Source organism: Streptomyces buecherae (assembly GCF_014295035.1).
Taxonomy (GTDB): domain Bacteria; phylum Actinomycetota; class Actinomycetes; order Streptomycetales; family Streptomycetaceae; genus Streptomyces; species Streptomyces youssoufiensis.
Genome location: NZ_CP060404.1, coordinates 6,947,480 through 7,003,758 on the forward strand (window position 1 = coordinate 6,947,480; position 56,279 = coordinate 7,003,758).

The following is a 56,279-nucleotide window of genomic DNA, read 5'->3' on the forward strand; positions in this document are numbered from 1 at the left end:
GCGAACTCGGGGCCGAACCAGCTTCCCGCGTCCAGCCGCTTGATCTCCTTGAGCGTGAACTCGGAGACCTTCCACGACGTGCGGTCGGGGAAGACCTCTTCGACGTTGGTGGTGCGGTTCAGCGTGGTGTCGTGGATGATCACCAGCTTGCCGTCCTTGGTGCGCTGGACGTCGTTCTCGACCCAGTCGATGTCCCGGTCGGCGGCGGCGTCCACGGCGGCGAGCGTGTTCTCCGGCGCGTAGGCCGACGCGCCACGGTGGGCGACGGTGACCGGTCTGTGCGGGTGGTCAGCGGCCTGGGCCGACGCTGCGGGCAGGAGGAGGGCGGACGCTCCCAGGAGTATGCCGGAAGCTGCGGCGACGGAACGGATGTGCATGGGGACTCCTCGCGTCGGGTGACTCTGAGACGGGCAGGACGGGCAGAGAGTCCCAGTCATTCCGTACCGAGAGATAGGTGTGGGATGGACAGGAACTGAACGAGAGGTGCGCCGTGTCCTTCGCGGACATACCGCTTTCGGGGCGAATCAGGACAGTCGTCGGGCAGGCATGGGGGGTCGAACTCGGTGGTGACGCGCGTCGCCTCTACGGCGGCGAGGAGTCTGCCGCCTATCACGTGAACGATACGAGCGGTGCCGGCTCGCCGCGCGCCGTGGTGGTGCGCGTCGGGCCGCACCGGCGCACGTCCGAGGAGGCCGAGTGGTGCCACGCGGTGGCCCGGTGCGCGGCGCGGGGCGGGCTGGCCGAGGCCGTGGTGCCGCTGCGTACGCCTGATGGCCGTACGGTCGTGTGGGCACAGGGCAGGCCCGTCTCGCTGTGGCCGTACGTGGAGGGCGGCTGGGCCGGCGAAACGGACGCGCGGCAGGCGGAGCAGGCGGCGCGGTTGCTCGCCCGGCTGCACCGGGCGCTGTCCGGGGCGGTCGTGCCCGGGCGCCCGGTGGTCGCGGACCTGGCGGTCGGGCTGCGTGGCGAGGTGGCGTACGCGCATCCCGCCCTGCGCGACCCGGCGCTCGACGCCTGGTTGGCCGCGTTCTCCCGCGAGGCCCGGCGGGAGCATCCGTTGCACGGCGACTACTACCACGGCAACCTGCTGGTGGACGCCCACGGTCGGCTGGTGGCCGTGCTGGACTGGGACGAGGCACTGGTCGCCCCGCCCGAGGTGGAACTGGCGGGCGCGGCCCTGGAGTTCGCCGGCGAGTTCGGCGATGACTGGGCCGCCTGCCGTCGGTTCGTGGACGCCTATCTGGCGGAGGGCGGCACGGTCGACAAGCTGGACGACACGGACATGGCGCAACTCATGCGGCACCGGTTGCGGCGGGAGGCGGCAGCCTACGCGTCGGCGGTCGCCCGTGGGGTGTCGCACGACGCCGAGGACGTCGATTACCACGAGCGGCGGATGGCCGCCTTCGCGTCGCTACGACCCTGACCGGCCGGATCGCCCGCTCCGCGGAGGGCCGGACCCTACGGGCGTGACGTGCGCTCCGTGCCCGCGCCGCGACTGTCCGTGCCGCGCGCTGTCGGCCGTGACGGGGCGGAGGCCGCGTGCGCGCCGTCGGGGCGTCGCGCGGTCCGCGCGAGGGGCCGGCGCGCGCTGTCGGCCCCGGACCGGCGGCTCGCGCGGCCCGTCCGGGGCCCGGCAGCCCGACCCGGGGCGTCAGCGGCGCGGGCGCTCGAACGTGACGAGCAGCCCCTCCACGCCGCCGGGGCCTATGCGCCCCTTCACGTCGGCGGCCGTCATCGCCTTGAGCTGCCACCCGTCGGCCGCGTGCTTGTTCAGCAGATCCTCGATCTTGTCGGGCGACATCTTGCCGCCGATCAGCTTTTCGCGAATCTGGATCACTTTGTACTCGTACATGGTCGATGGCCTTTCGTTCGTTGCGCCCGTGCCGTGAACTGGCTGTCTGGGGCTCCTGGCATGTTCGGAATGATGCGAAGAGTGATCGATCCGACGCGTAACGCCATTGCCGTGGGCTGGCGAGACGCCAGGCTACGGGGCTGTGCCGAGGCCGTTGTCAGTGGTGAGCCGTACGGTAGTTCCATGCGGCCCGTATCCCAGATCCAACGCAAGGTGGCGCCCTTCGAGGTCGTCAGCCCCTACCAACCGAGCGGCGACCAGCCGGCGGCGATCGCCGAGCTCGAGCGGCGCATCCGAGCAGGTGAGAAGGATGTCGTCCTGCTCGGCGCGACCGGTACGGGCAAGTCGGCCACCACCGCGTGGATGATCGAGAAGCTGCAGCGGCCCACGCTGGTCATGGCGCCGAACAAGACCCTGGCGGCCCAGCTCGCCAACGAGTTCCGCGAGCTGCTGCCGAACAACGCGGTGGAGTACTTCGTCTCGTACTACGACTACTACCAGCCGGAGGCGTACGTACCGCAGTCGGACACCTACATCGAGAAGGACTCCTCGATCAACGAGGAGGTCGAGCGACTGCGCCACTCCGCGACCAACTCGCTCCTCACCCGCCGTGACGTGGTCGTCGTGGCCTCCGTCTCCTGCATCTACGGCCTGGGCACGCCGCAGGAGTACGTCAAGGGCATGGTCCACCTCAAGCTCGGCGACGAGGTCGACCGCGACCGCCTCCTGCGGCGCTTCGTGGACATCCACTACACGCGCAACGACATGGCGTTCACCCGGGGCACCTTCCGGGTGCGCGGCGACACCATCGAGATCTTCCCGGTCTACGAGGAGTTGGCCGTCCGCATCGAGATGTTCGGCGACGAGATCGAGGCGCTGTCCACGCTGCACCCGCTGACCGGCGAGGTGATCTCCGAGGACCAGGAGCTCCACGTCTTCCCGGCGAGCCACTACGTGGCGGGTGCCGAGCGCATGGAGAAGGCCATCACCCGCATCGAGGCCGAGCTGACCGACACGCTCGCCCGGATGGAGAAGCAGGGCAAGCTGCTGGAGGCCCAGCGGCTGCGGATGCGTACCACGTACGACATCGAGATGATGCGCCAGATCGGCACCTGCTCGGGCATCGAGAACTACTCGCTGCACATCGACGGTCGCGAACCCGGCTCCGCGCCGCACACGCTGCTCGACTTCTTCCCGGAGGACTTCCTCCTGGTCATCGACGAGTCGCACGTGACCGTTCCGCAGATCGGCGCCATGTACGAGGGCGACGCCTCCCGCAAGCGCACCCTGGTCGAACACGGCTTCCGGCTCCCGTCCGCCATGGACAACCGCCCGCTCAAGTGGGAGGAGTTCCTGACCCGCATCGGTCAGACCGTCTACCTCTCGGCCACCCCCGGCAAGTACGAACTCGCCCGTGGCGACGGGTTCGTGGAACAGATCATCCGCCCCACCGGTCTGGTGGACCCCGAGGTCGTGGTCAAGCCCACCGAGGGCCAGATCGACGACCTGATCCACGAGATCCGCCTGCGCACCGAGAAGGACGAGCGCGTCCTGGTCACCACGCTCACCAAGAAGATGGCCGAGGACCTCACCGACTACATGGTCGAGCTGGGCATCCAGGTCCGGTACCTGCACAGCGACGTCGACACGCTGCGCCGCGTCGAGCTGCTGCGCGAACTGCGCGCCGGCGAGTACGACGTGCTGGTGGGCATCAACCTCCTGCGCGAGGGCCTCGACCTGCCGGAGGTCTCCCTGGTGGCCATCCTCGACGCCGACAAGGAGGGCTTCCTCCGCTCGGGGACGTCGCTGATCCAGACCATCGGCCGCGCGGCGCGCAACGTCTCGGGCCAGGTGCACATGTACGCCGACAAGGTCACCCGCGCCATGGCCATGGCCATCGAGGAGACCAACCGGCGCCGCGAGAAGCAGATCGCCTACAACACGGAGCGCGGCATCGACCCGCAGCCGCTCCGCAAGAAGATCAACGACATCGTCGCGACCATCGCCCGCGAGGAGGTCGACACCGAGGAACTGCTCGGTACCGGCTACCGCCAGCCCGACAAGGGCAAGGGCAAGGCCCCCGTGCCCGCGCTGGCCAAGCAGTCCACGCGCGGCAAGGCCGCCAAGGGCAAGGACACCACGCCGACGGACCGCCCGGCGGCCGAACTCGCCGGGATCATCGAGGAGATGACCGAACGCATGCGAGCCGCCGCGGCGGACCTCCAGTTCGAGATCGCGGCGCGGCTGCGCGACGAGGTGGGCGAGCTGAAAAAGGAGCTGCGACAGATGCGTGAGGCCGGGCTGGCCTGACGGGGCAGGCGGGCCGAGCGCGCCGCCAGCGCGTGCGGAGACGGTCGGCGAGGGGGCGGCTCCGGCGGTGTGTTGCAAGAGCGACACAAAGCCGCACGTGGGTGGTCAGAGCCGCGGGCGCAGTGCATAGGGTTCGAACAGGCCGTACAGACGGGCGGCCGGGGAAGCAGCGAGAGAGGTACAGCGCGTGACGGTCAACATGTCCAAGGGCCAGGCCATCAGCCTTCAGAAGGCCGACGGCGCCACTCTGACCGCCGTTCGGATGGGCCTGGGTTGGCAGTCCGCGCCCCGCCGTGGCCTGTTCGGGTCGCGGACCAAGGAGGTCGACCTCGACGCGTCGGCCGTGCTCTTCGCGGACAAGCAGCCGGTGGACGTGGTGTTCTTCCGGCACCTGACGAGCGACGACGGCTCGGTCCGGCACACCGGCGACAACCTCGTCGGCGGCGCGGGGCAGGGCGGCGACGACGAGTCGATCCTGGTCGACCTGCAGCGTGTTCCGGTGCACATCGACCAGATCGTGTTCACCGTCAACTCCTTCACCGGCCAGACCTTCGCCGAGGTCGCCAACGCCTTCTGCCGCCTGGTGGACGAGACCAACGGCCAGGAGATGGCGCGCTACACGCTCACGGGCGGCGGGCAGTACACGGCCCAGATCATGGCGAAGGTGCACCGCGCGGGCAACGGCTGGCAGATGACGGCCCTCGGCACGCCGGCCAACGGCCGTACGTTCCAGGACCTGATGCCGTCGATCGTCCCGCACCTGTAAGGACCGGCACCGGGTACGTCCGATCGCCGCGCGCCCCTGCCGGCCCGGCCGCTCGACCGGGAGGGCACGGGGCGCGGCGCGTACCCGAACCTGCCGCGCGGCCGAGCCGCGCGCGGGCAGCGGCGACCGGCGCGTACGACAGCCGGCCCCCGCGACGCGGCACCCCGAGCACGCGGGACCCCGTCGCATCGGCCCGGTCCCGCCGCCCCACCCGTACGACAGCCAGGCCGACCGCGCGTCACGGCGATTCGGCGCACCCAGCACACCACCAACGAGAGGGCGCAGTGATGACGGCCGAGCTGGTCCGGGGGCAGAACCACCCGCTGCCTCAGACCCGTTTGGAGGTCCGGATAGCGGCGGGCAAGCCCGTCGTTGCCGGAGCGACACTCGGAGACGACCAGGGAAAGGTGCGGAGCGCCGACTGGGTCGCGCATCCCGCCGCTCCGCAGATGCCGGGACTCGAGGTGTCCCGGCAGGCCGCGGCCGACCACCGCCTCGCGGTCGATCTCGGCGCGATGCCGGAGGCCGTCCACACGGTCACCGTGCTGCTCGCGCTGCCCACCGGGGTGGGCGGGCCGGTGCGGTTCGGCGGCCTGGTCGCCCCGTTCGTCGCGGTGACCGACCTCGACGGGGACGAGATCGCCACGTTCACCATCACCGACCTCGACGCGGAGTCCGCCGTCACGGCGCTGGAGCTGTACCGCAGGAACGGGGCCTGGAAGGTCCGAGCCGTCGGCCAGGGGTACGCGGGCGGTCTCGCGGCCATGCTCCACGACCAGGGGCTGCCCGAAGCGGCCACGCTGGCCACGGAGATCAACGACGCGGTGGCGCGCGGCATGGCCAGGTCGCTCACGCCGCCGGCGCGGACCAACGGCGGCGACGGCCGGGTGCGGACGGCCACCACGGGGGGAGAGCCGACGCAGGGAGCGAGCGCGCCCGGCCCCGCGGCGGCCGGCGCGACTCCCGCCCCGATCGGCGCGCCGGACCCGAGCGGCGCGGACGCCTCGGCCGCGCGATCCGGCGGCCCCGTGAACTACCAGCACCCGGGCCGACGGACCACCGCGCCGACCCCGCCCCCGGCCGCCTCGCAGCCCGGTCCGCAGGGCCAGCCGCCGCGACCCGTGGCGGGCGACGCCGCGGGCTGGACGATGGAGGAGCGGCTGTACAACCAGGTCTGGGGCATGTTCGAGGACCTGGCGCGGAGCACGGCCGCCTATCGCAGCGCGGTCGACTTCGCGGACTCGCGGATGGAGAAGGAGCTCGACGCGGTCCTCTCCGACCCGCGGACGCGTGTCGGGCCGCTCGCGGACGCCGCACGCACCGAGGCGCGCGACAAGCACACGCGACTCGTGGAGCAGGCCCGGGCCGTGCTGGACCGCGACCTGGCCCAGCTCGTCGCCGAGGCTGAGGTGGTCGAGCCGGCGCTACCACCGGCCTACGCCCGCTGGAGCAGCCCGGTGTGGCAGGCGTACGAGGTGCCGATGGAGATGCCCATGGCGTTGCGCCTGGGCGATCTGCACCTGCCCGAGCGCACGGACCTGCGCATACCCATGATCGTCCGGCTGCCGTTGGAGCGCGGGCTGTGGGTGGACAGCGGACGTGGCGGGTCCTCGGACGCGGCCATGGTGGATTCCACGGAGATGCGCCGGCTGGCCATGGAGAGCGCCGTGGCGCACGCGGCACGGTTGATCGCCGTCTACCCGGCGGGCGAGTTCACGGTGCACGTGATCGACCCCGCGGGGGCGGGCGCCGCCGCGCTCACCCCGCTGACCAGCACGGGCGTGCTGCCCGAGGCGCCGGCGCTCGGGGCGCGGGGCGTGGCGGCGGTGCTGGCGAAGCTGACCCAGCGGGTCGACCTGGTGCAGATGGCGGTGCGCAGCGGCGCCGTCGACGCCCTCCCACGGGACCTGGACACCGCCCAGCAACTGCTGATCGTCAACGACTTCCCGCACGGGTTCGACGACCGGGCGGTGAACCAGTTGCGGTACCTCGCGGACGAGGGGCCGTCCGTCGGGGTGCACCTGATGATGGTGGCCGACCGGGAGGACGCGCGGGCCTACGGGCCGGTGCTCGACCCGCTGTGGCGCGCCCTGCTGCGGGTCACCCCGGTAGCCGACGACCACCTCGCCGATCCCTGGGTCGGCCACGCGTGGACGTTCGAGCCGTCGTTGGCGCCCCAGGGCAGCGAGGTCCTGACGCGCGTGCTGAGCCAGGTGACCCGGGCCCGGGAGTCCTACGGGGAGCACGACATCGCGGACTGACGGCAGCCGCGCGCTGACAGCCGACGGGCGCCCCGGCGCCTCGACCCCGAGCCGGTGGTCGAGGCGCCGGGACGCCCCCGCGTTCTGCGCTTTTAGCTCTCTCTTTACTCTCTTTACTATTCCTTGGCTTTCCCTGTACTCTCTTGGTGCGGAGGGGAGTACTCCCTACGGCGACGTTCCCGTCATCACGGACCTCGGTCCCGGGGCGTCGGCCTGATCCGTCGGCAGCACGCGCTGCCGACTCAGGCGGAAGAGACCTCCGGCAGCGACAACGCTGGAAGTTGCCGTACGCAATCTGCCGGAGGAGCAGTGGACGTTTCCTTGACCCTGTGGGTGCTGACCATCGTTGGTCTGTCCGCCCTGATCGCCATCGATTTCTTCATCGGTGGCCGCAAACCGCACGATGTCTCCATCAAGGAGGCCGGTACCTGGACCGTGGTGTGGATCGTCCTCGCCGGTCTCTTCGCGCTCGGACTGTGGGTGTTCGGAGGTGGCCAACCGGCCGGTGAGTTCACCGCGGGCTACATCACCGAGAAGTCGCTGAGCGTCGACAACCTCTTCGTCTTCGTCCTGATCATGTCGAAGTTCGCGGTGCCGTCGATATACCAACAGCGGGTGCTGATGGTCGGCGTGCTCATCGCGCTGGTGCTGCGCGCCGTCTTCATCGGTGCGGGCGCCGCGATCATCGCCAACTTCGCCTGGGTCTTCTACATCTTCGGCGCCTTCCTCATCTGGACCGCCTGGAAGCTCATCCAGGAGGCGCGGGCCGAGGAGCAGGACGAGGAGTTCGAGGAGAACCGCTTCCTGAAGCTCGTGGAGCGGCGCTTCCCGTCGACCGACCAGTACCACGGCACCAAGTTGTTCATCGTTCAGAACGGCAAGCGGCTGATCACGCCGATGCTGATCGTGATGCTGGCGATCGGCACGACGGACGTCCTGTTCGCCCTGGACTCGATTCCCGCGATCTTCGGCCTCACCCAGGACCCGTACATCGTGTTCACCGCGAACGCCTTCGCTCTGATGGGGCTGCGGCAGCTGTACTTCCTCATCGGTGGCCTGCTGAAGAAGCTGGTCCACCTCTCGTACGGCCTGTCGATCATCCTCGGCTTCATCGGCGTGAAGCTGGTGCTGCACGCGCTGCACGAGTCGGGTGTGCACGTTCCCGAGATCAGCATCCCGGTCTCGCTCGGCGTGATCTGCGCGGTGCTCGTCGTCACCACGATCACGAGCCTGCGCGCGTCCAAGAAGCAGGCCCAAGCGGACGCCGAGAAGGACAGCGTCGACGTCTGACGGGTCGACCCGGAGGGGCGCGCTACGGGCGAAGCGTCGCTCGGCGCCCCTCCGGGATATCGAGCGAGAAGCCGCCGTGCGCGGCGGCACACAAGACGGTGCCCCTGACGTCCGATGTCAGGGGCACCGTTGTGCGGGCGACGCCCGCGGCGAGCCGACTACCAGCCGCGTTCCCGCCACTCGCCGAGGTGCGGACGCTCGGCGCCGAGCGTGGTGTCCGCCCCGTGGCCCGGGTAGACCCAGGTCTCGTCGGGCAGGACGTCGAAGAGCTTGCGCTCGACGTCGTCGATGAGGCTCGCGAACGAACGCTCCTCGCCCCAGGTGTTGCCGACGCCGCCGGGGAAGAGGCAGTCCCCGGTGAAGACGTGCGGGTGCCCGTGCGGGTCGTCGTAGATCAGGGCGATGCTGCCCGGGGTGTGTCCGACCAGGTGGCGCGCGGTGAGCGCGACCCGCCCCACCCGGATCGTGTCGCCGTCGTCCACCAGCACGTCGGTCGCGACGGGGATGCCCTCGGCGTCGTGCCGGCCGGCGTGGGTGCGCGCTCCGGTCACCCGCACCACCTCGTCCAGCGCCTGCCAGTGGTCGCCGTGTCGGTGCGTCGTCACGACCGAGGCGATGCCGTCGTCGCCGATGAAGTCGAGCAGGCGCGCGGAGTCGTTGGCCGCGTCGATGAGGAGTTGCTCGTCGGTGGCCCGGCACCGCAGCAGGTACGCGTTGTTGTTCATCGGGCCGACCGCGATCTTGGAGATCATGAGATCGGTCAGTTCGTGCACGTCGGCGGGGCCACCGACCTCCACCGCTCCGCTGTACGTCATGGCCTCAGCCTAGTGGCGGGAGGGTGGGCAGCGGAGCGTTCGCGGCGAGGTCGGAGCCGTCGGAGCGACCGGTGAGCCAACCGAGCAGCGCGACGGGCGTACCCTCGACGGTGGTGGGCTCCTCTCCGGTACGACCGGTGTGCCAGGTGTGCCCGCCGGGAACAGTCAGCGTCAGCGCGGGCACGTCCGCGTGGCCGGCGAACTTGCCGCTGGTGAGGAATTCCACCTCCCGCTGCACGAAATCGGCCGGGAGATCGGTGAGCTCGTAGCCGACGTCCAGGTCGACATGGTGCAGCTCGACCTCGATGAGGCGGCGGAAGGGGAGCCGGGCGGCGCGTTCGGTGACGGCGTTGCGCATGGCGACCACATAGTCCCACCGGTCCTTGGGGAGGGCCGCGGCTGCTGAGTTGAAGCGAAACGCGCTGGTGCGGAGGTCGTCGAGGTGCACGAGCATCGGACGGTTCGCGTCGCGAGCGATATCGGCGTTGCGCGCTTCGTCGTTGGCGTACATCAGGGTCTCTTGGCCGGTGCGCGCCCAGGTGAGGAGGTTCACGATGGCGTCGGCGTTGCGGGAGAGGTGGGCCAGGATGTGGCCCCGGGTCCAGCCCGGCAACCGCGACGGACGGGCGGCTGCCGCATCGTCCAGTGGGGTCACCGCGGTCAGCAGGCGATCGGTGGCAGCCTGCACGGCAGCCGCGTCGTGCGCGAAGTCAGTCATGATCCAACGTTAGTGCGCGCCACTCGATCGGGTGAAGGTGGCAGACTCTCGCCGTAATTCGAATGTGCGTGCTATACGCTCGTGTGTGGCATCGAACCACCATCTCTCTGGGGCGCCCCCCATACCCTGGGTTCCGGGGCACCGCTCCGCTCCGCCTCTCTCAAGAAAGGTGCCGACCGGCGTGGCCGACCGTCTCATCGTCCGTGGCGCTCGCGAGCACAATCTCAAGAATGTCTCGCTCGACCTCCCGCGTGACTCCCTCATCGTCTTCACCGGGCTCTCGGGGTCGGGCAAGTCGTCTCTCGCGTTCGACACGATCTTCGCCGAGGGGCAGCGCCGGTACGTCGAGTCGCTCTCCTCCTACGCACGCCAGTTCCTGGGCCAGATGGACAAGCCCGACGTGGACTTCATCGAAGGTCTCTCGCCGGCTGTCTCCATCGACCAGAAGTCCACCTCGCGCAACCCGCGCTCCACGGTCGGCACCATCACCGAGGTCTACGACTACCTCCGTCTGCTGTTCGCCCGGATCGGCAAGCCGCACTGCCCGGAGTGCGGGCGCCCCATCGCCCGCCAGTCGCCGCAGGCGATCGTGGACCGCGTCCTGGAGCTGCCCCCGGGCAGCCGCTTCCAGGTCCTGTCCCCGCTGGTGCGCGAGCGCAAGGGAGAGTTCGTCGACCTCTTCTCCGACCTCCAGACCAAGGGGTACAGCCGGGCCCGGGTGGACGGGGCCACGGTGCAGCTCTCCGAGCCGCCGAAGCTCAAGAAGCAGGAGAAGCACACCATCGAGGTGGTCGTGGACCGCCTCACCGTCAAGGAGAGCGCCAAGCGGCGGCTGACGGACTCGGTGGAGACCGCCCTCGGCCTCTCCGGCGGCATGGTCATCCTGGACTTCGTGGACCTCGACGAGGACGACCCGCAGCGCGAGCGGATGTTCTCGGAGCACCTCTACTGCCCGTACGACGACCTGTCCTTCGAGGAGCTCGAACCGCGTTCCTTCTCCTTCAACTCGCCCTTCGGCGCCTGCCCGGACTGCACCGGCATCGGCACCCGCATGGAGGTCGACCCGGAGCTGATCATTCCGGACGAGGAGAAGTCGCTGGACGAGGGCGCGATCCACCCGTGGTCGCACGGTCACACCAAGGACTACTTCGCGCGCCTCGTGGGCGCGCTCTCGGACGCGCTGGGGTTCCGCACCGACATCCCGTGGGCCGGACTGCCGCAGCGGGCCAGGAAGGCCCTGCTCAACGGGCACAAGACGCAGATCGAGGTGCGCTACCGCAACCGGTACGGGCGCGAGCGCGCGTACACCACGGCCTTCGAGGGAGCGGTGCCGTTCGTCAAGCGGCGCCACTCCGAGGCCGAGAGCGACGCCAGCCGGGAGCGCTTCGAGGGCTACATGCGCGAGGTGCCGTGCCCGACCTGTGAGGGCACGCGGCTCAAGCCCATCGTCCTCGCGGTGACCGTCCAGGACCGGTCCATCGCCGACATCTCGGCGATGTCGATCAGCGAGTGCGCCGAGTTCCTGCGCGCCCTCAAGCTGAGCGCCCGCGAGAAGACCATCGCGGAGCGGGTGCTCAAGGAGGTCAACGAGCGGCTGCGCTTCCTCGTGGACGTGGGCCTCGACTACCTCTCGCTCAACCGGGCCGCCGGCACCCTCTCCGGCGGCGAGGCCCAGCGCATCCGGCTGGCCACCCAGATCGGTTCCGGCCTCGTCGGCGTGCTGTACGTGCTCGACGAGCCCTCCATCGGCCTGCACCAGCGCGACAACCACCGGTTGATCGAGACCCTGGTGCGGCTGCGCGACCTCGGCAACACGCTGATCGTCGTGGAGCACGACGAGGACACCATCAAGACCTCGGACTGGGTGGTGGACATCGGCCCGGGCGCGGGCGAGCACGGCGGCAAGGTCGTGCACAGCGGACCGCTGGCCGAGCTGCTGGCCAACGACGCCTCGGTGACAGGGCAGTACCTGGCCGGCAAGAAGGCCATCCCGACCCCGCAGGAGCGGCGCGCGGTCGACCGCGACCGGCAGTTGACGGTGCACGGCGCGCGGGAGAACAACCTGCGGGACATCGACGTGTCGTTCCCGCTGGGCGTGCTGACCGCGGTCACCGGTGTGTCCGGATCGGGGAAGTCGACCCTGGTCAACGACATCCTGTACACGCACCTGGCGCGCGAGCTCAACGGGGCCCGCTCGGTTCCGGGCCGGCACACCCGGGTCGACGGCGACGACCTGGTCGACAAGGTCGTGCACGTGGACCAGTCGCCGATCGGTCGGACCCCGCGTTCCAACCCGGCGACCTACACCGGTGTCTTCGACCACGTCCGCAAGCTGTTCGCGGAGACCATGGAAGCCAAGGTCCGCGGGTATCTGCCGGGCCGCTTCTCGTTCAACGTCAAGGGCGGCCGGTGCGAGAACTGCTCCGGTGACGGCACCATCAAGATCGAGATGAACTTCCTGCCGGACGTGTACGTGCCGTGCGAGGTCTGCCACGGGGCGCGCTACAACCGCGAGACGCTGGAGGTCCACTACAAGGGCAAGTCCATCGCCGAGGTGCTGGACATGCCCATCGAGGAGGCCCTGGACTTCTTCGAGGCCGTGCCGGCCATCGCGCGCCACCTGCGGACGCTCAACGAGGTCGGACTGGGCTATGTGCGGCTCGGCCAGTCGGCGCCGACCCTCTCCGGTGGCGAGGCCCAGCGCGTCAAGCTCTCCAGCGAGCTGCAGAAGCGGTCCACGGGTCGCACGGTCTACGTCCTGGACGAGCCGACCACCGGGCTGCACTTCGAGGACATCAGCAAGCTGATCCGGGTGTTGTCGGGGTTGGTCGACAAGGGCAACACCGTGATCGTCATCGAGCACAACCTCGATGTGATCAAGACGGCCGACTGGGTCGTGGACATGGGCCCCGAGGGCGGCAGCGGCGGTGGGCTCGTCGTCGCGGAGGGCACGCCGGAGCAGGTGGCGTCCGTGCCGACCAGCCACACCGGCAAGTTCCTCCGGGACCTGCTGGGCGACCGGATCAGCGACGCGGACGCGGCCCCGGCGCGGAAGCGAACCGCGAAGAAGGCGGCGCCCGCGAAGAAGACCGCGGCAGCGTCGGCGACGGCGGCCAAGAAGGCCGGCGCGGCGAAGAAGGCCACGGCCAAGAAGACCGCGACGAAGCGGACCGCGCGCTAGGCGGCGCACCGCACGAGGCCGCGCCCGCCCGTTTACCCGCCGGGCGTGGCCTCGCGGCGAAGCGGGCCGGCCCCGCCACGGAGGGGCCGGGCGTGGCGGGCCCGGCCCGGCCGGCCCATGCCGCACGTACACGCGCGGGCGAGGGCGATGGCCGGTACGGGCGGCAACCCGCCGCGTCCCCGCGCCGCAGGGGAGGGGCTGGGGATCAGGCCAGCTCGGCGGCGAAGGGGGGCTCCGCGCCGGCGCGGGAGCAGGTGAGGGCCGAGGCGCGGGCGGCGAAGGTGAGGATGTCCCGCCAGGTGTCGGGCGTGAGGTTGGCCACGGCGGCTCCGGAGAGCGCGTCGTGCGCGGCGAGCCGGTGCAGGAGCGCGGCGTTGACCGTGTCGCCAGCCCCGATGGTGTCCACCACGTCGACCCGTACCCCGGGCACCCGCAACTCGGCGGCGTCCCGGGTGTGGACGCCGAGCCCGTCCGCGCCATGCGTGACGACGACGGCCGCGGGGCCCGCCGCGAGCCAGCCCCGCGCGGCGGCGGCCACGTCGGGCGAACCGGCGAGCCACGTCGCGTCCTCCACCGAGAGCTTGAGGAGGTTGAGGTGCGGCAACCAACTGGCGAAGCGGGCCCGGTAGGCGTCGGGGTCCGCGATCAGGTCGGCCCGGATGTTCGGGTCGAGCGCGGTGAACACGCCGCGCCGCGCTTCCCGCCGCAGCAGCGCCTCGTACGCGGTGGCGCCCGGCTCCAGGACGAGTGAGCACGTGCCCAGCGAGAGCGCGGTGGTGCCGGGTGGCAGGGCGGCCGGGAGTTCGAAGAGGCGGTCGGCCGTGCCCTCGACGTAGAAGACGTAGCCGGCCGAGCCTTCCTCGTTGACCTCGGCCACGGCCAGCGTGGTGGGCTCCGGGCCGCGTTGCACCGGGGCGGTGTCGACGCCGGCGGCGTGCAGGGCGTCGAGGAGGGCTCCCCCGTAACCATCGGTGGAGACACGCGAGCAGAACGCCGTCGGGGAGCCCAGCCGCCCCAGGGCCAGGGCGGTGTTGTACGGCCCGCCGCCCCGGCGGGGGACCAGCGGCGTCAGCCGTGCGTCGGCCTCGGGAGGCGTCGCGGTGCTCGGTACGAGGTCGATCAGGGCTTCTCCGGCGACGACGATCACGGGTCGGAGTCCTTTCCGTGGGGTGAGGCGGCGGTCATGGTGAGGGCGCGCCGGCCAGCGGCGTGCGGGACGGTGAGGTGCGCCCGCTCAGGGGTCGGGCGCGGGTGCGAGGCGATGGGCTCCCTGGGGCGGCCGGTCGGGAGCGGGCGCGGCCGACGTGTGCGGCGCGTACGGGCGGAGTGCGAAGCCGGCCGGCCGGCGCGGATGGCGGGGCGGACGGGCCGGGTCGCGTGCAGCACGTGGGAGGCGGTGGCCACCGAGACGTCCGCGTCTCGCGCCACGTCGTGCATGGTCGTCACGTCGGAGCCTTTCGACGGGCGTGCCGCGGCCGGTTCGCCACGCCGCCCGGGCCGTGGACCGGGAGCGCGACCGGCGGTGCGCGCACCGGGGCGAAGGGGCCCCTCGGCGCCTCGGGCCGGGCCGAAGCTACCGTACGAGAGCGGGGCGCGTAAACGCTCGCGTGGGCGCTGGCCCGCAGCTCCGGCCGGGTATCGTCGGCGGTGCTCATTTCGTGATCCAGTTCCCTGAAACATCCCCGTGGAGTTCCCATGAGTTGCCAGCCCGCCAGCCGTCGGACCGTGCTGCGAGGGGCGGCACTGGCGGGGGTCGCGGGGCTCGGCGTAGCCGCGTGCTCGGCGGGCGTCGACGGGCCCGGGCCGGCGACGCCGACCGCCCCGGTGGACCTGGGGGCTCCCGAGGCGGTTCCGGTGGGCGGTACGAAGCTCTACCGCGAGGACCGGCTGCTGGTCGCGCAGCCGGCGAAGGGACAGTTCACGGCGCGCAGCGCGGTCTGTACGCACTCGGGGTGCACGCTCAGCAAGATCGAGGACGGCGAGGCCAAGTGCCCCTGCCACGGCAGCAGGTTCGACCCGGTGACGGGCAAGGTGCTCGACGGCCCGGCCGGCGCGCCGCTGCCCGCGGTGCCGGTGCGCCTGGAGGGCGGGAAGCTGGTGGCGGGCCCCAAGGCGTAGCGCCCGTGGCCCCGCCGGCGGCGACGCGAGGCGTCTGTCGGTGAACGCCGGCGGGCTGGGGCAAGGCGCCTCGGTGACGGGGGAGTTAGGCTCGCGGTGTGATCGCTACCTGGGAGCCCGAGGCGGCCGGAGTGCTGCGACTGCCGTCGGGCAGGCTCGTGCGCGGACGGGGGCTGCGGCATCCGCTGCCGGCCGGGCCGCGACCGGACTTCGCCCTCTACCTGCGGGGCCGTAGGCCGCCTCCCGTCGCGTGGGAGGCCCGGTGGGTGCGCTGGCCGGACTTCTGGCTGCCGACGGACCGCGCCGTCTTCGGTCAGGCGCTGCGGCAGGCGTTGGCGCGCGCCGAGGCCGAGCGCGTCGAGGTCGCGTGCGGCGGCGGGGTCGGCCGCACCGGCACCGCGCTGGCCTGCCTCGCCGTACTGGACGGGGTGCCCGCCCGCGAGGCCGTGGCGTACGTCCGGCGGCACTACGCGCCCCGGGCCGTGGAGACGCCGTGGCAGCGGCGCTTCGTGGCCGAATTCGGGTAGTCGGGAGCACCGGCGCGCCGGCCGCGAGCGGACGCGGCGGGTGCGGGCGGACGTGGCAGATGCGGGGACGCGGGTTACGACCAGTCCCAGGCGATGCCCAGGATGCCGGGGCGGACGCCCTGCTCGGCCAGGTGGACGGAGCGGTGTTGGCCGCTCAGGGTGAGTTCCCGTTGGCCGCTGCGGGCCGCGCCCGCCGAGCCCTGCGCGAAGCGGTGGCACCGTACGGGCAGGGCGGCCGGGTCGAAGCGGACCTGGAGCACGTACTGGCCGCCCGCGAACGGGAAGCCCCGCACGTACTCGGTGCTCTGGCCGCCCGTGCCGTCCTCGACGACGTAGCTGAACACGTGCGTGTCGCCGGCGCGCAGTCGGGTGTCGAAGAGCAGCTCGGTGACCAGCACGCCCGTTCCCGAGTGCCAACGCAGCCGGCCCACGCGGCAGTTGTCCGTGGCCCGCACCCGTACCTGGCCGGGCTCGCAGCCGTGGTCGCCCTGGTGGATGGCGAGGTACCGGTCCACGCCGTCCCGGTGCGCCCGGACCACGTGCTGTGAGTCGCGGGCCGCCAGCTCCCGGCGGGCGCCGATGTGGATGCGCTCCAGATGGCAGACGGTGTGCAGGCCGCCGTCGAGGGGGGAGCCGAGGTCGGCGATCAACAGGGCGACGGACTCGGCCTGTTCGTGCAGCGTGCGGTAGGAGCGGGCGGCGGGGCGTTCGGCCTCGGGGCGCAGCGCCGGTTCGAGGAGTCGGGTCAGGGCGTGGCTGGGGAGGTCCAGGACGTCTTCGAGGGCGCGTACGGCGCGTAGCGACTCCGCGCGGCGCGGGGTCCTGGCGCCCTGCTGCCAGTAGCTGAGGCTGGTGACGCCGACCTTGACGCCGCGCTGCGCCAGCCGGTGCTGCACGCGGTGCAGCGCCAGCCCGCGCGCGGCGAGCGCGGTGCGCAGGGCGAGGTGGAACGGACCGGTGCGCAGGGCCTGGGCCAGCTCGGCCTCGGCCACATCCGACTGTGCGGCGGTCTGTCGCATCGCATGCCTCCCCTGAGCCATGTCAGACCGGATATTCACACACCGGTGCCCTACGTGAACATTCACGATCGGAATCCGCCGATTCGGCGCCTTGCGTGCCGTGATCCAGCTAGCGGGGCGCAGGGGCGTTCACATGTCGCGCCGACTGTTCACGTCGATTATCACCACGCATTGAAGCGTGTTGACTGTGCTCGGACAACACCTGATGCTCCTCGCAGCGTCCGGACGCGCTCCTCCACCCCACACCCCTCGCTCGCTGGGAGGAACGCCATGCCCCTCACCCTTCGACAGCGCCGCGCGCGCCGTCCCCACCCCAGACGGCTGACCGTGACCGCGCTCGCCGCGGTCGCCGTGTTGGCCGTGCCCACGGCCACGGCGACCGCGGCCACCGACGACACGCGGGACACCCGCGTGGCGAACCGGCTGAACATCACCATGCAGGCGCAGCAGAAGACCAACTGGTGTTGGTCGGCCGCGGGCAACACGATCGCCACCTGGATGGGCAAGAACTACAGCCAGAACCAGTTCTGCAACGCCGCCTTCAACCGGCAGCAGGGCCTCGACTGCCCCAACAATCAGGCTACCCTCGGTAACGTGCAGACTGCGCTGCGTTGGGCGGGCATCAGGCCGGGCTCGTACATCAACGACTGGCTGCAGTACGGCGCGATACAGAACGAGATCAACGCGGAGCGCCCCATTGAGACCCGCATCCAGTGGTCATCGGGCGGAGGCCACATGCACGTCATCTACGGTTACGACAACGCCAACGGCTTCGTCTACTGGGGCGACCCCTGGCCCTCCAACAACCGGTACAACTGGGCCTCGCACGGCTGGTACGTGGGCAACAACGAGTTCTCCTGGACCCACTCGCTCTACCGGATCGGAGCGTGAGGTCATGACCGTCGAGCGCACCCTCAGGTCGGTCACGACCGCCCAGCCGTCGCGCGCCCGCTCCACCGTGGGCGCGGCCACCCTCGCGACCGCGATCGCCGTGCTGGTCGCCGGCGCCCCGCAGGCCGCGGCCAGCGAGTCCCCGGCGGCGCCCAAGGCCCCCGCGGCCACCGCCGTCAACGCGGCCCGCGCCGCGACCACCGCGCCGAGCACCCTCGACAGCCTTGCCCGGTTCTTCGCCCGGGACGGCGCCGTCGCCAGGGCGAAGGCGCAGCCGCGGATCGAGGGGGCGACGGTGCCCGTCTACACCCTGGCGCCGGGCTTCGTCGCCGACGCCTCGGGCGCCGACCGCGCGCCCATCGCCAAGCTGGACTTCCTGGCCAGCAAGGCGCTGTCGGCGGACGGCCAGGTCGCCTCGGTGTGGACCGCGCACACCGGCGGCTCCTGGAAGGTGGTCAACATCGCCACCGGCGGGGACGAGACGTACTACGTGGCCAAGGGCGCGAAGAAGCTCGCCGGCGGCACCGTCTTCCGCGAGCCGCAGATCGACGCCTGGTACGTCCAGCGCGGGGCCCGCGTGCTGCCCCTCGACGCCGACGCCGAGCGGGCCGTCGGCGCGCGCGGCACGACCGTGGACGCCTACCGCGAGCGCGTCCACAAGGCGTACGCGGACAAGCTCCCCGGCTCCCAGTACGCCAAGAAGGGCGAAGCCGGCGGCTACGGCCCGCGGTCCGACGCCGCGCCGCCGACCGACGCGCGACCCGCCGACGGCGCGCGGGACGCCGTCCAGCACAGCGCCACCGCGTCCGCCGGCGACGAGGGCCTGCTGACCGCCACCTCCGCGCTCACCGCGCTGGCGGCGCTCGTCGCCCTCGGCCTGTCCGGCGCGGTGGCCCTGCGGCTGCGCCGGCGCTAGCGCGCCCGGCGCACCACGCCGAGGCGTACGCCGCTCCTGCGCGCCGGGTCCGCCCCGTGCCGTACGCCGCCTCGTCGCGGCGCGCCGCCCGCCGTGCCGCACCGGTCCCACCGGACCGGTGCGGCACGGCTTCGCCGTCGGCGGGCTCGCGACCGGCGCCGGGGCGTGCGCCCCGGTGACGCGGGCGGCGCGCGGCGCGCGAACCGGCGGCCAAAGGCCGTCCTGGGGTGGCCGGCGCCCGGCCCGAACCGGCGCCGCACCGAGGACGGACTGTCACTGCCCGCCAGTAGGGTGGTGACCATGGCCGACCCCAGCAGCTACCGACCCAAGCCGGGACAGATCCCCGACTCGCCCGGGGTCTACAAGTTCCGGGACCAGCACGCGCGCGTGATCTACGTCGGCAAGGCGAAGAGCCTGCGCCCGCGGCTGTCCTCGTACTTCCAGGACCTGGCGAACCTCCATCCGCGCACCCGCACCATGGTCACGACGGCCGCCTCCGTCGAGTGGACCGTGGTCTCCACCGAGGTGGAGGCGCTCCAGCTGGAGTACGCGTGGATCAAGGAGTTCGACCCCCGGTTCAACGTCAAGTACCGCGACGACAAGAGCTATCCGTCGCTGGCCGTGACGTTGAACGAGGAGTTCCCCCGGGTGCAGGTGATGCGCGGCCCCAGGCGCAAGGGCGTGCGCTACTTCGGTCCGTACGGGCACGCGTGGGCGATCCGCGAGACCGTGGACCTGATGCTGCGGGTCTTCCCCGTGCGGACCTGCTCCGCCGGGGTGTTCAAGCGCTCGGCCCAGATCGGCCGGCCCTGCCTGCTGGGGTACATCGGCAAGTGCTCCGCCCCCTGCGTGGGCCGGGTGAACGCCGAGGAACACCGGGCGCTGGCCGAGGAGTTCTGCGACTTCATGGCCGGCCGCACCGGCGCCTACATCCGCCGCCTGGAGACGCGCATGCGCGAGGCGTCCGAGGAGATGGAGTACGAGAAGGCGGCCCGACTGCGGGACGACATCGAGGCGCTCAAGCGCGCGATGGAGAAGAACGCCGTCGTCCTCACCGACGCCACCGACGCCGACCTGATGGCGGTCGCCGAGGACGAGTTGGAGGCCGCCGTGCAGATCTTCCACGTGCGCGGCGGGCGCGTGCGCGGCCAGCGCGGCTGGGTCACCGACAAGGTCGAGGCCGTCGACACCGCGGGCCTGGTGGCGCACGCGCTCCAGCAGTTGTACGGCGAGGAGAGCGGCGACGCGGTGCCCAAGGAGGTGCTGGTCCCGGTGCTGCCCGAGGACACCGCCGCGCTCAACCAGTGGCTCACCGACCGCCGCGGCGCCGCCGTGTCCCTGCGCATACCCCAGCGCGGCGACAAGAAGGACCTCATGGCGACCGTCGCCAGGAACGCCGAGCACGCCCTGGTGCTGCACAAGACCAAGCGCGCCTCCGACCTGACCACCCGCTCCCGGGCCCTGGAGGAGATCGCCGACGCGCTCGGCCTGGACACCGCGCCGCTGCGGGTCGAGTGCTTCGACATCTCCCACCTACAGGGCGACGACGTGGTCGCCTCCATGGTGGTCTTCGAGGACGGCCTGCCGCGCAAGAGCGAGTACCGGCGCTTCCAGATCAAGTCCTTCGCCGGCCAGGACGACGTCCGCTCGATGCACGAGGTGATCAGCCGCCGCTTCCGCCGCTATCTCCAGGAGAAGCAGAAGACCGGCGAGTGGGACCTCGCCGAGGCGGGCGACACGCCCGACGGCCCGGACACTGTGGAGGTTCCGGACGCCCCGGGCGCTCCGGGCCAGGTGAGCGTCGAGGAGCTGACCCCCGCCGGCGTGGTCGCCTCGGGCTCGGTGGCCGACTCCGGCCGCGACGAGGACGGCAGGCCGCGCCGCTTCGCCTACCCGCCGCAGCTCGTGGTCGTGGACGGCGGGCAGCCGCAGGTGGCCGCCGCCCAGCGGGCCCTGGACGACCTGGGCATCGACGACGTCGCCGTGTGCGGACTGGCCAAGCGGCTGGAGGAGGTCTGGCTGCCGGGCGAGGACGACCCGGTCGTGCTGCCCCGCAGCAGCGAGGGGCTGTACCTGCTCCAGCGGGTGCGCGACGAGGCGCACCGGTTCGCCATCCGCTACCAGCGCACCAAGCGCGCGGCGAGCTTCCGGGCCGGACCGCTGGACGCGGTGGCAGGCTTGGGGGAGACCCGCAAGCGTGCCCTGCTGAAGCACTTCGGGTCGGTCAAGCGGCTGCGCGCCGCCACGGTCGACCAGCTCTGCGAGGTGCCCGGCATCGGTCGCAAGACCGCCGAGACCGTCGCCGCGGCCCTGGCACAGGCGGCTCCGGCCGCCCCGGCGGTGAACACCGCCACGGGAGAGATCATTGAAGATGACGCCGCACCCACGGCGGCGGCATCGGAACGGGGGGACACGGCATGAACGCGATCGATGGAGATGAAGCACAGGTGAGTACGGGCATCACGGGCGAGGCCGCCGAACCGGTGGCCATCCCCGAGCTGGTGATCATCTCTGGCATGTCGGGCGCCGGCCGCAGCACGGCCGCCAAGTGCCTGGAGGACCTCGGCTGGTTCGTGGTCGACAACCTGCCGCCCGCCCTGATCCCCACCATGGTGGATCTCGGCGCGCGCTCGCAGGGCAACGTCGCGCGGATCGCCGTCGTCGTCGACGTGCGGGGCCGCCGCTTCTTCGACAACCTGCGCGAGTCGCTGGCCGACCTGGAGGCCAAGCACGTCAAGCGCCGCGTGCTGTTCCTGGAGGCGTCCGACGACGCCCTGGTGCGGCGCTTCGAGTCGGTGCGCCGACCGCACCCCCTCCAGGGCGACGGCCGCATCGTCGACGGCATCGCCGCCGAGCGCGACCTGCTGCGCGAGCTGCGCGGCGACGCCGACCTGGTGATCGACACCTCCAGCCTCAACGTGCACGAGCTGCGGGCCAAGATGGACGCCCAGTTCGCCGGCGACGAGGAGCCGGAGCTGCGGGCCACGGTCATGTCCTTCGGCTACAAGTACGGGCTGCCCGTCGACGCCGACCTGGTGGTGGACTGCCGCTTCCTGCCCAACCCGCACTGGGTCCCCGAGCTGCGCCCCTTCACCGGCCTCAACGAGGAGGTCTCCGGCTACGTCTTCAACCAGCCGGGCGCCAAGGAGTTCCTCGACCGGTACGCGGAGCTGCTCCAGCTCATCGCGGCCGGATACCGCCGCGAGGGCAAGCGGTACGTGACCATCGCCGTCGGCTGCACCGGCGGCAAGCACCGCAGCGTGGCCATGTCGGAGAAGCTGGCGACCCGGCTGGCCGCCGAGGGAGTGGAGACCGTGATCGTGCACCGGGACATGGGGCGCGAGTGACCGTCCGCTCCCGACGGTTCCGGCGCCTGGTCGGAGCCCGTACCAACCGGGGCACGCAGCCCAAGGTCGTCGCGCTCGGCGGCGGCCGGGGGCTGTCCGCCTCTCTCGCGGCGCTGCGCCGCATCACCGGCGACCTCACCGCCGTCGTCACCGTCGCCGACGACGGCGGCTCCAGCGGCCGGCTGCGCGACGAGCTCGGCGTGCTGCCCCCCGGCGACCTGCGCAAGGCGCTGGCCGCGCTGTGCGGCGACGACGACTGGGGCCAAACCTGGGCCCGGGTGATCCAGCACCGGTTCGCCAGCGAGGGCGAGCTGCACGGGCACGCGGTGGGCAACCTGCTCATCGTGGCCCTGTGGGAACAGCTCGGCGACCACGTCAAGGCCCTGGAGTGGGTGGGCCGGCTGCTGGGCGCGCACGGCCGGGTGCTGCCGATGTCGGCCGTACCGTTGGAGCTCCAGGCGCTGGTGCGCGGGCACGACCCGGGGCGGCCCGAGGAGATCAGCACCGTGCGCGGGCAGGCCACCGTGGCCCTCACACCCGGCGAGGTGCAGTCGGTGCACCTGGTGCCGAACGACCCGCCGGCCGTGCCGGAGGCGGTCAGCGCGGTGCTCGACGCCGACTGGGTCGTCCTCGGCCCCGGCTCCTGGTTCTCCTCGGTGATACCGCACCTGCTGGTGCCGGAACTGCTGGAGGCGCTGATCGAGACGAAGGCCCGACGGGTCCTCTCGTTGAACCTCGCGCCACAACCCGGTGAAACCGACGGCTTCTCTCCGCAGCGTCATTTGGAGGTTTTGGCCCGACACGCCCCTAAACTCGCCCTGGACGTGGTGCTGGCCGACGAGGCTGCCGTGCCCGATCGAGACACCCTCCGAGAGGCCGCGGCGCGGCTCGGCGGCACGGTCGAGCTGGCGCCGGTGGCCGTGCCTGGAAGCTGTTCCCAGCCCGAGGCTGGGGAAGGCTTGGCCAGGCACGACCCCGAGCTGTTGGCCGCCGCGTATGACCGTATTTTTCGGATGCATGGAAGGATCGGCCCATGGCGATGACGGCTGCGGTGAAGGATGAGATTTCCCGGCTTCCCGTCACCCGGACGTGCTGCCGCAAAGCGGAGGTCTCCTCGATCCTGCGCTTCGCCGGCGGGCTGCACCTGGTCAGCGGGCGGATCGTGATCGAAGCCGAACTCGATACCGGCATCGCGGCCAGGCGGCTGCGCAAGGACATCCTCGAAATCTTCGGGCACGCCTCCGACCTGGTGGTGATGGCGCCGGGCGGGCTGCGCAGAGGCAGCAGGTACGTGGTGCGGGTGGTGGCGGGCGGCGACCAGCTCGCGCGACAGACCGGGCTGGTCGACGGCCGCGGCCGTCCGATCCGCGGCCTGCCCCCGCAGGTGGTCTCCGGCGCGACCTGCGATGCCGAGGCGGCCTGGCGCGGCGCGTTCCTGGCCCACGGCTCGCTCACCGAGCCCGGCCGCTCGTCCTCGCTCGAGGTGACGTGCCCCGGACCGGAGGCCGCCCTCGCGCTGGTCGGCGCGGCGCGCCGACTGCAGATCGCCAGCAAGGCGCGCGAGGTGCGCGGCGTTGACCGGGTCGTCGTCCGGGACGGGGACGCGATCGGCGCGCTGTTGACGCGGCTGGGCGCGCACGAGTCGGTGCTGGCCTGGGAGGAGCGCCGGATGCGGCGCGAGGTGCGGGCCACCGCCAACCGGCTCGCCAACTTCGACGACGCCAACCTGCGCCGCTCCGCCCGTGCGGCCGTGGCCGCGGGCGCCCGGGTGCAGCGCGCCCTGGAGATCCTGGGCGAGGAGGTGCCCGAGCACCTGGCCGCGGCCGGCCGGCTGCGCATGGAGCACAAGCAGGCGTCCCTGGAGGAGTTGGGCGCCCTCGCCGACCCGCCGCTGACCAAGGACGCGGTGGCCGGTCGGATCAGACGGCTGCTGGCCATGGCGGACAAGCGTGCCCAGGATCTGGGCATCCCGGGCACCGAGTCCAACCTGGCCGACCTGGGCGAGGAGATGGTGGAAGGCGCCGTCGGCTGACCGCCGCGCCGCGCCGGCCGACGCGCGCCGCCCGACGCGCGCGGGCCGTGCCCACCCGCCGGCGTGACGGCCCTGGCCGGGGGCGCGCCGAGGGTGTGCCGGGGGTCGTGACCGGGTACCCGAGAGGCCCGGCGGCCCGGGCTCTGCCGGGCGCGCGCGAAGGCCCGTTCGGCCGCTTCCCACAAGGGCTGGAGCGGCCTCGCGGGCCCTTGGTGGCGGCGCCTGTCCGGCCCCGGTCAAATGTCACGTACGGGTCGCGTACGCGGTAGGGTCGAGGGCGGTCGGGGACATCCCATACAGCTCGCCGGCGTCCAGACCGGCACACCAACGAGGAGATCGGTTCGTGACGATCCGCGTAGGCATCAACGGCTTTGGCCGTATCGGTCGCAATTACTTCCGCGCGCTCCTGGAGCAGGGCGCGGACATCGAGATCGTCGGTGTCAACGACCTGACCGACAACGCCACCCTGGTCCACCTGCTGAAGTACGACTCGGTCCTGGGCCGGCTGAAGCAGGACGTCAGCCACACCGACGACACCATCACGGTGGGCAACCAGACCTTCAAGACGATGGCCGAGCGCGACCCGGCCGCCCTGCCCTGGGGCGAGCTCGGCGCCGACATCGTCATCGAGTCCACCGGCATCTTCACCAAGCGCGACGACGCCGCCAAGCACCTCGCCGCCGGCGCCAAGAAGGTCCTGATCTCCGCGCCCGCCAAGGACGAGGACATCACGATCGTCATGGGCGTCAACCAGGACAAGTACGACCCGGCCCAGCACAACGTCATCTCCAACGCGTCCTGCACCACCAACTGTGTGGCGCCGATGGCCAAGGTCCTCGACGAGAGCTTCGGCATCGTCAAGGGCATGATGACCACGGTGCACGCGTACACCAACGACCAGCGCATTCTGGACTTCCCGCACAAGGACCTGCGTCGCGCCCGCGCCGCCGCGGAGAACATCATCCCGACCTCGACGGGCGCCGCCAAGGCCACCGCCCTGGTCCTCCCGCAGCTCAAGGGCAAGCTGGACGGCATCGCCATGCGCGTGCCCGTGCCCACCGGCTCCGTCACCGACCTGGTCATCGAGCTGAGCCGCGAGGTCTCCAGGGAAGAGGTCAACGCCGCCTTCCAGAAGGCCGCCGACGGCGAGCTCAAGGGCTACCTGGAGTACACCGAGGACCCCATCGTCTCCTCGGACATCGTCAACTGGCCCGCCTCCTGCACCTTCGACTCCTCGCTGACCATGGCGCAGGGCGCGCAGGTGAAGGTCGTCGGCTGGTACGACAACGAGTGGGGCTACTCCAACCGCCTGGTCGACCTGACCACGTTCGTCGGCGGCCAGCTCTAAGATTCCCCAGCCGCACTGCCCGGCGCGCCCCCGCGATCACGGTGGGGGCGGGCCGAGGGCACGGGGGCGCGGGGTGGTGTCCCCGGCCACCGGGTCACCGAGATGTGTTGCGGACAGGGCTCGGGAGACGCGACGGCGCGTCGTCCGGGCCCTGTCCCATGCAGGCCCACCGTGGAGACTCAAGGAGTCCAGGAAGCAATGAAGACGATCGACGACCTCAGCAAGGACGGCCTGGCGGGCAAGCGGGTGTTCGTCCGCGCCGACCTCAACGTGCCGCTTGAGGGCGCCACCATCACCGACGACGGCCGTATCCGGGCCGTCGCCCCCACGATCGCCAGGCTCGCCGACGCCGGCGCCAAGGTGATCGTCGCCTCGCACCTCGGCCGCCCGGCCGGCGCGCCGGACGAGCGGTACTCGCTCGCCCCGGTCGCGACCCGGCTCGGCGAGCTGCTCGGCAAGGACGTCGCGTTCGCCACCGACACCGTGGGGGACAGCGCGAAGGCCACCGTCGCCGCTCTGGGCGACGGCGAGGTCACGCTGCTGGAGAACCTCCGCTTCAACGCCGGTGAGACGAGCAAGGACGAGGCCGAGCGGGCCGCCTTCGCCGACCAGCTCGCCGCGCTCGCCGACCTGTACGTCGGCGACGGTTTCGGCGCGGTGCACCGCAAGCACGCCTCGGTCTACGACCTGCCGGCCAAGCTGCCGCACGCCGCCGGCGACCTGATCGCCACCGAGGTCGGCGTGTTGCGGAAGCTCACCGACGACGTGCGGCGGCCGTACGCGGTCGTCCTCGGCGGCGCCAAGGTCTCCGACAAGCTCGGCGTCATCGACCACCTCCTGGAGAAGGCCGACCGCATCCTCATCGGCGGCGGCATGGTCTACACCTTCCTCAAGGCGCAGGGCCACGAGGTCGGCTCCTCGCTGCTCCAGGAGGACCAGCTCCCGGCGGTCCGTGAGTACCTGGCGCGGGCCGAGGAGCGCGGCGTGGAGTTCGTGCTGCCGGTGGACGTGCTGGTCGCGCCCGCCTTCCCGGACCTCGCGACCAAGGCCGCCACCCACCCGGAGACGGTCGCGGCGGACGCCATGCCGGCCGGCAAGATGGGCCTGGACATCGGCCCGGAGACCCGCAAGTTGTACGCATCGAAGCTCGCCGACGCGGCCACCGTCTTCTGGAACGGGCCGATGGGCGTCTTCGAGCACCCCGACTACGCCGACGGCACCAAGGCCGTCGCCCAGGCGCTCCTCGACAGCTCGGCCTTCTCGGTGGTCGGCGGCGGAGACTCGGCCGCGGCCGTGCGCATCCTGGGCTTCGACGAGAACGCTTTCGGCCACATTTCGACCGGTGGTGGCGCCAGCCTCGAGTACCTCGAAGGCAAGACGCTCCCCGGCCTCGCCGCACTGGAGGACTGAACACCGTGAGTGACCGCACCCCGCTGATGGCGGGCAACTGGAAGATGAACCTCAACCACCTCGAGGCCATCGCGCACGTCCAGAAGCTCGCCTTCGCGCTCGCCGACAAGGACTACGACACCGTCGAGGTCGCCGTCCTGCCGCCCTTCACCGACCTGCGGTCGGTGCAGACGCTGGTCGACGGCGACAAGCTCAAGATCAAGTACGGCGCCCAGGACATCTCGGCGCACGACTCCGGCGCGTACACCGGTGAGATCTCCGGCCCCATGCTCGCCAAGCTCAAGTGCACGTACGCGGCCGTCGGGCACTCCGAGCGCCGCCAGTACCACGGCGAGACCGACCAGGTCTGCAACGCCAAGGTCAAGGCCGCCTACAAGCACGGCATCACGCCGATCCTGTGCGTGGGCGAGGGCCTGGAGGTGCGTAAGGCCGGGCAGCACGTGCCGCACACGCTCGCGCAGGTGGACGCGGCGCTGGAGGACCTGCCGGCCGAGCAGGCCGAGTCCATCGTCATCGCCTACGAGCCGGTTTGGGCGATCGGCACCGGCGAGGTGGCCACGCCCGAGGACGCGCAGGAGGTCTGCTCGGCCATCCGCAAGCGCCTGGCGGAGCTCTACCACAAGGACCTCGCCGACAAGGTGCGCATCCAGTACGGCGGCTCGGTCAAGGCGGCCAACATTGCTGCGATCATGGCCAAGCCCGACGTGGACGGCGCGCTGATCGGCGGCGCGGCGCTCGACGCGGACGAGTTCGTCAAGATCGTCCGCTTCCGCGACCAGTAGCAGCTATGACGACGGGGCTACCCCGTCGTACCCTGTCGGGGCCGGGACCGGCGTTAACGCGCTGTCCGGCCCCGACGGCGTTCAACGGTTCCATCAGTTTCATCAGATCGTTTTCAGAATTCTTGCATCCGAGAGAGTTGGTCCAGCCGTGGAAACTGGGTTCTCAATCGCCCTCATCATCTTCAGTGGGCTGTTGATGATGCTCGTGCTCATGCACAAGGGAAAGGGTGGCGGCCTGTCCGACATGTTCGGTGGCGGAATGCAGTCCTCTGTCGGCGGCTCTTCTGTCGCCGAGCGTAACCTTGACCGGATCACCGTTGTGGTCGGTCTGCTGTGGTTCGCATGCATCGTCGTGCTTGGCGTGCTGATGAAGCTGGATTAACTGACACACCGTCGTAAGCGCAGCCTATTATTGGGCTTGCGTCCTCGGGGGCGGGGTGTAACTCCTGTCGCTGGACGCGCGTTGGGCCTTACATAGACTGGGGCGCCCGGCAGCGGAGCCGCCTATCGGATGCTTCGCGGCACCATCACGCAGGGAGTTACAACCGTGGCAAGTGGCAACGCGATCCGAGGAAGTCGGGTCGGAGCGGGGCCGATGGGGGAGGCGGAGCGAGGCGAGTCAGCGCCGCGCCTCCGCATTTCCTTCTGGTGCTCGAACGGGCACGAGACTCAGCCGAGCTTCGCCAGCGATGCGCAGATTCCCGAAACGTGGGACTGTCCGCGCTGCGGCTTCCCCGCCGGAAAGGACCGGGAGAACCCGCCGGACCCGCCGCGCACCGAGCCGTACAAGACGCACCTCGCCTATGTGCGAGAGCGGCGCAGCGACGCGGACGGCGAGGCGATCCTCGCGGAGGCGCTGGCCAAGCTCCGCGGCGAGATCTGACGGACCGCAGGGCCGCCCCGTACGGACCCCGTCCGGCACCCGGGTCGTGACCGCCACGCAGCGCACGTCCCCTCCGGCATGACAGGGCCCGGCAGCACTTCCCCCGCGGGAGGCGCTGCCGGGCCCTTGTCGCGTGCCGGGACGCGATGTCGTGCGTCGGGTCGCGATGAGGACGTACCCACCGCCCTGATCAACTAGGTTGGGCGACGCTGGCGCGCAATGACGAGAAGAATAGGGCTGATGTCCGAGATGAACGCTGAAGGCCGAACCCGGCTCGACCAGATGCCGGAGTGGATCGCGCTGGGAGAGCACCGAGAGCAGCTCGGGGAGGTGCGCCTGCGCGAGGTGTTCGCGGCCGACCCCACGCGCGGTGAGCGCTACGCCCTCCAGGTCGGCGATCTCTACCTGGACTACTCCAAGCACCTGGTGACCGACGAGACGCTGCGGCTGCTGCGGGCGCTGGCCGCGGCGAGCGGCGTCGCCGAGCTGCGGGACGCGATGTTCCGCGGCGACAGGATCAACGTCACCGAGGGCCGCTCCGTGCTCCACACGGCGCTGCGGGCCCCGCTGTCGAAGGTCGTCGAGTCCGACGGCGAGAACGTGGTGCCCGCCGTGCACGCGGTGCTCACCAAGATGGCGACCTTCTCCGACCGCGTCCGGTCGGGTGACTGGACCGGTCACACCGGTAAGCGGATCAGGACGGTCGTCAATATCGGTATCGGCGGCTCCGACCTGGGCCCCGCCATGGCCTATGACGCGCTGCGCGCGTACAGCGCGCGCCACCTGGATTTCCGTTTCGTATCCAATGTGGACGGCGCCGATCTGCACGAGGCAATCCGTGATCTGGACGCGGCCGAGACGCTGTTCATCGTCGCCTCCAAGACCTTTACCACCATCGAGACGATCACCAATGCGACGTCCGCCCGCGACTGGCTGCTGAGCGAGCTGGGGGCCGGCCAGGACGCGGTGGCCAAGCACTTCGTCGCGCTGTCCACCAACGCGGAGAAGGTCGCCGAATTCGGCATCGATCCGGCCAACATGTTCGAGTTCTGGGACTGGGTCGGCGGGCGTTACTCGTACGACTCCGCCATCGGGCTCTCCCTGATGATCGCCATCGGTCACGACCGGTTCCGGGAGATGCTCGCGGGCTTCCACCTGGTCGACGAGCATTTCCTCAGCGCGCCGCCCGAGGAGAACGTGCCGCTCCTCCTCGGCCTGCTCGGCGTCTGGTACGGCGGCTTCCACGACGCCCAGTCGCACGCGGTCCTGCCGTACAGCCACTACCTGTCCAAGTTCACGGCCTACCTCCAGCAGCTCGACATGGAGTCCAACGGCAAGTCGGTGGACCGCGCGGGCCGGCCGGTGACCTGGCAGACCGGGCCCGTGGTGTGGGGCACGCCCGGCACCAACGGCCAGCACGCCTACTACCAGTTGCTGCACCAGGGCACCAAGCTCATCCCCGCTGACCTGATCGGCTTCGCCAAGCCGGTGGACGACCTGTCGCCCGGCCTCGTGGACCAGCACGACCTGCTGATGGCCAACCTGTTCGCGCAGAGTCAGGCGCTGGCGTTCGGCAAGACGGCCGACGAGGTCAGGGCGGAGGGCGTGGCCGAGGAACTGGTGCCGCACAAGACGTTCCACGGCAACCGGCCGACCACCACCATCCTCGCCAGCGAACTCACGCCGTCGGTGCTCGGCCAGTTGATCGCGCTCTACGAGCACAAGGTCTTCGTGCAGGGCGCCATCTGGAACATCGACTCCTTCGACCAGTGGGGCGTCGAACTCGGCAAGGTCCTGGCCAAGCGGGTCGAGCCGGCGCTGCGCGCCGACGAACAGGTGCCGGGCCTCGACAACTCGACGGCGACCCTGGTGGCCAAGTACCGGGCCCTGCGGGGGCGTTGAGCTCGTCGCGGCCGATGCGGTAGCCAGACCGCGCGGCTGCGAAAACGCCCGGCCGCCACCCCGCGCAGGGGACGACGGCCGGGCGCTTTCGCGTCGCTCGCGCGGCGGCCGGGCGGAGGGCCCGAGCCGTCCCGAGCGACGCGGTCGCTCAGGGCGACGACGGTGGGTACAGGCCGCGAGGCAGCTCGGCCGCCGCGCTCTGGTCGAGGAGCCACAGGGTGCGGCTCTGCCCGCGCGCGCCCGCGGCCGGGGCCTGCACCTCGCCGGCGCCCGACAGGGCTATGGCCACGGCCTTCGCCTTGTCGCCGCCCGCGGCGAGCAGCCACACCTCACGGGCCGCGCGGATCGCCGGCAGCGTCAGGGAGATCCGGGTGGGCGGCGGCTTGGGCGCGCCGTGCACGCCGACCACCGTCCGCTCGGTCTCCCGCACCGCGGGCAACTCCGGGAAGAGCGAGGCCACGTGCGTGTCCGGGCCGACGCCGAGGAGCAGCACGTCGAAGGCCGGTACGCCGCGACCGCCGGCGCCCGCCGGCGGCGACGCGGTCTCCCGCGCGGCGGCGGTGGCCAGCTCCGCGGCGTACGCGGCGGCCGCCCCGTCGGCGTCCCCGGTGTAGGTGCCGTTGGACGCCGGCATCGGGTGCACCCGGGCCGGGTCGAGCGGCACCGCGTCCAGCAGCGCTTGGCGGGCCTGGGTCACGTTGCGCTCCGGGTCGCCCTCGGGCAGGAACCGCTCGTCGCCCCACCACAGGTCGAGCCGCGACCAGTCGATCGCGTCCCGCGCCGGCGACTCGGCCAGCGCAGCCAGCAGCCCGTTGCCGTTGCGGCCACCGGTGAGCACGACCGAGGCCGAACCCCGGGCGGCCTGCGCGTCGACCACCCGGGTGATCAGCCGGGCGGCTGCGGCCCGGGCCATCAGCTCCTTGTCGCGGTGGACCACGATCTGCGGCGCGCTCACGTGGACGCCGCCTTCCTGGCCGTGGCCGAGGACGCCTTCTTCTTACCGGACTTGGCCGGGGTCTCGGCCCCGCCCTCGCCCTCCGGCGAACCGTCCGACGCACCCTCCGACGCGGCCTGCGTCGGCGCGGCGGGCGCGGCCGACTCGCCGCGCGCGGCGCCGGCCTTGGCGGCGCCCTTGGTCGCCGAGGCGCCCGAGCCCAGCCGCTGCACGCCGTACTTGACGGCCGCAGCGTACGTCTCGTCCGGGTCCAGGCGCCGCAGCTCCTCGGCGATCAGCTCGGCGGTGTCGCGCCGGTGCAGCGCCACGTGCCGGTCGGGCTGGCCCGGCATCGCCAGCTCGGCCAGCGAGCCGTCCGCGCGGTCGAGGCAGATCGTGCCGTCGGCCGTCTCCAGGCGCACCGCCGTGAGGCCGGGCCCCTCCGAGACGGTCCGCTCCACCGGCACCCCCAGCCGATCGGCGAGCCACAACGCGAGCAGCTCGCTGCTCGGGTTGTACGCCTCGCCCTCGACCGAGGCCGAGGTGATCGGCGCGTGCTTCTGGTCCAGGGCCGCCGCCAGCACGCTGCGCCAGGGGGTGATCCGGGTCCAGGCCAGGTCCGTGTCGCCGGGGGTGTAGGTGCCCGCCCGCAGGGCGAGCGTCGCGACCGGGTCCTCGGTGGCCTGGGCGTCGGTGATGCGGCGCGCGGCGAGCTGGCCGAGCAGGTCGTCGCTCGGGTGCTCCGGCGCGTCCTCCGGCCACCAGACCACGACCGGCGCGTCGGGCAGCAGCAGCGGCAGCACGGCCGAGTGGGCGTGGCTGGCCAACTCGCCGTGCAGGCGCAGCAGCACCGTTTCGCCGGTGTTGCTCTCGCCGCCCACCCGGACCTCGGCGTCGAGCCGGGCGATCTTGCGGTCGCGTGGCGAGCGCCCGGGCCGGCGGATGACGACCAGGATGCGCGAGGGGTGTTCCTTGGACGCCTCGCTCGCGGCCTTGAGCGCGTCGTAGTGGTTGCCCTCGTCGGTGACGATCACCAACGTGAGCACCATCCCGACCGCCGGCGTCCCGCTGGCCCGGCGCGCCCGCACCAGTGCGGAGTTGATCTGGCTGGACGTGGTGTCCGTGAGATCGATGTTCATGGCCGCCGCCAGCTCCGTCCGTCTCGTGCGAGCATCTCGTCCGCCGCCTTGGGACCCCAGGTCCCGGCGGTGTACTCCTCCGGCCTGCCGTGCCGGTCCCAGTACGCCTCGATCGGGTCGAGGATGCGCCAGGACTCCTCGACCTCCTGGTGGCGGGGGAAGAGGTTGGCGTCGCCGAGCAGCACGTCGAGCAGCAGTCGCTCGTACGCCTCCGGGCTGGACTCCGTGAAGGACTCGCCGTAGGCGAAGTCCATGGTCACGTCCCGGATCTCCATCGAGGTGCCGGGCACCTTGGAGCCGAACCGGATCGTCACGCCCTCGTCCGGCTGCACCCGGATAACCAGGGCGTTCTGCCCCAGCTCCTGGGTGTCGGTGGTGTCGAAGGGGGAGTGCGGGGCGCGCTGGAAGACCACCGCGATCTCGGTGACCCGACGGCCGAGGCGCTTGCCGGTGCGCAGGTAGAACGGGACGCCCGCCCAGCGGCGGTTGTCGATGCCCAGCTTGATGGCGGCGTACGTGTCCGTCTTGGACTGCGGGTCGATGCCCTCTTCCTCGAGGTAGCCGCAGACCTCGGTGCCGCCCTGCCAGCCGTGCGTGTACTGGCCGCGCACGGTGTGCCGGCCCAGGTCGTGCGGCAGCTTGACGGCCGTGAGCACCTTGAGCTTCTCGGTGACCAGGGCCTTCGCGTCGAAGGAGGCCGGCTCCTCCATGGCGGTCAGCGCGAGGAGTTGGAGCAGGTGGTTCTGGATGACGTCGCGCGCGGAGCCGATGCCGTCGTAGTACCCGGCCCGGCCGCCGATGCCGATGTCCTCGGCCATGGTGATCTGCACGTGGTCCACGTACGAGCGGTTCCACAGCGGCTCGAACATCGTGTTGGCGAAGCGCAGCGCCAGGATGTTCTGGACCGTCTCCTTGCCCAGGTAGTGGTCGATGCGGAAGACGTCGCTCGGCCGGAAGACCTGGTGCACGACCTGGTTGAGCTCCTGCGCGCTGGCCAGGTCGTGCCCGAAGGGCTTCTCGATGACCGCGCGCCGCCAGGAGTCGCCCTGGCCCTCGGACAGGCCGTGCTCCTTGAGCTGCTCGACGACGGTGGGGAAGAACTTGGGCGGCACCGACAGGTAGAAGGCGAAGTTGCCACCCGTGCCGCGCGCCGCGTCCAGCTCCTCGATGGTGGCCTTGAGCTGCTTGAACGCCTCGTCGTCGGAGAACTCGCCGGAGACGAAGCGGAAGCCCTCGGCCAACTGCTGCCAGACCTCCTCGCGGAAGGGCGTCCTGGCGTGCTCCTTGACCGCGTCGTGCACGACCTGGGCGAAGTCCTCGTCCTCCCAGTCGCGCCGGGCGAACCCGATGAGGGAGAAGCCCGGGGGCAGCAGTCCGCGATTGGCCAGATCGTAAACGGCTGGCATCAGCTTTTTACGCGACAAATCGCCCGTGACGCCGAAGATGACCAGGCCCGACGGCCCCGCGATGCGCGGGAGCCGTCGGTCCTGAGCGTCACGCAGCGGGTTGTCGCCGCGTGCGGGTTGAGACAAGGTCAGTCCTTTGCCGGAGTGAGGCGCTTGAGCTCCGCCTCGGTGGACTTCAGCAGGTCGGTCCAGGACGCCTCGAACTTCTCGACGCCCTCCTCTTCGAGTACCCGCACGACGTCGTCGTAGCTGACGCCGAGGCCGGCGAGGGCGTCCAGGTCGGCCTGCGACTGCTCGTAGGTGGCGCGCACGGTGTCGCCGGTGATCTCGCCGCGCTCGGCGGCGGCCTCCAGCGTGGCCTCCGGCATGGTGTTGACCGTGCCCGGGGCGACCAGGTCGTCCACGTACAGCGTGTCCTTGTACGCCGGGTCCTTCACGCCGGTCGACGCCCACAGCGGGCGCTGCCGGTTGGCGTGCGCCTTGTCCAGCGCGGCGAACCGCTCCGACGGCGCGATTGAGCCGTCCACGGAGCCGAAGACCTCCTCGTACGCCTGGTAGGCGAGCCGGGCGTTGGCGAGGGCGGCCTTGCCCTTGAGCTTCTTGGCCTCCTCGGTGCCCAGGCCGTCCAGGCGCTTGTCGATCTCGGTGTCGACCCGGGAGACGAAGAACGACGCCACCGAGTGGATCTTGGCGAGGTCGAGCCCGGCGGCCTTGGCCTTCTCCAGGCCCGCCAGGTAGGCGTCCATGACCTCGCGGTACCGCTCGAGGGAGAAGATCAGGGTGACGTTGACGCTGATGCCGCGGCCGATGGTCTCGGTGATCGCCGGCAGGCCCGCCTTGGTGGCCGGGATCTTGATCAGCGTGTTCGGCCGGTCCACCAGCCAGGCGAGCTGCTTGGCCTCGGCGACGGTGGCGTCCGTACGGTGCGCCATGCGCGGGTCCACCTCGATGGAGACCCGGCCGTCCTGCCCCTCGGTCGTGTCGAAGACCGGCCGCAGGATGTCGGCGGCGTCCCGGACGTCCGCCGTGGTGATCATGCGGACGGCCTCTTCGACGGTCACCCCGCGCACCGCGAGGTCGGCGAGCTGCTGCTCGTACCCGTCGCCCTGGGAGATGGCCTTCTGGAAGATCGACGGGTTGGTCGTGACGCCGACGACGTGCTGCTGGTCGATCAGCTCGGCGAGGTTGCCGGAGGTGATCCGCTTGCGGGACAGGTCGTCCAGCCAGATCGCGACGCCTGCGTCCGAGAGGCGCTTGAGTGCGTCTGTCATGGGAATTGCAACTCCTACTAGTCGTATACGAGCGTCAGCGCGCGGCGGCGTCGAGGGATTCCCGCGCGGCCTGGACCACCGCGTCCGCGGTGATGCCGAACTCGTGGAACAGCACCTTGTAGTCGGCCGAGGCGCCGTAGTGCTCGAGGGAGACGACGCGCCCGTGGTCGCCCACGAAGCGGTACCAGGTCAGGCCGATCCCGGCCTCGACCGCGACCCGGGCCTTGACGGTCGGCGTCAGCACGCTGTCCCGGTACGCCTGGTCCTGCTCCTCGAACCACTCGACCGACGGCATCGACACCACGCGGGTCGGCACGCCGGCCGACTGGAGCTGCTCGCGCGCCTCGACGGCGAGCTGCACCTCGGAGCCGGTGGCGATGAGGATCACCTTGGCCTGGCCGCCCTCGGCCTCACGCAGCACGTACCCGCCCTTGGCCGTGTTCTCGTTGGCCTCGTAGGTGGGGACGTTCTGCCGCGTCAGGGCGAGACCGTGCGGCGCCGGCTTGTCGTGGTGGCGGCGCAGGATCTCGCGCCAGGCGATCGCCGTCTCGTTCGCGTCGGCCGGACGGACCATGTTCAGGCCCGGGATGGCGCGCAGCGCGGACATGTGCTCGACGGGCTGGTGGGTCGGGCCGTCCTCGCCGAGACCGATGGAGTCGTGCGTCCACACGTAGGTGACCGGCAGCCTCATCAGCGCGGCGAGCCGCACCGCCGGGCGCATGTAGTCGGAGAAGACCAGGAAGGTGCCGCCGTAGACACGCGTGTTGCCGTGCAGCGCGATGCCGTTCATGGTCGAGCCCATGGCGTGCTCACGGATGCCGAAGTGCACCGTGCGCCCGTACGGGTTCGCCTCCGGCAGCGGGTTGTCCGCCGGCAGGAAGGAGGACGAGGCGTCGATCGTCGTGTTGTTCGAACCGGCGAGGTCGGCGGAGCCGCCCCACAGCTCGGGGATGACCGCGCCCAGCGCCTTGAGCGTCTCGCCGGACGCCTTGCGGGTGGCCACGTCCTTGCCGACGGGGAACGACGGCAGCGACTTCTCCCAGCCCGCCGGCAGCTCGCCCGCGCTGATCCGGTCGAACTCGGCGGCCCGCTCCGGGTTGGCCTCGCGCCAGGCCAGGATCCGCTTGTCCCAGTCGCCGCGGGCCGCGCGCCCGCGCTCGATGACCGCGCGGGCGTGCGCGAGCACCGCCTCGTCCACCTCGAAGTGCCGCTCCGGGTCGAAGCCCAGCACCTCCTTGGTCGCCGCGACCTCGTCCGCGCCGAGCGCGGAGCCGTGCGACGCCTCGGTGTTCTGCGCGTTCGGCGCCGGCCAGGCGATGATCGTGCGGGCCGCGATGATCGAGGGCCGCTCCGTCTCGTCCTGGGCCGCCTTCAGCGCCGCGTACAGCGCCTTGACGTCGAAGTCGCCGCTGGGCGCCTGCTCGACGCGCTGCACGTGCCAGCCGTACGCCTCGTACCGGGCCAGCACGTCCTCGGAGAGCGCGGTCGCGGTGTCGCCCTCGATCGAGATGTGGTTGTCGTCGTAGAGCGCGACCAGGTTGCCCAGCTTCTGGTGGCCGGCCAGCGAGGACGCCTCGGCGGAGATGCCCTCCTCCAGGTCGCCGTCGGAGACGATGGCCCAGATGGTGTGGTCGAAGGGGGATTCGCCGCGCGGGGCCTCGGGGTCGAAGAGACCGCGCTCGTAGCGGGCGGCCATGGCCATGCCCACCGCGTTCGCGATGCCCTGGCCGAGCGGCCCGGTGGTGGTCTCCACGCCCGTGGTGTGCCCGACCTCGGGGTGCCCCGGCGTCTTGCTGCCCCAGGTGCGGAACGCCTTGAGGTCCTCCAGCTCCAGGCCGTAACCGGAGAGGAAGAGTTGGATGTAGAGCGTGAGGCTGGTGTGGCCCGGGGAGAGAACGAACCGGTCGCGGCCGGTCCAGTTCGCGTCCGTCGGGTCGTGCCGCATCAACTTCTGAAAGAGCAGGTACGCAGCGGGAGCCAGGCTCATGGCCGTGCCAGGGTGGCCGTTACCGACCTTCTGCACGGCATCCATGGCCAGGACGCGGGCGGTGTCCACGGCCCGCTGGTCCAGTTCGGTCCACTCAAGATCTGTGGTGGTCGGCTTGGTGCTCACCCTGAGTCAGGGCTCCTCTCCACAAGGTCGAATGCCGGTGAGGGTTCTTCACGCCGGGCAGGGCCGAGCCTACCCCCGCGACAGCGGTCATCCATTCGACCGCTACAGCCTGTGGACAACCGCGCTGAGCCGCTGGCCACGCGGATTCCCCGGGGTGTCGCCCGTGCGTCGTCGCCGGGGCCGTCGGCCGGTACCGCGGCCCCCTTCCACCCTGCCCGGGTACCCGGAGAAGCGCCCGTCGAGCGCACGGAGCGCAGCGGATCCGCGCGTTCCCGGCGGCTCGCTCCGGTCGCCAACACGACCCCACCCCGGCGACGGGCGGGAGAGCGGCAACGTCTAGAGTGGCGTGGTACGCGCAAGTCTTTACCGGGTCTTCATGTCCGGTGCTTGCTGGTCTCCCCGCGGCTCACCGCCGCTGATGTCACTAAACCAGGGGTGTGCGTGACGGCCGTCGAATCCCGTCCTTCGGGGTCGCTCTCTACCCAGAGCACCAGTCACCGGCCGTTCGGGGCCCGTGCCAAGGCGTTCCTCGCGTTGACGAAGCCGCGCGTCATCGAGCTGCTGCTGATGACGACCGTTCCGGTGATGTTCCTGGCCGCCGAGGGCGTTCCCGACCTCTGGCTGGTGCTCGCCACGTGCGTGGGCGGTTTCATGTCCGCCGGCGGCGCCGGTGCGTTCAACATGTATATCGACCGGGACATCGACGCGCTGATGGACCGCACGTCCCAGCGGCCCCTGGTGACCGGGATGGTCTCGCCACGCGAGTGCCTGGTCTTCGCCTACACGCTCGCCGTGGTCTCCACCGTGTGGCTGTGGGTCCTGGTCAACCCGCTGTCCTCGATGCTCGCGCTGGGCGCCCTGCTCTTCTACGTCCTCGTGTACACGATGCTGCTCAAGCGGCGTACCGCGCAGAACATCGTCTGGGGCGGCATCGCCGGCTGCATGCCGGTCTTCGTGGGCTGGTCCGCCGTGACCAACTCCGTCTCCTGGGCCGGCGTGGTCCTCTTCCTGGTCATCTTCTTCTGGACGCCGCCGCACTACTGGCCGCTGTCGATGAAGGTGAAGGACGACTACGAGCGCGTCGGCGTGCCGATGCTGCCGGTGGTGGCGGGCAACAAGGTCGTGGCCCGGCAGATCGTGGTCTACAGCTGGGTGATGGTCGCGGTCTCGCTGGCCCTGTGGCCGCTCGGCTACACCGGCTGGTTCTACCCCGCGGTCGCCGTCCTGCTCGGCGCGTTCTGGCTCAAGGAGGCGCACGCCCTCCAGTCGCGGGCCAAGTCCGGAGTGACGGGCGCCAAGCTCAAGGAGATGCGCCTCTTCCACTGGTCCATCACCTACGTCTCGCTGCTGTTCGTGGCCGTGGCCGTGGACCCCTTCCTGCGCTGAGACCCCGCGCGGGCCCGCCGCCCGCCCCCCACCGCTGCCGTTCGGGGCGGCGCCCGCACCCGGGGCGCCGCCCCGAACGCGTGGCGCAGGCCACGCGACCGCCCCGTCGCCAAGGTGATCTACCGATCGGTAGCATCCTGGGCATGGCAGACACCGAACAGGCCGAAGACACCCAGCGGGCCGACGCGAGCACGCCGGCGGCCGACGAGGCCGTCCGCGACGCCAAGGTGGAACGGCACGCGGCCCGACTGGCCAAGCAGATCGACGCCTTCGCGCGCGCCCACGGCGGGAGCGCCGAGGGCCAGCTCGCGCACATCGCCCGCGGCTCCGTACGCATCGCCCTGGTCGGCGCCAACGGCGAGTGGGGCAACCTGGTCGCCCCCTCGTACGCCATCGCCCAGCGCGCCGTCGAGCTGGCCGGGCTGACCGTGCACGACGACTTCGGGGGCGAGTTCGCCGCCCAGGTGCGCACCGGCCCGTACGAGTGGTCGCGGATGGCCGGTATCCAGCTCGGTGGCCCCCGCAACCCGTAGCCTTCCCCGCACCGACACCTCAGGCGGTCCCGCGCGCGTCAGACCGCCCGGGATCGGCACGGGCAGGGAGACGCGGATGCTGCTGGACGGCCCTGAGCGGCGACGATCCGTCCCGCCGGGGCCTCGGCACCCGCGGCGAGCGGGGGCGGACCGGCCCCTCGCGGCTTCCCAGGACGAGCCCGGCTCCGTCGCGGACGAGGAGCCGGGCTTCGTGGTGCCCCCCTTGGTGGACCAGTTCGGCCTCGGTGTCTCGCATGCTGACATCGGGCTCGGCGCATTTGAGTCACATCTGGCCACTGCCATCGGCTCGCGCGGGCCCGCCGCGCCCGGCACCACCTTCTTCGACAGTTGGCTCGGGCTCGCCGTACGCCGCTGGTGCCCGCCGCTGCTCGGCGTCGAGCCGCACTGCACGCCCGCGCACTACCTCGCCGCGCGCCGCGCCCTCGGCGCCTACCAGACGACCCGGCTGCTGCTGCGCGGCTGCGGCGTGGGTACGTACCTGCTGGCGGCGGGCGCGGTGGAGGCGCCGCTGTCGGCCGCCGAGCTGGCCTCGGCCACGGGCGCGCCCACGTACGAGATCGTCCCCATCCAGGCGCTCGCCGGGCAGGTCGCCGACGGCTCGCACACCGCCCGAGGCTTCCTCGCCGCGGCGGCCGACGCGCTGGCCGGGGCGCCCGCGCGGCGGGCCGTGGCCTTCGCCATAGCGCCCGGCCCGCTGCCCGCCGCGCCGCCGGACGCCCGCGCGGTGCGGGAAGCGGCGGAGCGCTGGCTGCGCGCCCGCGCGCGGGGGGCGCGGCCGAGCGACCCGGTGCTCCTGCGCCACCTGCTGTGGAGCGCGCTGACCACCGGCCTGCCGATCCAACTGCACTGCCCCGAGCCCGACCGGGTCGCCGACTTCCTGGCCGCGACGGTCGGCCTCGGCACGGATCTGGTGCTGCTGCCCGGCCACGGCGGGCACCGGAGCGCGGCACGCCTCGCGGCGGCGTTCCCGCACGTGTACGCGGACGTCGGCCCCGCGCCGTGGGAGACGCTGCGCCTCGCGCCGTTCGGGAAGCTGCTGTTCTCGACCGGCGCCCGGGGCCTGCCGGAGCTGTACGTGGTGGCGGCGCGCCAGTTCGCGGCGGCGATGACGCGCCTGGCCGCCGAGTGGTGCGCCGAGGGGGTGTGCACGCCGCCGCAGGCGCAGCGGATCGCCGACCTGGTGGCCTTCGGCACCGCCCGCCGGGTCTACCGGCTGCCGGCGGAGGCCGGCTCCTCGGCTCCCGCGCCCTCCTCGGCCCGGGGCTGAAGCGCCTCGTGCTCACCGGAGGGGGCGGGGACGGCCGGCGCCTCCGAACGCTCGCGCAGCGCGAGGAAGACCCGCAGCACCGCGATCCACACCAGGCACGAGCCGAACATGTGCATGCCGACGACGAACTCCGGCAGGTGCGTGAAGTACTGGACGTAGCCGACCACGCCCTGGGAGAGCAGGACGACGAACAGCTCGACCACCGTGCGCGAGGTGGCCCCTGGGGCCTTCACGGCGCGCAGCGTGAACCACAGCGCGACGGTGAGGCCGAAGACGATGTAGACGAAGTCCACGTGGAGCTGGGTGATCTCCTGCCAGTCCAGCGGGATCCGGTGCACCTTCGTCGCGTCACCGGCGTGCGGCCCGGACCCGGTGACCACGGTGCCGATCACGATCAGCGCACCGGTGGCGACCACCAGCAGCCACGACAACTGCCGCACCGCGGGCGCCACCAGCAGCCTGGCCGGGCCGTCGCCCTCACGGGTGCGCTGCCAGGTGATCACCGCGACCGTCAGCAGCGCGGTGGAGATCAGGAAGTGCGAGCTGACGATGTACGGGTTGAGGCCGGTCAGCACCGTGATGCCGCCCACCACGGCGTTGCCCATCACGATCCAGAACTGCAACCAGCCGAGCCGGGTGAGCGGGCGGCGCATCGGCTTGGCGGCGCGGGCGACGATGATGAAGAACCCGATGACCGCGCACAGCGCGTACGTCAGCAGCCGGTTGCCGAACTCGATGACGCCGCGGATGCCCATCTCCGAGGTGGGCGTGAGGCTCTCGTCGGTGCACTTGGGCCACGTCTCGCAGCCGAGCCCGGACTGGGACAGCCGCACGGCGCCCCCGGTCACGACGATGACCACGGCCATCACCACGGTGATCAGCGCTGCCAGCCGCACCAGGCGCGTGGACGGCGTCCAGCGGCGGGCGATCAGCTCAAGGGGATTCCACGAATTCGGCACGACATCATGGTAGGCCGCACCTTGTGCACCGATTCACGAGGGGTGCCCGCCCGGCGCGCGTCCCGCCCGAGCCCCCTCCGTACGGCGGGCACGGGCGCCTGTGGCGGGCTACTCCCAGCGGAAGAAGCGGCCCGCCGCGCCCAGGCCGAGCACGGCCCACGCGGCCAGCACGCCCAGGTCCGACCAGGGCACCCCGGCGCCGTCCCGCAGCACGTCGCGCAGCCCGTCGGAGAGCGCGGCGACGGGCAGCAGGTGCAGCACCGCCTCGACGCCGCCGGGGAACTTCGACAGCGGCACGATGACGCCGCCACCGAAGAGCAGCAGCAGGAAGACCAGGTTGGCCGCGGCCAGCGTCACCTCGGCCTTGAGCGTGCCGGCCATCAGCAGCCCGAGCCCGGAGAAGGCCGCGGTACCGAGCAGGAGCAGCAGGGCCACGGTGGCCGGGTTGCCGTGCGGTGACCAGCCGAGCGCGAGGGCGACCGCCGTCAGCAGCGCGATCTGGAGCACCTCGGTCACCAGCACCGCGCACGTCTTAGCGGTCATCAGCCCCCAGCGCGGCAGCGGTGAGGCGCCGAGCCGCTTGAGCACCCCGTAGCGCCGCTCGAAGCCGGTCGCGATGGCCTGCCCGGTGAACGCCGTGGAGAGCACCGCCAGCGCCAGCACCCCGGGCGCCAGGAAGTCCACGGCGTCGCCGTCGCCGGTGTCCACGATGTCCACGCTGCTGAACAGGGTCAGCAGCAGGGTCGGGATGATGATGACGAGCAGCAGTTGCTCGCCGTTGCGCAGCAGCAGCCGGGTTTCCAGCGCGGCCTGCGCGCGGATCATCCGCCCGAGCGGCGCGGCCCCGGGTCGCGGCGCGAAGGTGCCTGGCCCGCCGCCGGGCTCCGTGGTCTCAGCGGTGTCGGCCATCACGCGCGCAGCTCCTTGCCGGTCAGCTCCAGGAAGACGTCCTCCAGGGTGTGCCGCTCCACCGAGAGCCGGTCGGGCAGCACCCCGTGTTGGGCGCACCAGGAGGTCACGGTGGCCAGCAACTGCGGCGTGACCTTCCCGGTGATGCGGTACGAGCCCGGGGCCAGCTCGACGGCCGTGCACTCCGCCGGCAGCGCCGTGAGCAGCGAGGCCACGTCGAGCCCGGGGCGGCCCGAGAAGCGCAGCGAGTTCTCCGCGCCGCCCCGGCACAGCTCCTCCGGGCTGCCGGAGGCGATCACCTTGCCCGCGTCGATGATGTGGACCTGGTCGGCGAGCTGCTCGGCCTCGTCCATGTGGTGCGTGGTGAGGACGACGCTGACGCCGTCCGCGCGCAGCTCCCGCACCAGGTCCCAGGTGGCGCGTCTGGCCTGCGGGTCGAGGCCGGCGGTCGGCTCGTCGAGGAAGACCAGTTCGGGGCGGCCGACGACGGCCATGGCCAGGGCCAGCCGCTGTTGCTGCCCGCCGGAGAGCCGGCGGTAGACCGTGCGCCCGCAGCTCTCCAGGCCCAGCCGTTCGATGAGCGCGTCCACGTCCACCGGGTGCGCGTGCAGGGACGCGGTGTGCCGGAGCATCTCGGCGGCCCGGGCGCCGGGGTAGACGCCACCCGACTGGAGCATCACGCCGACGCGCGGGCGCAGCCTGGCCGCGTCGGCCCGCGGGTCGAGGCCGAGCACGCGCACGGTCCCGGCGTCCGGCCGGCGGTAGCCCTCGCAGGTCTCGATGGTGGTGGTCTTGCCGGCACCGTTCGGGCCGAGCACGGCGGTGACGCTGCCGCGCGCGACGGACAGCGTGAGGCCGTCCACCGCGGTCTTCGTCCCGTACCGCTTGACCAGGCCGACGACCTCGACCGCCGGCGCCTCCCCGGTGACGTCCCCCGGCGCGGGCCTGGGGCGGGGGCTGGGGGAGGGCTCGTCTCGCATGGGCGGAAGTCTACGAAGCTCCCGGGGCCCGCCGGCCGGCAGGGCCGGGCTCGGGCGGGGGCTGGGCGGGCGCTCGACCAGCGCTCAGGGGGCGTGCGCGGAGGTGCGGTCGTCCCGGCGGCGCGCCCGGGCGCGGGCCGGGGTCGGGCCACGGGCGCGGAACGGGCCCGGTACCTGGCCGTGCGCCCGTACCGGCGGCGTGCCGACCCGCGGGTGGGCGGCGGATGGCTGGTTTGCGGGCTCGCCTTCGGGCGCGCGGGTCGTCTCGGTCCGCCGCGGTCGCGCGCCGGTGCTGAGCGGCGGGCGCCGGCCCCTACCCGCGCGCCCCGGCGCGCGAGGCGGCTCCGATCGATGCGGGTCATCGCCTGCCGCGCGCCCATCCCCGCAGGTCAGGATCTGCGGGCGGGGAGGGGGCCGGCCGCATCCGGCCGCACCCGCGCGACCTGCGGAACGAGCCGGTGGGACCGCGCCGACGTGATCGTTTACGCAGGTCAACTTAGGTCTCCCTAAGTGACGCACCCCACCGAGGCCGCCTGGGGAGCGGGTTGTATCGGCCTCGGGAATTACGCAACAATGGCGTTGTGAAATACGCGAGCGACAACCAGGGGTCCGCGGCCAAGCCGGCCGCGGCGGCTGGCATGCCTCCCGTATCCACCCACGACGACCTGCGCGGAACCCGTAACCGGGTGGCGCGCTCCATTCTCGACCACGGCCCGTCGACGGCGGCGGCGGTCGCCGAGCGGCTGGGGCTCACCCAGGCCGCGGTCCGCCGCCATCTGGACACCCTGGTCGCCGAGGGCATCGTCGAACCCCGCGAGCAGCGGGTGTACGGCGCGCGCGGGCGCGGCCGTCCGGCCAAGGTCTTCGCCCTGACCGACTGCGGCCGGGACGCCTTCGACCAGGCGTACGACCAACTGGCGGCCGACGCGCTGCGCTGGATCGCGCAGTCGGCCGGCGGCGGCGTGATGGGTGAGGCCGCGGTGGCGGCGTTCGCCCGCGCGCGGCTGGCCGCGCAGGCGGCGGGGTACCGGGAGGCGGTCGAGGCCGCGGCCCCGGAGTCCCGTACGGAGGCCCTGGCCAAGGCATTGACCGCCGACGGGTACGCTGCTACGGCGCGCAGCGCGCCCAACCCTCAGCAGGGTGAACAGCTCTGCCAGCACCACTGTCCGGTTGCGCATGTCGCCGAGCAGTTCCCGCAGCTCTGTGAGGCGGAGACCGAGGTCTTCTCCCACCTGCTCGGGACCCATGTGCAACGTCTGGCCACCATCGCCCACGGCGACGGGGTGTGCACGACGTTCATCCCCAAGAAGACCACCACAGCATCCGCAAGCACGTCCGGGAGGAAACCCGCATGACTCTCCCCACGGAGACTGCTCACCCCGAGCTCGAGGGCCTGGGCACGTACGAATACGGCTGGGCCGACTCCGACGTCGCCGGTGCCGGTGCCAAGCGCGGCCTCTCGGAAGAGGTCGTGCGCGACATCTCGGACAAGAAGTCGGAGCCCGACTGGATGCTGAAGCTCCGGCTCAAGGGCCTGAAGCTGTTCGGCAAGAAGCCGATGCCCACGTGGGGCTCGGACCTGTCCGGCATCGACTTCGACAACATCAAGTACTTCGTGCGCTCCACCGAGAAGCAGGCCGCGAGCTGGGAGGACCTGCCGGAGGACATCAAGAACACCTACGACAGGCTGGGCATCCCGGAGGCGGAGAAGCAGCGCCTGGTCGCCGGTGTCGCCGCGCAGTACGAGTCGGAGGTCGTCTACCACCAGATCCGCGAGGACCTGGAGGAGCAGGGCGTCCTGTTCCTGGACACCGACACGGCGCTCAAGGAGCACCCGGAGCTCTTCCAGGAGTACTTCGGCACCGTGATCCCGGCCGGCGACAACAAGTTCGCCGCGCTGAACACGGCCGTCTGGTCCGGTGGCTCGTTCATCTACGTCCCGCCGGGCGTCCACGTCGACATTCCGCTCCAGGCCTACTTCCGTATCAACACGGAGAACATGGGCCAGTTCGAGCGGACGCTGATCATCGTCGACGAGAACGCCTACGTGCACTACGTCGAGGGCTGCACCGCCCCGATCTACTCCTCGGACTCGCTGCACAGCGCCGTCGTGGAGATCATCGTCAAGAAGGGCGGCCGGTGCCGCTACACGACGATCCAGAACTGGTCGAACAACGTCTACAACCTGGTCACCAAGCGCGCCGTGGCCTACGAGGGCGCGACCATGGAGTGGGTCGACGGCAACATCGGCTCCAAGGTCACCATGAAGTACCCGGCCGTCTACCTGATGGGCGAGCACGCCAAGGGCGAGACGCTGTCCATCGCCTTCTCGGGCTCGGGCCAGCACCAGGACGCGGGCGCCAAGATGGTGCACATGGCGCCGAACACCTCCTCGAACATCGTCTCCAAGTCGGTGGCCCGGGGCGGCGGTCGCACCTCCTACCGCGGTCTGATCGAGATCGGCGAGGGCGCGCACGGCTCGAAGTCGAACGTGCTCTGTGACGCGCTCCTGGTGGACACCATCTCGCGCTCGGACACCTACCCGTACGTGGACGTCCGCGAGGACGACGTGTCCATGGGCCACGAGGCGACCGTCTCCAAGGTCAGCGACGACCAGCTCTTCTACCTGATGAGCCGCGGTCTGTCCGAGGACGAGGCGATGGCCATGATCGTCCGTGGCTTCGTCGAGCCGATCGCCCGCGAGCTGCCGATGGAGTACGCGCTGGAGCTCAACCGGCTGATCGAGCTGCAGATGGAGGGCGCGGTCGGTTGATGCCGACCCGCGCACCACTGGGGCAGCACCTGTTTTCTGACGCAGAGAGAGAGCACCACGACAGCCATGGCTGAGAACACTCCCGCCGGCAGCACCACCGACGGCGCCATTCAGGTCGGGGGGCCGCAGCAGCCCATCGACGCCCGGGTCAGCGCCCCCGCCTCGTATGACGTGGCGGACTTCCCGGTGCCGCACGGTCGCGAGGAGGAGTGGCGGTTCACGCCGCTGGAGCGCCTGCGGGGCCTGCACGACGGCACCGCCGAGGCCAAGGGCGGGCTGCGGATCGAGGTGAGCGCCCCCGAGGGCGTCACCGTCGAGACCGTGGACCGCGAGGACCCGCGGCTGGGCCGGGCCGGCAAGCCGGTGGACCGCGTCGCGGCGCAGGCGTACAGCTCGTTCGAGAAGGCGTCCGTGATCTCCGTACCCAAGGACACGGTGCTCACCGAGCCGGTGCGGATCGCCGTGCACGGCGAGGGCGGCGTGGCCTACGGCCACCAGGTCATCGAGGTCGGCAACTTCGCCGAGGCGCTGGTCGTCGTCGACCACACCGGCGACGCGACGCTCGCGGCCAACATCGAGTACGTGATCGGCGACGGCGCCAAGCTGACCGTCGTCTCCGTGCAGGACTGGGACGACGAGGCGGTGCACGTCGCGCAGCACACCGCGCTGGTGGGCCGCGACGCCACGTTCAAGTCCGTCATCGTCACCTTCGGCGGCGACCTGGTCCGACTGCACCCGCGGGTGATCTACGGCGGTCCCGGTGGCGAGGCCGAGCTGTACGGCCTGTACTTCACCGACGACGGCCAGCACCAGGAGCACCGGCTGTTCGTGGACCACGACACCCCGCACTGCCGGAGCAACGTGGTCTACAAGGGCGCGCTGCAGGGCCAGGACGCGCACGCGGTGTGGATCGGCGACGTGCTCATCCGGGCCGCGGCCGAGGGCACCGACACCTACGAGCTCAACCGGAACCTCGTGCTCACCGACGGTGCGCGCGTGGACTCGGTGCCGAACCTGGAGATCGAGACCGGCGAGATCGTCGGCGCCGGCCACGCCTCGGCCACCGGCCGGTTCGACGACGAGCAGCTCTTCTACCTGATGGCGCGCGGCATCACCGCGAATGAGGCCCGTCGCCTGGTCGTCCGCGGCTTCTTCGCCGAGCTGGTCCAGCAGATCGGCATCCCGGACGTCGAGGAACGCCTGCTCAGCAAGATCGAGGCGGAGCTGGAGGCGTCCGTCGGATGAGCGCCCCGTTCGTACGGGCTTGCGCGCTGAGCGAGCTCGAAGAGGACACCCCCAAGCGCGTCGAGCTGGACGGCGTGCCCGTCTCGATCGTCCGCACCGAGGGTGAGGTGTTCGCGATCAACGACATCTGCTCGCACGCGAACGTCTCGCTGTCCGAGGGCGAGGTGGAGGACTGCTCCATCGAGTGCTGGCTGCACGGATCGAGCTTCGATCTGCGCACCGGCAAGCCGTCCGGGCTGCCCGCGACGCGCCCCGTACCCGTATACCCCGTCAAGATCGAAGGGGACGGCCCAGACGCTTCTGTGCTCGTCTCCGTCACCCAGGAGTCCTGAGGCACCCATGGCAACGCTTGAGATCCACGACCTGCACGTCTCCGTCGAGGCCGACAACGGCCCCCAGGAGATTCTGCGCGGCGTCGACCTGACCGTGAAGCAGGGCGAGACGCACGCGATCATGGGCCCGAACGGCTCCGGCAAGTCCACCCTCGCGTACTCGCTCGCGGGGCACCCGAAGTACACCATCACCGGCGGCACCGTCACCCTGGACGGCGAGAACGTCCTGGAGATGTCCGTCGACGAGCGCGCGCGGGCCGGCGTCTTCCTCGCCATGCAGTACCCGGTCGAGGTGCCCGGCGTCTCCGTCTCCAACTTCCTGCGCACCTCCGCCACCGCCGTCCGCGGCGAGGCCCCCAAGCTGCGGCTGTGGGTCAAGGAGGTCAAGGAGGCCATGGAGCGGCTCTCCATCGACCCCTCGTTCGCCGAGCGCAACGTCAACGAGGGCTTCTCCGGCGGCGAGAAGAAGCGCCACGAGATCCTTCAGCTCGAACTGCTCAAGCCCAAGATCGCGATCCTCGACGAGACCGACTCGGGCCTGGACGTCGACGCGCTGCGCGTCGTGTCCGAGGGCGTGAACCGGGTGCGCGAGAGCGGCGAGGTCGGCACCCTGCTGATCACGCACTACACCCGCATCCTGCGCTACATCAAGCCCGACTTCGTGCACGTCTTCGCGCAGGGCCGGATCGCCGAGTCCGGCGGCGCGGAGCTGGCCGACAAGCTGGAGAACGAGGGCTACGAGGCGTACGTGAAGGGCGGCGCGCACTCGTGACCCCCGCACGCGAGGCCATCGGCCCGCGGAAGATCCACGACCCGCGGGCCGTGCCTCCTCGCCCATCCGCGAGGAGGGGCCCCGCGGGCCACGCGACGACCGAAAGGGGAGGGGCGTGACACCGCTGCCGGGCCTCCTCGACACCGAGGCGATCCGCAAGGACTTTCCCGTCCTGGACCGTGTGGTCCACGACGGCAAGAGGCTCGTCTACCTGGACAACGCGGCGACTTCGCAGAAGCCGCGCCAGGTGCTCGACGCCCTCAACGCGTACTACGAGCGGCACAACTCCAACGTGCACCGCGGCGTGCACGTGCTCGCCGAGGAGGCCACGGCGCTCTACGAGGGCGCCCGTGACAAGGTCGCGGCCTTCATCAACGCGCCCAGCCGCGACGAGGTGATCTTCACCAAGAACGCCTCCGAGTCGCTGAACCTCGTGGCGAACATGCTCGGCTGGGCCGACGAGCCCTACCGCGTGGACCACGAGACCGAGATCGTCATCACGGAGATGGAGCACCACTCCAACATCGTGCCGTGGCAACTGCTCTCGCAGCGCACCGGCGCGAAGCTGAAGTGGTTCGGGCTCACCGACGAGGGCCGGCTCGACCTGTCCAACCTGGAAGAGATCATCACGCCCAAGACGAAGATCGTCTCGTTCGTGCTGGTCTCCAACATCCTGGGCACCGTCAACCCGGTCGAGGCCATCGTGCGCCGCGCCCAGGAGGTCGGCGCGCTGGTGCTGATCGACGCCTCGCAGGCGGCCCCGCACATGGTGCTCGACGTGCAGGCGTTGCAGGCCGACTTCGTCGCCTTCACCGGTCACAAGATGTGCGCGCCGACCGGCATCGGCGTCCTCTGGGGCCGCCAGGAACTCCTGGAGGACCTGCCGCCGTTCCTCGGCGGCGGCGAGATGATCGAAACCGTCTCGATGCACTCCTCGACGTATGCCCCGGCACCGCACAAGTTCGAGGCGGGCACGCCGCCGATCGCCCAAGCCGTGGGCCTCGGCGCGGCCGTGGACTACCTGTCGGCGATCGGCATGGAGCGCATAGAGGCGCACGAGCACGCGATCACCGAGTACGCGGTGCGCCGCTTCCAGGAGGTCCCCGACCTGCGCATCATCGGCCCGACCACGGCCGAGGACCGGGGCGCGGCGATCTCCTTCACGCTCGGCGACATCCACCCGCACGACGTGGGGCAGGTACTGGACGAGCAGGGCATCGCGGTGCGCGTCGGACACCACTGCGCGCGCCCGGTCTGCCTGCGGTACGGAATTCCAGCGACCACGCGAGCGTCGTTCTATCTGTACTCCACGCCGGCCGAGGTCGATGCCCTGGTCGAGGGGCTGGAGCACGTACGGAACTTCTTCGGGTAGGGGCTGCTGACTCGTGAAGCTTGATTCGATGTACCAGGACGTCATCCTGGACCACTACAAGCACCCGCACGGCCGGGGGCTGCGCGATGGCGACGCCGAAGTGCACCACGTCAACCCGACCTGCGGGGACGAGATCACGCTCCGCGTGCGGCTGGACGGCGACACCATCGCCGACGTGTCGTACGAGGGGCAGGGCTGCTCCATCAGTCAGGCGAGCGCCTCGGTGCTCAACGAACTGCTGGTGGGGAAGGAACTCACCGAGGCCAGCAAGGTCCAGGAGACGTTCCTTGAGCTGATGCAGTCCAAGGGCAAGATCGAGCCGGACGACGCGATGGAAGAGATCCTGGAGGACGCCGTGGCGTTCGCGGGCGTCTCGAAGTACCCGGCACGCGTGAAGTGTGCGCTGCTGAGCTGGATGGCCTGGAAGGACGCCACGGCCCAGGCACTGGGCGAGGGCACCGGGAGGAAGACCGCATGAGCGAGAACGCAACGATCACCAAGCCCGCCAGCGAGGAGGAGGTCCGCGAGGCGCTGTACGACGTGGTCGACCCCGAGCTGGGCATCGACGTCGTCAACCTGGGCCTGATCTACGGCATCCACATCGACGACGCCAACATCGCCACCCTCGACATGACGTTGACGTCGGCGGCCTGTCCGCTGACCGACGTCATCGAGGACCAGGCGAAGTCGGCCACCGAGGGCATCGTCAACGAACTGCGCATCAACTGGGTCTGGATGCCCCCGTGGGGCCCGGACAAGATCACCGACGACGGCCGCGAGCAGCTTCGGGCGCTCGGGTTCAACGTCTGAGCCATCTCGCCCGGCCCCGACCGGGCCCGGCGTCACCCGCCGGGTCCCGGTCCGGTCGCCGAGCGGGTCGCGCGCGGGGACGACGCCTCCGTGACCTGAGGTGATCTCCTGACACAGCCATGCCCGCCAGGCAGACTGGCGGGCATGGCTGTCTCTCTTTACACCGTCGCCGTCGACGCACACGACGTCAAAGCTCTCGCCGACTTCTGGACCCAGGCCCTCGACTGGCAGATCGTCTACGAGGACCCCGAGGAGATCATCATCGGCGCGGACGCCTCCGCGCTGCCCGGCATCGTCTTCCTGCGCGTCCCGGAGGAGAAGACGATCAAGAACCGGCTGCACCTCGACCTGAACCCGGACGACCAGCAGACCGAGGTGGACCGCCTGATCGCGCTCGGAGCCCGCCCCGTCGACGTGGGGCAGGGCCCGGAGGTGACGTGGCGGGTACTCGCCGACCCCGAGGGCAACGAGTTCTGCGTGCTGCGGCCCAAGCAGACGCTGCTGGGCTGAGCGCGCTCTCCCTTGGTGTCGGGCCGGCCCGTGCGATCGGGGCCGGCCCGCTGGTGCGCGGCGGCGGTGTTCCGTGGCGCTGGCCGGGTGGTCGCCACGGTCACCTTCGACTTCGACGCCACCGGGCGCGTTCTCGCCATCCACAACGTGGCCAACCCGGACAAGCTCGGGGCCGTCGCCACCGGCGCCGTGCCGACGTGGGCACGCGGTAGCGCCGACGGGCCAGCGTCCCGGCGGGCCAGCGCCCCGGCGGGCCGTGGCCGCCGCCCCCGCCCCCGTCGGGGCGCGCGGTGGGCGCGGCCCGCGCGAGCGACGGGCGAGACGGGCGAGACGGGGGAGTCAGCCGGCGTCGGGGGCGTCGCCCAGTTGGGCCGTGGTGTTCGCGCCGTCCAGGCACTCCCGGATGATGTCGGCGTGCCCCGCGTGCTGGGCCGTCTCGCGCAGCATGTGCAGCAGGGCCCGCCGCGCCGTCCAGGTCTCCGGGGCGGCCTCGGGGTCCCACGGGACGGGCGGCAGCGGCACCGCGACGTCCAGGTCGGGCAGGGCGCCGACGGCGGCGTCCATGGCCGGGGTCGCCGCCGCGTACGCCGCGCGCAGGTCGGCCAGCGTGTCGTCCGCCGTCAGGTGGTACTGGCCCATGTCCCACATGCCGTCCGGCGTCTCGCCGCGGCGCTCGCTGATGAGCTGTGCCCACACCCGCTCGCCCTGGGCGAGGTGCTTGAGGATGCCGCCCAGGGTCAGTTCGCTGGCCGTGGAGCGCCGCCCGGCCTGTGCGTCGGTGAGCCCCCGCAGCGCGATCAACAGCGTGGCGCGCTGCTCGCCGAGCGCGCGCAGCAGCGCGTCGCGCTCGGCGTGCGGATCGCGCTCGGTGGCGCGGGCCGGCGGCGAGGTCGCGGGTGCGGTCGTCATGGGGTCGTCCTCCGGTGATGTAGGGCGCCGGGCTCGTTCCGTGCGGCCCGACGACAGTGACGCTAGCCAGCCTTGAGGTCAGCCTCTGTCCGCGAGAGGAACGGGTTCGTGCCGGCCCGGCGAGGTTGTGTACGTTCGTACGCAACGATGTGTACGCTCGTCCGCATGGTGTATCTGACGCTCGCCGGGGCGATCTCGGCGGAGATCGTGGCGACCATCGCGATGAAGTACAGCGACGGGTTCAGCAGGCTCTGGCCCTCGCTCGGCACGCTGGTCGGCTATCTGGTGGCCTTCGCGCTGCTCGCGTACACGCTCAAGACCATGCCGGTGGGGACGGCGTACGCGATCTGGTCCGGCGCGGGGACCGCCGTCGTCGCGCTGATCGGCATGGTCTTCCTCGGGGAGGCGGCGACGGCGGCCCGGATCGGCGGGGTGCTGCTCGTCATCGCCGGGGTCGTGGTGCTCAACCTGGGGGGTGCGCACTGATGGCCCGCCGGTACGACCCGGATCGCCGGCAGCGCATCATCGACGCGGCGATCCGCGTGGTGGCCGAACGGGGCATCGAGGCGCTCAGCCACCGCACCGTCGCGGCGGAGGCCGACGTGCCGCTCGGCTCCACCACGTACCACTTCGCCACCCTGGACGACCTCCTGGTCGCCGCGTTGCGGCAGGTGTGCACCGAGCCGGGGATGGCGGTGCCGACCTGGCGGCGGGCCGTCGAGGGGCCGGCGCCGCTGGCCGACGCCATCGCCGACCTCCTGCTGGACGCGGCGCGGGACGACCACGGCGAGGTGCGGCTCGCCTACGAGCTCTACCTGGCGGCGCTGCGGCGCGAGGCGCTGCGGCCGGTCGCCGCCGAGTGGCTGGAGGCCGTGGTGGCGGTCCTGGTCCCGCGCACCGGGGACGAGGCCAGCGCGCGGGCCCTGCTCGCGCTGGCGGACGGGCTGATGTTGCAGGCCCTGCTGAGTGGGCGGCGGCTGGACCGGGCCGAGGTGCGCGAGGCGCTGGCCCGGGTGGCCGGGTAGCCGGGGGCGGCCGGGGCGCCTGGGGCGGCGGGAGCGGCCGGGTGGCGGGAGTGCCCTGAGCGGTCGGTTGGTCAGGTCGTCGGGTGCGGGCGGCCGGCGGGCGGGTGCGGTGGCGGCCCGGGGAGTGGGACCGGTTCGCCTCGACGGGGCGCCTCCGGTTAGCGTTCGAGCATGACCGAAGCAGCAACTCACCGCACCACCGGCGCCGTCGCCGCCGGGCTCGCCACCCTCAGCGAGGACGGGACCGTCCTGGACACCTGGTTCCCGGCCCCCGTCCTGTCCGCCGAGCCCGGCCCGGCCGGCACCGAGCGCATCACCGACGGCGAGCAGGTCGCCGAACTCCTCGGCCCCGGGGCGCCCGCCGCGCTCGGCACCGACCTCCGCCGTGGCGTCGAGGTCGTGGCCGTTCGCACGGTCATCGCCTCGCTCGACGACAAGCCCCTGGACGCGCACGACGCGTACCTGCGGCTGCACCTGCTCAGCCACCGGCTGGTCCGCCCGCACGGCGTCAGCCTGGACGGCCTCTTCGGCCTGCTGGCCAACGTCGCCTGGACCTCGCTCGGCCCGGTGCCGGTGGATCAGGTGGAGCGGGCCCGACTCGCGGCGCGCGCCGAGGGGCTGCACCTCCAGGTGACCAGCGTGGACAAGTTCCCGCGGATGACCGACTACGTGACGCCCGCCGGGGTCCGGATCGGCGACGCCGACCGGGTGCGGCTCGGCGCCCACCTGGCGGCCGGCACCACCGTGATGCACGAGGGCTTCGTCAACTTCAACGCGGGCACGCTCGGCACCTCGATGGTCGAGGGGCGCATCAGCGCGGGCGTCGTCGTCGGCGACGGCTCCGACATCGGTGGCGGCGCGTCGATCATGGGCACGCTCTCCGGTGGCGGCAAGCAGGTCGTCTCCATCGGCGAGCGCTGCCTGCTGGGCGCGGAGGCCGGTATCGGCATCGCGCTCGGCGACGACTGCGTGGTGGAGGCCGGCCTCTACATCACCGCCGGCACCCGCGTCACGCTGCCGGACGGTGAGGTCGTCAAGGCCCTGGAGCTGTCGGGCGTGAGCAACCTGCTCTTCCGGCGCAACTCCACCACCGGACGCGTCGAGGCCCTCCAGCGCTCGGGTTCCTGGGGCGGCCTGAACGAGGCGCTGCACAGCCACAACTGACGCTCCACGGCCTCGGCCGGACGGCCGCCCGGCCCCCGCCTGCCCGGTGACCCCGGCCGGTGGCTTCCCCCGTTCCGCCCCGCCCCTGCCCGTCGGCAGCGGCGGGGCGGAGCCGTACGGCCACGGTCGTACGCGTGCGGTCGTACCGTCACGGTCGTACGGGCGATCCGCGCGGGGGCGAGGCACCTCGGGTTCGGGCGCGTCCGGCCCACAGGTGTGGCCTCGGGCCGGGCGGCGCGGGGTGGCTAGTAGCGGATGCGAACGACCTGCGGGTCGTGGTCGCTGGCCTGGTCGGCGAACTCCGCGTTGACGTGCACGATGTCGTACTCGGCCCGGCGCGCGCCCTTGCTGGTCAGGATGTGGTCCAGGACCTGCGAGTTGCCGTTGTAGACGTAGCCGTAGCGCTCCCGCTTCGGCAGCTTGTTCACCAGGTCGGTGAGGGCCCCGCCATCGGTCAGGGCGTCCAGGGCGGGGGAGAACTGGAAGTCGTTGATGTCGCCCGCGACCACCACGCTCGCCCGGGGCTTGATCTCCAGCACGTCCTTCACAAACGCGTTGACCGCCTTGGCCTGCGCGATCCGCTGCACCTCCGAGCCCCGGCGCGGCGGCTGGAACCGGCTGTCCAGGCCCTGGTCGCCGCCCTTGCTGTTGAAGTGGTTGGCCACCACGAAGACCGGCTGGCCGCGGAAGGTGAACTCGCCGACCAGCGGCTTGCGGCTGGCCCGCCACGCCTCGTTCGCCGGGTCGATCCGGCCCGGTGACGCCGACAGCGCGGGCTCGCCGTCGCGGTCGACGACCCGCACCGGCGTGGTGGCGTCGCCGCCCGCGGTGTCGGTGAAGGAGACCCGCTCGGGGTTGAAGAGGAACGCGTTGCGGATGTTGCCGCCGGGCTGGCCGCCGTCCTGGTCGTCGGCGGGGTCGATCTGGCGCCAGGAGTAGGAGGGCCCACCCGCCGCCTTGATGGCCTCGGTGAGCTGGCGCAGCGTCGCGTCGGCGGAGACGACGGAGTCGTTGGTGGGGCCGTTGTCGTCCTGCACCTCCTCAAGGGCGACGATGTCGGGCGAGGCCAGGTCGCGGACCAGCCCCTCGGCCAGCCGGTCGAACTTGGCCCGCGGCGTCTTCGGCGACAGGTTCTCCACGTTGTACGTGGCGATGGCCAGCTCGCGGGAGTGCTGCGGGCGGGTCCGCTCGCGCCGCAGCCCGCCGTCCACCAGCTCGCCGAGTTCGGTGGCCTGGATCTCGTACCCGCCGAACTGGTCGTAGTCGAGCGGCCCCGAGGTGACACCGGCGAGCCGGTCGCGCACGTTCGCGATCGGGAACGGGCGCTCGGCGTACGGGATGAGCGAGGCGACCTTGACCCGGCCCGAACCCGGCTTCCGGTACGAGTCGTAGAGCACGCCGCCGCGCGCGGTGCGGTCCTGGTACGGCTCGGCGGTGACCCACAGCTCCTTGTGCTCGCTGGTCGCCCCGACGACGGGGGCGTTCCGCACGGCCACCCGCATGCCCTCCAGCGACTCGTACCGGTCGAGCGCGTAGCGGCCTGGCCGCAGCGGCAGCGACTCGATGCTCTCGCCCTCGCCGGCGGTGGGCGCGTAGCGCCGCGGGACGGCGGCGGAGCCGAGCGTGAACGCGGCGGGCAGCGGCTGGCCCGAGGCGCGCACGGTCCACGTCGCGCGGGTGAGCTCGGTCACCGACTGGAGCCCCGCGTCCGCGCCGCCGGGGTAGTACTCGGTGACCGTGCCCGAGACCTCGACGGCGTCGCCCACGGCCACCTTCGGCGTGCTGGAGCCGGTGAAGACGAAGACGGCCTCGCTGGTGGCCGGGGAGCGGTCGGGCCTCGGGTCCTGGACCCAGAAGCCGCGCGCGGAACCGAAGGCGCGGACCGCCGTGACGACGCCCGGCACGCCGGTGACGTCCTTGCCGGCCAGCGGAGAGACGCGGGTGGCGCCCTGGATGTCGTGCACGCGTATCTCGGCGGCGGACGCGGACTGCGGGACCGCGAGCAGGCCGGCGGCCAGCGCCGCCGCGACGACGGCCGTGACGGCAGCGGAACGGCGCCGGGCGCGGGAGGCCAGGGGCGG

The 56,279-nt window shown here is 71.7% G+C and carries 52 protein-coding genes and 1 pseudogene (2 of these 53 running past the window's edge); 36 read left to right on the top strand and 17 right to left on the bottom strand.

Annotated features, from left to right (window positions below; genetic code table 11):
- On the bottom strand, positions 1–377 hold the 5' end (the start) of the coding sequence (locus H7H31_RS27655; protein ID WP_187064964.1) for a glycerophosphodiester phosphodiesterase. It extends 550 nt beyond the left edge of the window; 377 of the gene's 927 nt are visible here — the first part of the coding sequence; it begins with the start codon at positions 375–377; its stop codon lies beyond the left edge, outside the window.
- A 113-nt stretch (positions 378–490) separates the two neighbouring features.
- Between H7H31_RS27655 and H7H31_RS27660 the strand changes: the two genes are divergently transcribed.
- Positions 491–1,423, top strand: a complete 933-nt coding sequence (locus H7H31_RS27660) for a phosphotransferase enzyme family protein (RefSeq protein ID WP_187064965.1) — start codon at positions 491–493, stop codon at positions 1,421–1,423.
- Between the two features lie 228 nt (positions 1,424–1,651).
- Here the strand turns inward: H7H31_RS27660 and H7H31_RS27665 are convergent, their stop codons facing one another.
- The gene (locus tag H7H31_RS27665; protein WP_176161057.1) at positions 1,652–1,852 is read right to left on the bottom strand and encodes a DUF4177 domain-containing protein; all 201 of its coding nucleotides are present in this window, start codon (positions 1,850–1,852) and stop codon (positions 1,652–1,654) included.
- A 183-nt stretch (positions 1,853–2,035) separates the two neighbouring features.
- Here H7H31_RS27665 and uvrB point away from each other — a divergent pair, with 183 nt between their 5' ends.
- The 4 genes from uvrB to H7H31_RS27685 all read left to right on the top strand — a co-directional run bounded on the left by uvrB (position 2,036) and on the right by H7H31_RS27685 (position 8,479).
- Entirely contained in the window at positions 2,036–4,162 is a 2,127-nt protein-coding gene (uvrB, locus tag H7H31_RS27670; RefSeq protein ID WP_187064966.1) for an excinuclease ABC subunit UvrB, read from the top strand.
- Positions 4,163–4,349: 187 nt separating this feature from the next.
- Positions 4,350–4,928, top strand: a complete 579-nt coding sequence (locus tag H7H31_RS27675) for a TerD family protein (RefSeq protein ID WP_187064967.1) — start codon at positions 4,350–4,352, stop codon at positions 4,926–4,928.
- A 287-nt stretch (positions 4,929–5,215) separates the two neighbouring features.
- On the top strand, positions 5,216–7,189 hold the full coding sequence (locus H7H31_RS27680; protein WP_187064968.1) for a TerD family protein: 1,974 nt from the start codon (positions 5,216–5,218) through the stop codon (positions 7,187–7,189).
- A 309-nt stretch (positions 7,190–7,498) separates the two neighbouring features.
- The gene (locus tag H7H31_RS27685; protein WP_187064969.1) at positions 7,499–8,479 is read left to right on the top strand and encodes a TerC family protein; all 981 of its coding nucleotides are present in this window, start codon (positions 7,499–7,501) and stop codon (positions 8,477–8,479) included.
- 158 nt (positions 8,480–8,637) lie between these two features.
- Here H7H31_RS27685 and H7H31_RS27690 read toward each other — a convergent pair whose 3' ends face one another.
- Together H7H31_RS27690 and H7H31_RS27695 are read right to left on the bottom strand one after the other, a co-directional pair.
- Entirely contained in the window at positions 8,638–9,294 is a 657-nt protein-coding gene (locus H7H31_RS27690) for an MBL fold metallo-hydrolase (protein WP_187064970.1), read from the bottom strand.
- Positions 9,295–9,298: 4 nt separating this feature from the next.
- The gene (locus H7H31_RS27695) at positions 9,299–10,012 is read right to left on the bottom strand and encodes a maleylpyruvate isomerase family mycothiol-dependent enzyme (protein WP_187064971.1); all 714 of its coding nucleotides are present in this window, start codon (positions 10,010–10,012) and stop codon (positions 9,299–9,301) included.
- A 181-nt stretch (positions 10,013–10,193) separates the two neighbouring features.
- Between H7H31_RS27695 and uvrA the strand changes: the two genes are divergently transcribed.
- Positions 10,194–13,193, top strand: coding sequence for an excinuclease ABC subunit UvrA (gene uvrA / locus H7H31_RS27700; RefSeq protein WP_187064972.1), 3,000 nt, complete (start codon positions 10,194–10,196; stop codon positions 13,191–13,193).
- 205 nt (positions 13,194–13,398) lie between these two features.
- Here uvrA and H7H31_RS27705 read toward each other — a convergent pair whose 3' ends face one another.
- On the bottom strand, positions 13,399–14,340 hold the full coding sequence (locus tag H7H31_RS27705) for a carbohydrate kinase family protein (protein WP_187064973.1): 942 nt from the start codon (positions 14,338–14,340) through the stop codon (positions 13,399–13,401).
- Positions 14,337–14,630, bottom strand: a complete 294-nt coding sequence (locus H7H31_RS27710) for a LacI family DNA-binding transcriptional regulator (RefSeq protein ID WP_222625582.1) — start codon at positions 14,628–14,630, stop codon at positions 14,337–14,339. Before H7H31_RS27710 ends, H7H31_RS27705 begins: the two co-directional genes overlap by 4 nt.
- 258 nt (positions 14,631–14,888) lie before the next feature.
- Between H7H31_RS27710 and H7H31_RS27715 the strand changes: the two genes are divergently transcribed.
- Both H7H31_RS27715 and H7H31_RS27720 read left to right on the top strand, forming a co-directional pair.
- Complete coding sequence (locus tag H7H31_RS27715) at positions 14,889–15,311, top strand: Rieske (2Fe-2S) protein (protein WP_187064975.1); 423 nt, start codon at positions 14,889–14,891, stop codon at positions 15,309–15,311.
- A 98-nt stretch (positions 15,312–15,409) separates the two neighbouring features.
- The gene (locus tag H7H31_RS27720) at positions 15,410–15,838 is read left to right on the top strand and encodes a protein-tyrosine phosphatase family protein (protein WP_187064976.1); all 429 of its coding nucleotides are present in this window, start codon (positions 15,410–15,412) and stop codon (positions 15,836–15,838) included.
- 74 nt (positions 15,839–15,912) lie between these two features.
- Here the strand turns inward: H7H31_RS27720 and H7H31_RS27725 are convergent, their stop codons facing one another.
- Positions 15,913–16,857: a hypothetical protein gene (locus tag H7H31_RS27725; protein WP_176161046.1), complete on the bottom strand. Its 945-nt coding sequence runs from the start codon at positions 16,855–16,857 to the stop codon at positions 15,913–15,915.
- Between the two features lie 270 nt (positions 16,858–17,127).
- Between H7H31_RS27725 and H7H31_RS27730 the strand changes: the two genes are divergently transcribed.
- The 12 genes from H7H31_RS27730 to pgi all read left to right on the top strand — a co-directional run bounded on the left by H7H31_RS27730 (position 17,128) and on the right by pgi (position 30,368).
- On the top strand, positions 17,128–17,748 hold the full coding sequence (locus tag H7H31_RS27730) for a papain-like cysteine protease family protein (RefSeq protein ID WP_187064977.1): 621 nt from the start codon (positions 17,128–17,130) through the stop codon (positions 17,746–17,748).
- Positions 17,749–17,752: 4 nt separating this feature from the next.
- Positions 17,753–18,664, top strand: coding sequence for a hypothetical protein (locus tag H7H31_RS27735; protein ID WP_187064978.1), 912 nt, complete (start codon positions 17,753–17,755; stop codon positions 18,662–18,664).
- Between the two features lie 300 nt (positions 18,665–18,964).
- Positions 18,965–21,085 (top strand): excinuclease ABC subunit UvrC, encoded by a 2,121-nt coding sequence (uvrC, locus tag H7H31_RS27740; RefSeq protein WP_187064979.1) that lies wholly within the window; start codon positions 18,965–18,967, stop codon positions 21,083–21,085.
- On the top strand, positions 21,082–22,011 hold the full coding sequence (rapZ, locus tag H7H31_RS27745) for an RNase adapter RapZ (protein WP_176161043.1): 930 nt from the start codon (positions 21,082–21,084) through the stop codon (positions 22,009–22,011). Before uvrC ends, rapZ begins: the two co-directional genes overlap by 4 nt.
- Positions 22,008–23,054 carry a gluconeogenesis factor YvcK family protein gene (locus tag H7H31_RS27750; protein ID WP_187064980.1) on the top strand — a complete coding sequence of 349 codons (1,047 nt, stop codon included), beginning with the start codon at positions 22,008–22,010 and terminating at the stop codon, positions 23,052–23,054. Before rapZ ends, H7H31_RS27750 begins: the two co-directional genes overlap by 4 nt.
- Positions 23,045–24,043 (top strand): DNA-binding protein WhiA, encoded by a 999-nt coding sequence (gene whiA, locus H7H31_RS27755; protein WP_176161041.1) that lies wholly within the window; start codon positions 23,045–23,047, stop codon positions 24,041–24,043. The genes H7H31_RS27750 and whiA overlap by 10 nt, the downstream gene beginning before the upstream one ends.
- A 343-nt stretch (positions 24,044–24,386) precedes the next feature.
- The gene (gene gap, locus H7H31_RS27760; RefSeq protein ID WP_187064981.1) at positions 24,387–25,391 is read left to right on the top strand and encodes a type I glyceraldehyde-3-phosphate dehydrogenase; all 1,005 of its coding nucleotides are present in this window, start codon (positions 24,387–24,389) and stop codon (positions 25,389–25,391) included.
- 198 nt (positions 25,392–25,589) lie between these two features.
- Positions 25,590–26,801 carry a phosphoglycerate kinase gene (locus H7H31_RS27765; RefSeq protein WP_187064982.1) on the top strand — a complete coding sequence of 404 codons (1,212 nt, stop codon included), beginning with the start codon at positions 25,590–25,592 and terminating at the stop codon, positions 26,799–26,801.
- A gap of 5 nt (positions 26,802–26,806) precedes the next feature.
- Entirely contained in the window at positions 26,807–27,583 is a 777-nt protein-coding gene (tpiA, locus tag H7H31_RS27770) for a triose-phosphate isomerase (protein WP_187064983.1), read from the top strand.
- 148 nt (positions 27,584–27,731) lie between these two features.
- On the top strand, positions 27,732–27,965 hold the full coding sequence (gene secG / locus H7H31_RS27775) for a preprotein translocase subunit SecG (protein ID WP_176161037.1): 234 nt from the start codon (positions 27,732–27,734) through the stop codon (positions 27,963–27,965).
- A 165-nt stretch (positions 27,966–28,130) separates the two neighbouring features.
- Positions 28,131–28,466 carry an RNA polymerase-binding protein RbpA gene (locus H7H31_RS27780; protein ID WP_176161036.1) on the top strand — a complete coding sequence of 112 codons (336 nt, stop codon included), beginning with the start codon at positions 28,131–28,133 and terminating at the stop codon, positions 28,464–28,466.
- Between the two features lie 249 nt (positions 28,467–28,715).
- Complete coding sequence (pgi, locus tag H7H31_RS27785) at positions 28,716–30,368, top strand: glucose-6-phosphate isomerase (RefSeq protein ID WP_187064995.1); 1,653 nt, start codon at positions 28,716–28,718, stop codon at positions 30,366–30,368.
- Between the two features lie 148 nt (positions 30,369–30,516).
- On the opposite strand, the gene pgl is transcribed toward pgi, so the two are convergent.
- The 5 genes from pgl to tkt are packed head-to-tail and all read right to left on the bottom strand — an operon-like array spanning position 30,517 to position 37,231.
- Entirely contained in the window at positions 30,517–31,323 is an 807-nt protein-coding gene (gene pgl / locus H7H31_RS27790; protein ID WP_187064984.1) for a 6-phosphogluconolactonase, read from the bottom strand.
- Positions 31,320–32,441 carry a glucose-6-phosphate dehydrogenase assembly protein OpcA gene (gene opcA / locus H7H31_RS27795; protein ID WP_187064985.1) on the bottom strand — a complete coding sequence of 374 codons (1,122 nt, stop codon included), beginning with the start codon at positions 32,439–32,441 and terminating at the stop codon, positions 31,320–31,322. Before opcA ends, pgl begins: the two co-directional genes overlap by 4 nt.
- The gene (zwf, locus tag H7H31_RS27800) at positions 32,438–33,973 is read right to left on the bottom strand and encodes a glucose-6-phosphate dehydrogenase (RefSeq protein ID WP_187064986.1); all 1,536 of its coding nucleotides are present in this window, start codon (positions 33,971–33,973) and stop codon (positions 32,438–32,440) included. Before zwf ends, opcA begins: the two co-directional genes overlap by 4 nt.
- A gap of 2 nt (positions 33,974–33,975) precedes the next feature.
- Complete coding sequence (gene tal / locus H7H31_RS27805; RefSeq protein ID WP_187064987.1) at positions 33,976–35,118, bottom strand: transaldolase; 1,143 nt, start codon at positions 35,116–35,118, stop codon at positions 33,976–33,978.
- Between the two features lie 34 nt (positions 35,119–35,152).
- Positions 35,153–37,231: a transketolase gene (gene tkt / locus H7H31_RS27810; RefSeq protein ID WP_187064988.1), complete on the bottom strand. Its 2,079-nt coding sequence runs from the start codon at positions 37,229–37,231 to the stop codon at positions 35,153–35,155.
- Positions 37,232–37,672: 441 nt separating this feature from the next.
- Between tkt and H7H31_RS27815 the strand changes: the two genes are divergently transcribed.
- The 3 genes from H7H31_RS27815 to H7H31_RS27825 all read left to right on the top strand — a co-directional run bounded on the left by H7H31_RS27815 (position 37,673) and on the right by H7H31_RS27825 (position 40,438).
- A complete protein-coding gene (locus H7H31_RS27815) occupies positions 37,673–38,617 on the top strand; it encodes a heme o synthase (RefSeq protein ID WP_187064989.1) in 945 nt (314 codons plus the stop codon).
- Positions 38,618–38,760: 143 nt separating this feature from the next.
- A complete protein-coding gene (locus H7H31_RS27820; RefSeq protein ID WP_187064990.1) occupies positions 38,761–39,150 on the top strand; it encodes a hypothetical protein in 390 nt (129 codons plus the stop codon).
- Positions 39,151–39,361: 211 nt separating this feature from the next.
- The gene (locus H7H31_RS27825) at positions 39,362–40,438 is read left to right on the top strand and encodes an amidohydrolase (protein WP_187064991.1); all 1,077 of its coding nucleotides are present in this window, start codon (positions 39,362–39,364) and stop codon (positions 40,436–40,438) included.
- Here H7H31_RS27825 and H7H31_RS27830 read toward each other — a convergent pair.
- The 3 genes from H7H31_RS27830 to H7H31_RS27840 form a co-directional block, all read right to left on the bottom strand.
- Positions 40,378–41,397 carry a COX15/CtaA family protein gene (locus tag H7H31_RS27830; protein WP_187064992.1) on the bottom strand — a complete coding sequence of 340 codons (1,020 nt, stop codon included), beginning with the start codon at positions 41,395–41,397 and terminating at the stop codon, positions 40,378–40,380. The genes H7H31_RS27825 and H7H31_RS27830 overlap by 61 nt on opposite strands.
- 108 nt (positions 41,398–41,505) lie before the next feature.
- On the bottom strand, positions 41,506–42,306 hold the full coding sequence (locus H7H31_RS27835) for an ABC transporter permease (protein WP_187064993.1): 801 nt from the start codon (positions 42,304–42,306) through the stop codon (positions 41,506–41,508).
- Positions 42,306–43,286, bottom strand: coding sequence for an ABC transporter ATP-binding protein (locus H7H31_RS27840; protein ID WP_187118113.1), 981 nt, complete (start codon positions 43,284–43,286; stop codon positions 42,306–42,308). Before H7H31_RS27840 ends, H7H31_RS27835 begins: the two co-directional genes overlap by 1 nt.
- Before the next feature lie 638 nt (positions 43,287–43,924).
- On the opposite strand from H7H31_RS27840, the gene H7H31_RS27845 reads away from it, so the two are divergent.
- The 10 genes and pseudogenes from H7H31_RS27845 to H7H31_RS34390 all read left to right on the top strand — a co-directional run.
- Positions 43,925–44,641 carry a helix-turn-helix transcriptional regulator gene (locus tag H7H31_RS27845; RefSeq protein ID WP_187061412.1) on the top strand — a complete coding sequence of 239 codons (717 nt, stop codon included), beginning with the start codon at positions 43,925–43,927 and terminating at the stop codon, positions 44,639–44,641.
- Complete coding sequence (gene sufB, locus H7H31_RS27850; protein WP_187061406.1) at positions 44,638–46,059, top strand: Fe-S cluster assembly protein SufB; 1,422 nt, start codon at positions 44,638–44,640, stop codon at positions 46,057–46,059. Before H7H31_RS27845 ends, sufB begins: the two co-directional genes overlap by 4 nt.
- A 66-nt stretch (positions 46,060–46,125) precedes the next feature.
- Positions 46,126–47,304 (top strand): Fe-S cluster assembly protein SufD, encoded by a 1,179-nt coding sequence (gene sufD, locus H7H31_RS27855; RefSeq protein ID WP_187061407.1) that lies wholly within the window; start codon positions 46,126–46,128, stop codon positions 47,302–47,304.
- Positions 47,301–47,636, top strand: coding sequence for a non-heme iron oxygenase ferredoxin subunit (locus H7H31_RS27860; RefSeq protein ID WP_176161022.1), 336 nt, complete (start codon positions 47,301–47,303; stop codon positions 47,634–47,636). The genes sufD and H7H31_RS27860 overlap by 4 nt, the downstream gene beginning before the upstream one ends.
- A 7-nt stretch (positions 47,637–47,643) precedes the next feature.
- Positions 47,644–48,408 (top strand): Fe-S cluster assembly ATPase SufC, encoded by a 765-nt coding sequence (gene sufC, locus H7H31_RS27865; RefSeq protein WP_187061408.1) that lies wholly within the window; start codon positions 47,644–47,646, stop codon positions 48,406–48,408.
- A gap of 115 nt (positions 48,409–48,523) precedes the next feature.
- A complete protein-coding gene (locus H7H31_RS27870; RefSeq protein WP_176161020.1) occupies positions 48,524–49,780 on the top strand; it encodes a cysteine desulfurase in 1,257 nt (418 codons plus the stop codon).
- Between the two features lie 13 nt (positions 49,781–49,793).
- Entirely contained in the window at positions 49,794–50,258 is a 465-nt protein-coding gene (gene sufU / locus H7H31_RS27875) for a Fe-S cluster assembly sulfur transfer protein SufU (protein WP_176161019.1), read from the top strand.
- Complete coding sequence (locus tag H7H31_RS27880) at positions 50,255–50,590, top strand: metal-sulfur cluster assembly factor (RefSeq protein WP_176161018.1); 336 nt, start codon at positions 50,255–50,257, stop codon at positions 50,588–50,590. Before sufU ends, H7H31_RS27880 begins: the two co-directional genes overlap by 4 nt.
- A gap of 144 nt (positions 50,591–50,734) precedes the next feature.
- Complete coding sequence (locus tag H7H31_RS27885; RefSeq protein WP_176161017.1) at positions 50,735–51,100, top strand: VOC family protein; 366 nt, start codon at positions 50,735–50,737, stop codon at positions 51,098–51,100.
- 66 nt (positions 51,101–51,166) lie between these two features.
- Positions 51,167–51,312: pseudogene (locus H7H31_RS34390) on the top strand (RNA polymerase subunit sigma-24); the annotation flags it as partial.
- A gap of 127 nt (positions 51,313–51,439) precedes the next feature.
- Here H7H31_RS34390 and H7H31_RS27890 read toward each other — a convergent pair.
- The gene (locus H7H31_RS27890; RefSeq protein ID WP_187061409.1) at positions 51,440–52,009 is read right to left on the bottom strand and encodes a mycothiol transferase; all 570 of its coding nucleotides are present in this window, start codon (positions 52,007–52,009) and stop codon (positions 51,440–51,442) included.
- A 165-nt stretch (positions 52,010–52,174) separates the two neighbouring features.
- Here H7H31_RS27890 and H7H31_RS27895 point away from each other — a divergent pair, with 165 nt between their 5' ends.
- From H7H31_RS27895 to dapD, 3 genes are all read left to right on the top strand, one after another.
- Entirely contained in the window at positions 52,175–52,495 is a 321-nt protein-coding gene (locus H7H31_RS27895; RefSeq protein ID WP_187061410.1) for a DMT family transporter, read from the top strand.
- Positions 52,495–53,034: a TetR/AcrR family transcriptional regulator gene (locus H7H31_RS27900; RefSeq protein ID WP_187061411.1), complete on the top strand. Its 540-nt coding sequence runs from the start codon at positions 52,495–52,497 to the stop codon at positions 53,032–53,034. The genes H7H31_RS27895 and H7H31_RS27900 overlap by 1 nt, the downstream gene beginning before the upstream one ends.
- Positions 53,035–53,205: 171 nt before the next feature.
- Positions 53,206–54,198, top strand: coding sequence for a 2,3,4,5-tetrahydropyridine-2,6-dicarboxylate N-succinyltransferase (gene dapD, locus H7H31_RS27905; RefSeq protein WP_187061169.1), 993 nt, complete (start codon positions 53,206–53,208; stop codon positions 54,196–54,198).
- 245 nt (positions 54,199–54,443) lie between these two features.
- Here the strand turns inward: dapD and H7H31_RS27910 are convergent, their stop codons facing one another.
- A protein-coding gene (locus tag H7H31_RS27910; RefSeq protein ID WP_187061170.1) for an endonuclease/exonuclease/phosphatase family protein crosses the window boundary here: on the bottom strand, positions 54,444–56,279 show its 3' portion. The gene runs 36 nt beyond the window's last position; the window shows 1,836 of its 1,872 coding nt (coding positions 37–1,872); its start codon lies beyond the right edge, outside the window — the gene reads right to left on this strand; the stop codon is at positions 54,444–54,446.

What these genes read in the sequence shown, in the direction of transcription:
- H7H31_RS27665 (WP_176161057.1), bottom strand. Translation starts at nt 1,852, where the DNA reads ATGTACGAGTACAAAGTGATCCAGATTCGCGAAAAGCTGATCGGCGGC.
- uvrB (WP_187064966.1), top strand. Translation starts at nt 2,036, where the DNA reads ATGCGGCCCGTATCCCAGATCCAACGCAAGGTGGCGCCCTTCGAGGTC.
- H7H31_RS27680 (WP_187064968.1), top strand. Translation starts at nt 5,216, where the DNA reads ATGACGGCCGAGCTGGTCCGGGGGCAGAACCACCCGCTGCCTCAGACC.
- H7H31_RS27690 (WP_187064970.1), bottom strand. Translation starts at nt 9,294, where the DNA reads ATGACGTACAGCGGAGCGGTGGAGGTCGGTGGCCCCGCCGACGTGCAC.
- H7H31_RS27695 (WP_187064971.1), bottom strand. Translation starts at nt 10,012, where the DNA reads ATGACTGACTTCGCGCACGACGCGGCTGCCGTGCAGGCTGCCACCGAT.
- H7H31_RS27710 (WP_222625582.1), bottom strand. Translation starts at nt 14,630, where the DNA reads ATGCACGACGTGGCGCGAGACGCGGACGTCTCGGTGGCCACCGCCTCC.
- H7H31_RS27715 (WP_187064975.1), top strand. Translation starts at nt 14,889, where the DNA reads ATGAGTTGCCAGCCCGCCAGCCGTCGGACCGTGCTGCGAGGGGCGGCA.
- H7H31_RS27725 (WP_176161046.1), bottom strand. Translation starts at nt 16,857, where the DNA reads ATGCGACAGACCGCCGCACAGTCGGATGTGGCCGAGGCCGAGCTGGCC.
- H7H31_RS27730 (WP_187064977.1), top strand. Translation starts at nt 17,128, where the DNA reads ATGCCCCTCACCCTTCGACAGCGCCGCGCGCGCCGTCCCCACCCCAGA.
- H7H31_RS27735 (WP_187064978.1), top strand. Translation starts at nt 17,753, where the DNA reads ATGACCGTCGAGCGCACCCTCAGGTCGGTCACGACCGCCCAGCCGTCG.
- uvrC (WP_187064979.1), top strand. Translation starts at nt 18,965, where the DNA reads ATGGCCGACCCCAGCAGCTACCGACCCAAGCCGGGACAGATCCCCGAC.
- rapZ (WP_176161043.1), top strand. Translation starts at nt 21,082, where the DNA reads ATGAACGCGATCGATGGAGATGAAGCACAGGTGAGTACGGGCATCACG.
- whiA (WP_176161041.1), top strand. Translation starts at nt 23,045, where the DNA reads ATGGCGATGACGGCTGCGGTGAAGGATGAGATTTCCCGGCTTCCCGTC.
- H7H31_RS27765 (WP_187064982.1), top strand. Translation starts at nt 25,590, where the DNA reads ATGAAGACGATCGACGACCTCAGCAAGGACGGCCTGGCGGGCAAGCGG.
- pgi (WP_187064995.1), top strand. Translation starts at nt 28,716, where the DNA reads ATGAACGCTGAAGGCCGAACCCGGCTCGACCAGATGCCGGAGTGGATC.
- opcA (WP_187064985.1), bottom strand. Translation starts at nt 32,441, where the DNA reads ATGAACATCGATCTCACGGACACCACGTCCAGCCAGATCAACTCCGCA.
- tal (WP_187064987.1), bottom strand. Translation starts at nt 35,118, where the DNA reads ATGACAGACGCACTCAAGCGCCTCTCGGACGCAGGCGTCGCGATCTGG.
- H7H31_RS27820 (WP_187064990.1), top strand. Translation starts at nt 38,761, where the DNA reads ATGGCAGACACCGAACAGGCCGAAGACACCCAGCGGGCCGACGCGAGC.
- H7H31_RS27835 (WP_187064993.1), bottom strand. Translation starts at nt 42,306, where the DNA reads ATGGCCGACACCGCTGAGACCACGGAGCCCGGCGGCGGGCCAGGCACC.
- H7H31_RS27840 (WP_187118113.1), bottom strand. Translation starts at nt 43,286, where the DNA reads ATGCGAGACGAGCCCTCCCCCAGCCCCCGCCCCAGGCCCGCGCCGGGG.
- H7H31_RS27845 (WP_187061412.1), top strand. Translation starts at nt 43,925, where the DNA reads ATGCCTCCCGTATCCACCCACGACGACCTGCGCGGAACCCGTAACCGG.
- sufB (WP_187061406.1), top strand. Translation starts at nt 44,638, where the DNA reads ATGACTCTCCCCACGGAGACTGCTCACCCCGAGCTCGAGGGCCTGGGC.
- sufD (WP_187061407.1), top strand. Translation starts at nt 46,126, where the DNA reads ATGGCTGAGAACACTCCCGCCGGCAGCACCACCGACGGCGCCATTCAG.
- H7H31_RS27860 (WP_176161022.1), top strand. Translation starts at nt 47,301, where the DNA reads ATGAGCGCCCCGTTCGTACGGGCTTGCGCGCTGAGCGAGCTCGAAGAG.
- sufC (WP_187061408.1), top strand. Translation starts at nt 47,644, where the DNA reads ATGGCAACGCTTGAGATCCACGACCTGCACGTCTCCGTCGAGGCCGAC.
- H7H31_RS27880 (WP_176161018.1), top strand. Translation starts at nt 50,255, where the DNA reads ATGAGCGAGAACGCAACGATCACCAAGCCCGCCAGCGAGGAGGAGGTC.
- H7H31_RS27885 (WP_176161017.1), top strand. Translation starts at nt 50,735, where the DNA reads ATGGCTGTCTCTCTTTACACCGTCGCCGTCGACGCACACGACGTCAAA.
- H7H31_RS27890 (WP_187061409.1), bottom strand. Translation starts at nt 52,009, where the DNA reads ATGACGACCGCACCCGCGACCTCGCCGCCGGCCCGCGCCACCGAGCGC.
- H7H31_RS27895 (WP_187061410.1), top strand. Translation starts at nt 52,175, where the DNA reads ATGGTGTATCTGACGCTCGCCGGGGCGATCTCGGCGGAGATCGTGGCG.
- H7H31_RS27900 (WP_187061411.1), top strand. Translation starts at nt 52,495, where the DNA reads ATGGCCCGCCGGTACGACCCGGATCGCCGGCAGCGCATCATCGACGCG.
- dapD (WP_187061169.1), top strand. Translation starts at nt 53,206, where the DNA reads ATGACCGAAGCAGCAACTCACCGCACCACCGGCGCCGTCGCCGCCGGG.